This window comes from Vibrio sp. CyArs1 (genome assembly GCF_022432925.1).
Taxonomy (GTDB): domain Bacteria; phylum Pseudomonadota; class Gammaproteobacteria; order Enterobacterales; family Vibrionaceae; genus Vibrio; species Vibrio mediterranei.
On record NZ_JAKRBO010000014.1, the window covers coordinates 1 to 53,961 of the forward strand.

The 53,961-nt window shown below is 45.2% G+C and carries 69 protein-coding genes, 1 pseudogene and 1 riboswitch (1 of these 71 only partly in view); of the genes and pseudogenes, 48 read left to right on the forward strand and 22 right to left on the reverse strand.

Features of this window, described 5'->3' with window-relative positions; all coding sequences use genetic code 11:
• From MMA19_RS24175 to rplQ, 31 genes and pseudogenes are all read left to right on the forward strand, one after another.
• A pseudogene (locus MMA19_RS24175) lies at positions 1–76 on the forward strand (elongation factor Tu); the annotation flags it as partial.
• Positions 77–259: 183 nt separating this feature from the next.
• Complete coding sequence (locus MMA19_RS24180) at positions 260–448, forward strand: (2Fe-2S)-binding protein (protein WP_062462315.1); 189 nt, start codon at positions 260–262, stop codon at positions 446–448.
• 83 nt (positions 449–531) lie between these two features.
• Entirely contained in the window at positions 532–1,008 is a 477-nt protein-coding gene (bfr, locus tag MMA19_RS24185) for a bacterioferritin (RefSeq protein WP_038228832.1), read from the forward strand.
• 382 nt (positions 1,009–1,390) lie between these two features.
• Positions 1,391–1,702 (forward strand): 30S ribosomal protein S10, encoded by a 312-nt coding sequence (gene rpsJ, locus MMA19_RS24190; RefSeq protein ID WP_031495630.1) that lies wholly within the window; start codon positions 1,391–1,393, stop codon positions 1,700–1,702.
• Between the two features lie 14 nt (positions 1,703–1,716).
• Positions 1,717–2,346: a 50S ribosomal protein L3 gene (gene rplC / locus MMA19_RS24195; protein WP_063604645.1), complete on the forward strand. Its 630-nt coding sequence runs from the start codon at positions 1,717–1,719 to the stop codon at positions 2,344–2,346.
• A gap of 16 nt (positions 2,347–2,362) precedes the next feature.
• On the forward strand, positions 2,363–2,965 hold the full coding sequence (gene rplD, locus MMA19_RS24200; protein ID WP_038228833.1) for a 50S ribosomal protein L4: 603 nt from the start codon (positions 2,363–2,365) through the stop codon (positions 2,963–2,965).
• Positions 2,962–3,264 carry a 50S ribosomal protein L23 gene (gene rplW / locus MMA19_RS24205; protein ID WP_031495626.1) on the forward strand — a complete coding sequence of 101 codons (303 nt, stop codon included), beginning with the start codon at positions 2,962–2,964 and terminating at the stop codon, positions 3,262–3,264. Before rplD ends, rplW begins: the two co-directional genes overlap by 4 nt.
• 16 nt (positions 3,265–3,280) lie before the next feature.
• Positions 3,281–4,105 (forward strand): 50S ribosomal protein L2, encoded by an 825-nt coding sequence (gene rplB / locus MMA19_RS24210; RefSeq protein WP_031495624.1) that lies wholly within the window; start codon positions 3,281–3,283, stop codon positions 4,103–4,105.
• Between the two features lie 19 nt (positions 4,106–4,124).
• The gene (gene rpsS, locus MMA19_RS24215; RefSeq protein WP_031495622.1) at positions 4,125–4,403 is read left to right on the forward strand and encodes a 30S ribosomal protein S19; all 279 of its coding nucleotides are present in this window, start codon (positions 4,125–4,127) and stop codon (positions 4,401–4,403) included.
• 10 nt (positions 4,404–4,413) lie between these two features.
• The gene (gene rplV / locus MMA19_RS24220) at positions 4,414–4,746 is read left to right on the forward strand and encodes a 50S ribosomal protein L22 (RefSeq protein WP_031495620.1); all 333 of its coding nucleotides are present in this window, start codon (positions 4,414–4,416) and stop codon (positions 4,744–4,746) included.
• Positions 4,747–4,762: 16 nt separating this feature from the next.
• Positions 4,763–5,461 carry a 30S ribosomal protein S3 gene (gene rpsC, locus MMA19_RS24225; protein ID WP_006075724.1) on the forward strand — a complete coding sequence of 233 codons (699 nt, stop codon included), beginning with the start codon at positions 4,763–4,765 and terminating at the stop codon, positions 5,459–5,461.
• 11 nt (positions 5,462–5,472) lie between these two features.
• Positions 5,473–5,883: a 50S ribosomal protein L16 gene (rplP, locus tag MMA19_RS24230; protein WP_006075723.1), complete on the forward strand. Its 411-nt coding sequence runs from the start codon at positions 5,473–5,475 to the stop codon at positions 5,881–5,883.
• Positions 5,883–6,074 (forward strand): 50S ribosomal protein L29, encoded by a 192-nt coding sequence (gene rpmC, locus MMA19_RS24235; RefSeq protein WP_004736737.1) that lies wholly within the window; start codon positions 5,883–5,885, stop codon positions 6,072–6,074. Before rplP ends, rpmC begins: the two co-directional genes overlap by 1 nt.
• Positions 6,074–6,328: a 30S ribosomal protein S17 gene (gene rpsQ, locus MMA19_RS24240; protein ID WP_006075722.1), complete on the forward strand. Its 255-nt coding sequence runs from the start codon at positions 6,074–6,076 to the stop codon at positions 6,326–6,328. Before rpmC ends, rpsQ begins: the two co-directional genes overlap by 1 nt.
• 159 nt (positions 6,329–6,487) lie before the next feature.
• A complete protein-coding gene (gene rplN / locus MMA19_RS24245) occupies positions 6,488–6,859 on the forward strand; it encodes a 50S ribosomal protein L14 (RefSeq protein WP_006075569.1) in 372 nt (123 codons plus the stop codon).
• Between the two features lie 11 nt (positions 6,860–6,870).
• Positions 6,871–7,188 carry a 50S ribosomal protein L24 gene (rplX, locus tag MMA19_RS24250; protein ID WP_006075571.1) on the forward strand — a complete coding sequence of 106 codons (318 nt, stop codon included), beginning with the start codon at positions 6,871–6,873 and terminating at the stop codon, positions 7,186–7,188.
• Positions 7,189–7,213: 25 nt separating this feature from the next.
• Positions 7,214–7,753: a 50S ribosomal protein L5 gene (rplE, locus tag MMA19_RS24255; protein WP_006075572.1), complete on the forward strand. Its 540-nt coding sequence runs from the start codon at positions 7,214–7,216 to the stop codon at positions 7,751–7,753.
• A 17-nt stretch (positions 7,754–7,770) separates the two neighbouring features.
• Positions 7,771–8,076, forward strand: a complete 306-nt coding sequence (gene rpsN, locus MMA19_RS24260) for a 30S ribosomal protein S14 (RefSeq protein WP_006075573.1) — start codon at positions 7,771–7,773, stop codon at positions 8,074–8,076.
• A gap of 29 nt (positions 8,077–8,105) precedes the next feature.
• Entirely contained in the window at positions 8,106–8,498 is a 393-nt protein-coding gene (rpsH, locus tag MMA19_RS24265) for a 30S ribosomal protein S8 (protein ID WP_006075574.1), read from the forward strand.
• Between the two features lie 12 nt (positions 8,499–8,510).
• Positions 8,511–9,044, forward strand: coding sequence for a 50S ribosomal protein L6 (rplF, locus tag MMA19_RS24270; protein WP_031496829.1), 534 nt, complete (start codon positions 8,511–8,513; stop codon positions 9,042–9,044).
• A gap of 9 nt (positions 9,045–9,053) precedes the next feature.
• Entirely contained in the window at positions 9,054–9,407 is a 354-nt protein-coding gene (gene rplR, locus MMA19_RS24275; RefSeq protein WP_006075576.1) for a 50S ribosomal protein L18, read from the forward strand.
• Between the two features lie 14 nt (positions 9,408–9,421).
• Positions 9,422–9,922: a 30S ribosomal protein S5 gene (gene rpsE, locus MMA19_RS24280; RefSeq protein WP_031493227.1), complete on the forward strand. Its 501-nt coding sequence runs from the start codon at positions 9,422–9,424 to the stop codon at positions 9,920–9,922.
• A gap of 7 nt (positions 9,923–9,929) precedes the next feature.
• Entirely contained in the window at positions 9,930–10,106 is a 177-nt protein-coding gene (gene rpmD, locus MMA19_RS24285) for a 50S ribosomal protein L30 (RefSeq protein WP_004410429.1), read from the forward strand.
• Positions 10,107–10,111: 5 nt separating this feature from the next.
• The gene (rplO, locus tag MMA19_RS24290) at positions 10,112–10,546 is read left to right on the forward strand and encodes a 50S ribosomal protein L15 (protein WP_006075578.1); all 435 of its coding nucleotides are present in this window, start codon (positions 10,112–10,114) and stop codon (positions 10,544–10,546) included.
• Positions 10,547–10,566: 20 nt separating this feature from the next.
• A complete protein-coding gene (secY, locus tag MMA19_RS24295; RefSeq protein WP_006075579.1) occupies positions 10,567–11,901 on the forward strand; it encodes a preprotein translocase subunit SecY in 1,335 nt (444 codons plus the stop codon).
• A gap of 39 nt (positions 11,902–11,940) precedes the next feature.
• A complete protein-coding gene (rpmJ, locus tag MMA19_RS24300; protein ID WP_000868186.1) occupies positions 11,941–12,054 on the forward strand; it encodes a 50S ribosomal protein L36 in 114 nt (37 codons plus the stop codon).
• Between the two features lie 148 nt (positions 12,055–12,202).
• Positions 12,203–12,559, forward strand: coding sequence for a 30S ribosomal protein S13 (gene rpsM, locus MMA19_RS24305; RefSeq protein WP_005450559.1), 357 nt, complete (start codon positions 12,203–12,205; stop codon positions 12,557–12,559).
• Between the two features lie 18 nt (positions 12,560–12,577).
• The gene (gene rpsK / locus MMA19_RS24310; protein ID WP_001118870.1) at positions 12,578–12,967 is read left to right on the forward strand and encodes a 30S ribosomal protein S11; all 390 of its coding nucleotides are present in this window, start codon (positions 12,578–12,580) and stop codon (positions 12,965–12,967) included.
• 27 nt (positions 12,968–12,994) lie between these two features.
• Positions 12,995–13,615 carry a 30S ribosomal protein S4 gene (rpsD, locus tag MMA19_RS24315; protein ID WP_031493229.1) on the forward strand — a complete coding sequence of 207 codons (621 nt, stop codon included), beginning with the start codon at positions 12,995–12,997 and terminating at the stop codon, positions 13,613–13,615.
• Positions 13,616–13,639: 24 nt separating this feature from the next.
• Positions 13,640–14,632 carry a DNA-directed RNA polymerase subunit alpha gene (gene rpoA, locus MMA19_RS24320; protein ID WP_038228852.1) on the forward strand — a complete coding sequence of 331 codons (993 nt, stop codon included), beginning with the start codon at positions 13,640–13,642 and terminating at the stop codon, positions 14,630–14,632.
• A gap of 26 nt (positions 14,633–14,658) precedes the next feature.
• Positions 14,659–15,045 (forward strand): 50S ribosomal protein L17, encoded by a 387-nt coding sequence (rplQ, locus tag MMA19_RS24325; protein ID WP_031493230.1) that lies wholly within the window; start codon positions 14,659–14,661, stop codon positions 15,043–15,045.
• A gap of 98 nt (positions 15,046–15,143) precedes the next feature.
• On the opposite strand, the gene MMA19_RS24330 is transcribed toward rplQ, so the two are convergent.
• Both MMA19_RS24330 and MMA19_RS24335 read right to left on the reverse strand, forming a co-directional pair.
• The gene (locus MMA19_RS24330; protein WP_240207500.1) at positions 15,144–15,617 is read right to left on the reverse strand and encodes a DUF2780 domain-containing protein; all 474 of its coding nucleotides are present in this window, start codon (positions 15,615–15,617) and stop codon (positions 15,144–15,146) included.
• A gap of 91 nt (positions 15,618–15,708) precedes the next feature.
• Positions 15,709–16,332, reverse strand: coding sequence for an FKBP-type peptidyl-prolyl cis-trans isomerase (locus tag MMA19_RS24335; protein ID WP_062462312.1), 624 nt, complete (start codon positions 16,330–16,332; stop codon positions 15,709–15,711).
• A gap of 211 nt (positions 16,333–16,543) precedes the next feature.
• On the opposite strand from MMA19_RS24335, the gene MMA19_RS24340 reads away from it, so the two are divergent.
• Positions 16,544–17,140 carry a LysM-like peptidoglycan-binding domain-containing protein gene (locus tag MMA19_RS24340; RefSeq protein ID WP_124940543.1) on the forward strand — a complete coding sequence of 199 codons (597 nt, stop codon included), beginning with the start codon at positions 16,544–16,546 and terminating at the stop codon, positions 17,138–17,140.
• Positions 17,141–17,197: 57 nt separating this feature from the next.
• Here the strand turns inward: MMA19_RS24340 and MMA19_RS24345 are convergent, their stop codons facing one another.
• Positions 17,198–17,650 (reverse strand): GNAT family N-acetyltransferase, encoded by a 453-nt coding sequence (locus MMA19_RS24345; protein ID WP_124940544.1) that lies wholly within the window; start codon positions 17,648–17,650, stop codon positions 17,198–17,200.
• Between the two features lie 90 nt (positions 17,651–17,740).
• Positions 17,741–19,702 carry a 2',3'-cyclic-nucleotide 2'-phosphodiesterase gene (gene cpdB / locus MMA19_RS24350; protein WP_240207502.1) on the reverse strand — a complete coding sequence of 654 codons (1,962 nt, stop codon included), beginning with the start codon at positions 19,700–19,702 and terminating at the stop codon, positions 17,741–17,743.
• 318 nt (positions 19,703–20,020) lie between these two features.
• Between cpdB and cobA the strand changes: the two genes are divergently transcribed.
• From cobA to cysC, 5 genes are all read left to right on the forward strand, one after another.
• Positions 20,021–20,896, forward strand: coding sequence for a uroporphyrinogen-III C-methyltransferase (gene cobA / locus MMA19_RS24355; protein ID WP_038228864.1), 876 nt, complete (start codon positions 20,021–20,023; stop codon positions 20,894–20,896).
• Between the two features lie 70 nt (positions 20,897–20,966).
• Entirely contained in the window at positions 20,967–21,875 is a 909-nt protein-coding gene (cysD, locus tag MMA19_RS24360; protein ID WP_006073216.1) for a sulfate adenylyltransferase subunit CysD, read from the forward strand.
• Between the two features lie 18 nt (positions 21,876–21,893).
• Positions 21,894–23,306: a sulfate adenylyltransferase subunit CysN gene (gene cysN, locus MMA19_RS24365; protein ID WP_240207504.1), complete on the forward strand. Its 1,413-nt coding sequence runs from the start codon at positions 21,894–21,896 to the stop codon at positions 23,304–23,306.
• A gap of 71 nt (positions 23,307–23,377) precedes the next feature.
• Complete coding sequence (locus MMA19_RS24370; RefSeq protein WP_038228867.1) at positions 23,378–25,102, forward strand: SLC13 family permease; 1,725 nt, start codon at positions 23,378–23,380, stop codon at positions 25,100–25,102.
• Between the two features lie 21 nt (positions 25,103–25,123).
• Positions 25,124–25,756, forward strand: a complete 633-nt coding sequence (gene cysC / locus MMA19_RS24375) for an adenylyl-sulfate kinase (RefSeq protein WP_006073221.1) — start codon at positions 25,124–25,126, stop codon at positions 25,754–25,756.
• Here the strand turns inward: cysC and MMA19_RS24380 are convergent.
• The 7 genes from MMA19_RS24380 to MMA19_RS24410 form a co-directional block, all read right to left on the reverse strand.
• Complete coding sequence (locus MMA19_RS24380) at positions 25,753–26,655, reverse strand: TIGR03899 family protein (protein WP_240207505.1); 903 nt, start codon at positions 26,653–26,655, stop codon at positions 25,753–25,755. The genes cysC and MMA19_RS24380 overlap by 4 nt on opposite strands.
• 379 nt (positions 26,656–27,034) lie before the next feature.
• Positions 27,035–27,499 carry a DUF3299 domain-containing protein gene (locus tag MMA19_RS24385; protein WP_240207537.1) on the reverse strand — a complete coding sequence of 155 codons (465 nt, stop codon included), beginning with the start codon at positions 27,497–27,499 and terminating at the stop codon, positions 27,035–27,037.
• Between the two features lie 58 nt (positions 27,500–27,557).
• A complete protein-coding gene (locus MMA19_RS24390; protein WP_240207507.1) occupies positions 27,558–28,817 on the reverse strand; it encodes an ABC transporter permease in 1,260 nt (419 codons plus the stop codon).
• The gene (locus tag MMA19_RS24395) at positions 28,814–29,503 is read right to left on the reverse strand and encodes an ABC transporter ATP-binding protein (RefSeq protein ID WP_240207509.1); all 690 of its coding nucleotides are present in this window, start codon (positions 29,501–29,503) and stop codon (positions 28,814–28,816) included. Before MMA19_RS24395 ends, MMA19_RS24390 begins: the two co-directional genes overlap by 4 nt.
• Before the next feature lie 61 nt (positions 29,504–29,564).
• Entirely contained in the window at positions 29,565–30,230 is a 666-nt protein-coding gene (locus MMA19_RS24400; RefSeq protein ID WP_240207511.1) for a DUF2796 domain-containing protein, read from the reverse strand.
• 51 nt (positions 30,231–30,281) lie between these two features.
• Positions 30,282–30,575: a DUF2607 family protein gene (locus MMA19_RS24405; RefSeq protein ID WP_171390447.1), complete on the reverse strand. Its 294-nt coding sequence runs from the start codon at positions 30,573–30,575 to the stop codon at positions 30,282–30,284.
• 148 nt (positions 30,576–30,723) lie between these two features.
• Positions 30,724–31,275: a YtfJ family protein gene (locus MMA19_RS24410; protein ID WP_006073234.1), complete on the reverse strand. Its 552-nt coding sequence runs from the start codon at positions 31,273–31,275 to the stop codon at positions 30,724–30,726.
• Positions 31,276–31,554: 279 nt separating this feature from the next.
• Here MMA19_RS24410 and MMA19_RS24415 point away from each other — a divergent pair, with 279 nt between their 5' ends.
• Positions 31,555–31,755: a DUF1107 family protein gene (locus tag MMA19_RS24415; RefSeq protein ID WP_006073236.1), complete on the forward strand. Its 201-nt coding sequence runs from the start codon at positions 31,555–31,557 to the stop codon at positions 31,753–31,755.
• Between the two features lie 77 nt (positions 31,756–31,832).
• On the opposite strand, the gene msrA is transcribed toward MMA19_RS24415, so the two are convergent.
• A complete protein-coding gene (msrA, locus tag MMA19_RS24420; protein ID WP_240207513.1) occupies positions 31,833–32,453 on the reverse strand; it encodes a peptide-methionine (S)-S-oxide reductase MsrA in 621 nt (206 codons plus the stop codon).
• Positions 32,454–32,619: 166 nt separating this feature from the next.
• Here msrA and MMA19_RS24425 point away from each other — a divergent pair, with 166 nt between their 5' ends.
• The 4 genes from MMA19_RS24425 to MMA19_RS24440 all read left to right on the forward strand — a co-directional run bounded on the left by MMA19_RS24425 (position 32,620) and on the right by MMA19_RS24440 (position 38,914).
• The gene (locus tag MMA19_RS24425) at positions 32,620–34,335 is read left to right on the forward strand and encodes an autotransporter assembly complex family protein (protein WP_171392430.1); all 1,716 of its coding nucleotides are present in this window, start codon (positions 32,620–32,622) and stop codon (positions 34,333–34,335) included.
• Entirely contained in the window at positions 34,335–38,093 is a 3,759-nt protein-coding gene (locus MMA19_RS24430; protein ID WP_240207539.1) for a translocation/assembly module TamB domain-containing protein, read from the forward strand. The genes MMA19_RS24425 and MMA19_RS24430 overlap by 1 nt, the downstream gene beginning before the upstream one ends.
• A 172-nt stretch (positions 38,094–38,265) precedes the next feature.
• A complete protein-coding gene (locus tag MMA19_RS24435) occupies positions 38,266–38,535 on the forward strand; it encodes a DUF2799 domain-containing protein (RefSeq protein ID WP_164491445.1) in 270 nt (89 codons plus the stop codon).
• Between the two features lie 22 nt (positions 38,536–38,557).
• The gene (locus MMA19_RS24440) at positions 38,558–38,914 is read left to right on the forward strand and encodes a DUF2799 domain-containing protein (RefSeq protein WP_240207515.1); all 357 of its coding nucleotides are present in this window, start codon (positions 38,558–38,560) and stop codon (positions 38,912–38,914) included.
• Positions 38,915–38,982: 68 nt separating this feature from the next.
• On the opposite strand, the gene ppa is transcribed toward MMA19_RS24440, so the two are convergent.
• Both ppa and fbp read right to left on the reverse strand, forming a co-directional pair.
• Positions 38,983–39,513, reverse strand: coding sequence for an inorganic diphosphatase (ppa, locus tag MMA19_RS24445; RefSeq protein WP_031494627.1), 531 nt, complete (start codon positions 39,511–39,513; stop codon positions 38,983–38,985).
• A 131-nt stretch (positions 39,514–39,644) separates the two neighbouring features.
• The gene (fbp, locus tag MMA19_RS24450; RefSeq protein WP_006073244.1) at positions 39,645–40,658 is read right to left on the reverse strand and encodes a class 1 fructose-bisphosphatase; all 1,014 of its coding nucleotides are present in this window, start codon (positions 40,656–40,658) and stop codon (positions 39,645–39,647) included.
• A 282-nt stretch (positions 40,659–40,940) separates the two neighbouring features.
• On the opposite strand from fbp, the gene mpl reads away from it, so the two are divergent.
• The 5 genes from mpl to thiQ all read left to right on the forward strand — a co-directional run bounded on the left by mpl (position 40,941) and on the right by thiQ (position 46,571).
• Complete coding sequence (gene mpl / locus MMA19_RS24455; protein ID WP_240207516.1) at positions 40,941–42,290, forward strand: UDP-N-acetylmuramate:L-alanyl-gamma-D-glutamyl-meso-diaminopimelate ligase; 1,350 nt, start codon at positions 40,941–40,943, stop codon at positions 42,288–42,290.
• The gene (locus MMA19_RS24460; RefSeq protein WP_038228881.1) at positions 42,290–42,910 is read left to right on the forward strand and encodes a flavin prenyltransferase UbiX; all 621 of its coding nucleotides are present in this window, start codon (positions 42,290–42,292) and stop codon (positions 42,908–42,910) included. Before mpl ends, MMA19_RS24460 begins: the two co-directional genes overlap by 1 nt.
• A 77-nt stretch (positions 42,911–42,987) precedes the next feature.
• Positions 42,988–43,094, forward strand: a riboswitch (TPP riboswitch).
• A 52-nt stretch (positions 43,095–43,146) separates the two neighbouring features.
• Positions 43,147–44,145: a thiamine ABC transporter substrate binding subunit gene (thiB, locus tag MMA19_RS24465; RefSeq protein WP_240207518.1), complete on the forward strand. Its 999-nt coding sequence runs from the start codon at positions 43,147–43,149 to the stop codon at positions 44,143–44,145.
• Positions 44,146–44,265: 120 nt separating this feature from the next.
• Positions 44,266–45,867 (forward strand): thiamine/thiamine pyrophosphate ABC transporter permease, encoded by a 1,602-nt coding sequence (gene thiP / locus MMA19_RS24470; RefSeq protein WP_240207540.1) that lies wholly within the window; start codon positions 44,266–44,268, stop codon positions 45,865–45,867.
• On the forward strand, positions 45,867–46,571 hold the full coding sequence (gene thiQ / locus MMA19_RS24475) for a thiamine ABC transporter ATP-binding protein (protein WP_240207519.1): 705 nt from the start codon (positions 45,867–45,869) through the stop codon (positions 46,569–46,571). The genes thiP and thiQ overlap by 1 nt, the downstream gene beginning before the upstream one ends.
• 63 nt (positions 46,572–46,634) lie before the next feature.
• On the opposite strand, the gene yjgA is transcribed toward thiQ, so the two are convergent.
• On the reverse strand, positions 46,635–47,162 hold the full coding sequence (yjgA, locus tag MMA19_RS24480) for a ribosome biogenesis factor YjgA (RefSeq protein ID WP_006073257.1): 528 nt from the start codon (positions 47,160–47,162) through the stop codon (positions 46,635–46,637).
• A 118-nt stretch (positions 47,163–47,280) separates the two neighbouring features.
• Between yjgA and pmbA the strand changes: the two genes are divergently transcribed.
• Positions 47,281–48,624: a metalloprotease PmbA gene (gene pmbA, locus MMA19_RS24485; RefSeq protein WP_038228887.1), complete on the forward strand. Its 1,344-nt coding sequence runs from the start codon at positions 47,281–47,283 to the stop codon at positions 48,622–48,624.
• Between the two features lie 57 nt (positions 48,625–48,681).
• On the opposite strand, the gene mgtE is transcribed toward pmbA, so the two are convergent.
• The 7 genes from mgtE to lptB all read right to left on the reverse strand — a co-directional run.
• Positions 48,682–50,040: a magnesium transporter gene (gene mgtE / locus MMA19_RS24490; protein ID WP_006073259.1), complete on the reverse strand. Its 1,359-nt coding sequence runs from the start codon at positions 50,038–50,040 to the stop codon at positions 48,682–48,684.
• Positions 50,041–50,165: 125 nt separating this feature from the next.
• Positions 50,166–50,441, reverse strand: a complete 276-nt coding sequence (locus MMA19_RS24495) for an HPr family phosphocarrier protein (RefSeq protein ID WP_006073260.1) — start codon at positions 50,439–50,441, stop codon at positions 50,166–50,168.
• Between the two features lie 11 nt (positions 50,442–50,452).
• A complete protein-coding gene (gene rapZ / locus MMA19_RS24500) occupies positions 50,453–51,310 on the reverse strand; it encodes an RNase adapter RapZ (RefSeq protein WP_240207521.1) in 858 nt (285 codons plus the stop codon).
• Positions 51,311–51,326: 16 nt separating this feature from the next.
• Entirely contained in the window at positions 51,327–51,773 is a 447-nt protein-coding gene (gene ptsN / locus MMA19_RS24505; protein ID WP_240207523.1) for a PTS IIA-like nitrogen regulatory protein PtsN, read from the reverse strand.
• A 1-nt stretch (position 51,774) separates the two neighbouring features.
• Positions 51,775–52,062 carry a ribosome hibernation promoting factor gene (gene hpf / locus MMA19_RS24510; protein ID WP_038228892.1) on the reverse strand — a complete coding sequence of 96 codons (288 nt, stop codon included), beginning with the start codon at positions 52,060–52,062 and terminating at the stop codon, positions 51,775–51,777.
• A gap of 25 nt (positions 52,063–52,087) precedes the next feature.
• Positions 52,088–53,557, reverse strand: coding sequence for an RNA polymerase factor sigma-54 (locus tag MMA19_RS24515; RefSeq protein ID WP_038228894.1), 1,470 nt, complete (start codon positions 53,555–53,557; stop codon positions 52,088–52,090).
• A gap of 46 nt (positions 53,558–53,603) precedes the next feature.
• Positions 53,604–53,961, reverse strand: the 3' portion of a protein-coding gene (gene lptB, locus MMA19_RS24520; RefSeq protein WP_006073275.1) for an LPS export ABC transporter ATP-binding protein. The gene runs 368 nt beyond the window's last position; only the last 358 of its 726 coding nucleotides appear in the window; the start codon falls outside the window, past its right edge — the gene reads right to left on this strand; its stop codon occupies positions 53,604–53,606.

The window sequence follows — 53,961 nt, forward strand, 5'->3', positions numbered from 1 at the left end:
CGAAGGTCTACGTTTCGCTATCCGTGAAGGTGGCCGTACAGTAGGTGCTGGTGTTGTTGCTAAGATCTTCGACTAATATTTAGTTGATAATCGCAATAAACATAAAAAGAGGAGCTTAGGCTCCTCTTTTTTTTGCTCAACTAAATGTATTTCTTGTTCAGTGGGTTAGCTGATTGCTGCCACCTCAACCTAAAATAGTACTAGTAATGCTAACAATTCTCGTTTATATTTATATCCGTGAATTGTTTAAGGTTGTATTATGTTTGTTTGTCTTTGCCACGGCATCTCTGATAAAAAACTGCGTAAGCTTGCTATCGAAGAGGGTATCAGCGATATGCGCACCATCAGAAAATGCACTTCTCTTGGCTCTCAATGTGGTAAGTGTGTGAAACAAGCTAAAGAAATCTTGAGCGAAACACAGACGCTTCAGCTTGCAAAAGTGAGCTAACCTCAAGACCTTCGTCTAGTCACTTTGACACCTCCCCAATAGGTTCTACAGTTATTAATGAGCCAAAGAGGAGGTTTTTTGTCATGAAAGGCGATCCAATCATAATTCAACATCTCAACAAAATACTGGGCAATGAACTCGTTGCTATCAATCAATACTTCCTTCACGCAAGAATGTACAAAGACTGGGGGCTAAAGCATCTAGCCGATAAGGAATACCATGAATCTATCGATGAGATGAAACACGCTGATCATCTTATTGAACGTATATTATTTTTGGAAGGTCTACCCAACCTCCAGGACTTGGGGAAGCTCATGATCGGAGAAGACACCAAAGAGATGCTCGAGTGCGACCTGAAACTTGAGATGGATGCGATACCAGACTTAAAAGATGCTATTGCTTATGCAGAAGATACGCGCGATTTCGTCTCAAGAGATCTGTTCCAAGATATTCTCGAAGATGAGGAGGAGCATGTCGATTGGCTAGAGACTCAATTGGGACTAATTGAAAAAGTCGGTATAGAAAACTACTTACAAGCACAGTTCGTCGACGAAGAATAATCAGGCTAAATGGTTTCCAAGGGCTTAAGCAACCAGCTTGAGCCCTTTTTAAATGACATTTCTGATTAATTTTCCCTCACCCCTTGCATACCTTTTTGTGATCTGTATAATGCGTCGCACTGGTTAAGCCAGTTGTGAACCAATGAGCAAAGAGGAGTAAGTGGATTACCTCGGTAAATCACTTAGTAACGTAGACTCAGCTTATGTTCGCAGTTAATACAATTAACCCGCTATCATTGATAGTAGGCTAATCGAAAATTAGCTGACAATGCGCTCAATTAGAGTGCTACGGTTTCACATAAATCAATCGGCATTCTCTCGCCTTCGCGAGTATGAGTGGCGATATTGTTTGTGTAATAATTAATTATTGGAGCTCTGTCTCATGCAGAACCAACGTATTCGTATCCGCCTAAAGGCTTTCGATTATAAACTAATCGATCAGTCTACTGCGGAAATCGTTGAAACAGCTAAGCGTACCGGCGCACAGGTTCGTGGTCCAATTCCACTACCTACTCGTAAAGAGCGTTTCACTGTTCTTATCTCTCCACACGTCAACAAAGATGCACGTGACCAGTACGAAATCCGTACTCACAAGCGTTTGATCGACATCGTTGAGCCAACAGACAAAACTGTTGACGCTCTAATGCGTCTTGATCTTGCTGCTGGCGTTGATGTTCAAATCAGCCTAGGTTAAGGGAGATTAGAAGAATGATTGGTCTAGTCGGACGTAAAGTGGGTATGACCCGCATTTTTACCGAAGAAGGCGTTTCTATCCCTGTAACAGTTGTTGAGGTTGAAGCGAACCGTGTAACTCAAGTACGTACACTTGATACTGACGGTTATGCAGCAATTCAGGTAACTGCAGGTGCTAAGAAAGCTAGCCGTGTTTCTAAGCCAGAAGCTGGCCACTTTGCGAAAGCAGGTGTTGAAGCAGGTCGCGGTCTTTGGGAATTCCGTTTGGAAAACGGTGAAGAGTTTGAAGTTGGCGCTGAGCTAAACGTAGAACTTTTCAACGACGTAAAAAAAGTAGACGTTACTGGCACATCTAAGGGTAAAGGTTTCCAAGGCGCTGTTAAGCGTTGGAACTTCGCTACTCAAGATATGACACACGGTAACTCATTGTCTCACCGTGCTCCGGGTTCAATTGGTCAATGCCAAACTCCAGGTCGCGTATTTAAAGGCAAGAAAATGGCAGGTCACATGGGTGCTGAGCGTGTAACGACTCAAAACCTAGAGATCGTACGTGTTGACGCTGAGCGCAATCTGCTTCTTATTAAAGGTGCAGTCCCAGGCGCAACTGGCGGCAACGTGATCGTAAAACCAGCTATTAAAGCTTAACGTCTAGGAGTAAGTAATGGAATTGATGGTTAAAGGTGCTGATGCACTAACTGTTTCCGAGACTACTTTCGGACGTGACTTCAACGAAGCTCTTGTACACCAAGTAGTTGTTGCTTTTGCAGCAGGTGCTCGTCAAGGTACTCGTGCTCAAAAGACTCGTTCTGAAGTATCTGGCGGTGGCGCTAAGCCATGGCGTCAAAAAGGTACTGGCCGTGCTCGTGCTGGTACAATTCGTAGCCCTATCTGGCGTACAGGTGGTGTTACTTTTGCTGCGAAACCACAAGATCACAGCCAAAAAGTAAACAAAAAAATGTACCGCGGTGCTATGAAGAGCATTCTTTCTGAGCTAGTTCGTCAAGAGCGTTTAATCGTTGTTGATAACTTCTCTGTAGAAGCTCCAAAAACCAAAGAGCTTGTAGCTAAGCTAAAAGAGCTTGAGCTAACAGATGCGCTTATCGTGACTAGCGAAGTAGATGAGAATCTATTCCTAGCTGCTCGTAACCTATACAAAGTTGACGCACGTGACGTTGCTGGTATCGACCCAGTTTCACTAATCGCGTTCGACAAAGTTGTAATTACTGCAGAAGCAGTTAAGCAAGTTGAGGAGATGCTAGCATGATCACTGAAGAGCGTATCCTAAAAGTTCTACGTGCTCCTCATATCTCTGAGAAAGCAACTATGGCAGCAGAGAAAGCGAACACTATCGTTTTCAAAGTAGCTAAAGATGCAACTAAGAAAGAGATCAAAGCAGCTGTAGAAAAGCTATTTGAAGTTGAAGTTAAGTCTGTAAATACTCTTATTCTTAAGGGTAAGACTAAACGTCAAGGTCTACGTCAAGGTCGCCGCAGCGACGTTAAGAAGGCGTATGTGACTCTGGCGGAAGGTCAAGATCTTGACTTCGTTGGCGGTGCGGAATAACAGGAGTAGTTAAACAATGGCTATTGTTAAATGTAAGCCGACTTCCCCTGGTCGTCGTCACGTAGTTAAAGTTGTTAACGCTGACCTACACAAAGGTAAGCCTTACGCTCCACTTCTAGAGAAAAACTCTAAGAACGGTGGTCGTAACAACAACGGTCGTATCACAGTACGTCACATCGGTGGTGGTCACAAGCATCACTATCGTTTGATTGATTTCAAACGTACTAAAGATGGCATCCCAGCGAAAGTTGAGCGCCTAGAATACGATCCAAACCGTAGCGCAAACATCGCTCTAGTTCTGTACGCAGACGGTGAGCGTCGCTACATCATTGCACCAAAAGGCATCCAAGCGGGTGACTCTATCCAGTCTGGTGTTGATGCGCCTATCAAAGCAGGTAACACTCTGCCGATGCGCAACATCCCAGTAGGTTCTACAGTACACTGTGTTGAACTGAAACCTGGTAAAGGTGCACAGATTGCTCGTTCTGCAGGTGCATACGCACAAATCATCGCTCGCGATGGTGCATATGTAACTCTACGCCTACGTTCTGGCGAAATGCGCAAAGTACTATCTGAAGGCCGTGCAACAATCGGTGAAGTAGGTAATGCTGAGCACATGCTACGCGAACTAGGTAAAGCTGGTGCTAGCCGCTGGCGCGGTGTTCGTCCAACCGTTCGCGGTGTGGTAATGAACCCGGTAGACCACCCACACGGTGGTGGTGAAGGTCGTACTTCTGGTGGCCGTCACCCAGTATCTCCTTGGGGTCAGCCAACTAAAGGCTTTAAGACTCGTAAGAACAAGCGCACTGACAAGTACATCGTACGTCGTCGTAACAAGTAATCTATAAAGAGGAATCGCCATGCCACGTTCTCTCAAGAAAGGTCCATTTATTGACCTACACTTGCTGAAGAAGGTAGAGAAAGCGGTGGAAAGCGGAGACAAAAAGCCTGTTAAGACTTGGTCCCGTCGTTCAATGATCATTCCATCAATGATTGGTTTGACCATCGCTGTCCATAATGGTCGTCAGCACGTACCAGTATTCGTAACCGAAGAAATGATCGGTCACAAGCTGGGCGAATTTGCACCAACTCGCACTTATCGCGGCCACGCTGCTGATAAGAAAGCTAAGAAGAAATAAGGAGTAGATGATGGAAGCTATCGCTAAACATAACTTTGCTCGTATTTCTCCACAGAAAGCTCGCTTAGTTGCAGACCAAATCCGCGGTAAAAACGTGGATCAAGCTCTTGAACTACTAACTTTCAGCAACAAAAAAGCTGCTGTACTAGTTAAGAAAGTTCTTGAATCAGCAATCGCGAATGCGGAACACAACGAAGGTGCAGATATCGACGATCTATCAGTCGCTAAAATCTTCGTAGATGAAGGCCCAATCATGAAGCGTATTATGCCTCGTGCAAAAGGCCGTGCGGACCGTATCTTGAAGCGTTCTTGCCACATCACTGTTGTTGTTGCAGACGCTTAAGACTAGGAGATAAGCAATGGGTCAGAAAGTACATCCTAATGGTATTCGTCTTGGCATCGTTAAGCCTTGGAATGCTACATGGTTTGCTAACACCAAAGAATTCGCTGACAACCTAGACGGCGACTTCAAGGTACGTCAGTTCCTTACTAAGGAACTAGCAAAAGCGTCTCTTTCACGCATCGTTATCGAGCGTCCAGCTAAGAGCATCCGTGTGACTATTCACACTGCTCGTCCTGGCGTTGTTATCGGTAAGAAAGGCGAAGACGTTGAGAAGCTACGCACTGCTGTAGCTAAAATCGCAGGTGTACCAGCGCAAATTAACATCGCTGAAGTACGTAAGCCTGAGCTAGACGGCCAACTTGTGGCTGATAGCATCGCGTCTCAACTTGAGCGTCGTGTTATGTTCCGTCGTGCTATGAAGCGTGCGGTACAAAATGCTATGCGTCTTGGCGCTAAAGGTATCAAAGTGGAAGTAAGCGGTCGTCTAGGCGGCGCTGAAATCGCACGTTCTGAGTGGTACCGTGAAGGCCGTGTGCCTCTACACACTCTACGTGCTGACATTGATTACGCAACTTCTTCGGCTCACACTCAATACGGTGTGATCGGCATTAAAGTTTGGATCTTCAAAGGTGAGATTCTAGGCGGTATGCCAGCAGCTAACGCTGTAGAGCCAAAAGGCGATAAGCCTAAGAAGCAGCGCAAAGGCCGTAAGTAAGGAGTCGACAGATGCTACAACCTAAACGTACTAAGTTCCGTAAGGTTCAGACTGGTCGCAACCGTGGTCTAGCTAAAGGTACAGACGTAAGCTTCGGCACATTCGGTCTTAAGGCTGTTGGTCGTGGTCGTCTTACTGCTCGTCAGATCGAAGCGGCTCGTCGTGCAATGACGCGTCACGTTAAGCGTCAAGGTAAAATCTGGATTCGTGTATTCCCAGACAAGCCTATCACAGAAAAACCACTAGAAGTTCGTCAAGGTAAGGGTAAAGGTAACGTTGAGTACTGGGTAGCCCAAATCCAACCTGGTAAGGTTATGTACGAAATGGACGGTGTACCTGAAGAGTTGGCACGTGAAGCGTTCCGCCTAGCGGCTCGCAAACTGCCGTTCAAAACTACATTTGTAACTAAGCAGGTGATGTGATGAAAGCACAAGATCTACGCGAAAAAAACGTTGAAGAGCTTAACGCTGAGCTTTTGAATTTGCTACGCGAACAGTTCAACTTGCGCATGCAAGCTGCAACTGGTCAGCTACAGCAAACTCATACTCTGAAAGCTGTACGCCGTGATATCGCACGTGTGAAAACTGTTTTGACTGAGAAGGCAGGCGCATAATGAGCGAACAAATCCGTACTCAACAAGGTCGTGTAATTAGCAACAAAGGCGACAAGTCTATTGTTGTTGCAATCGAACGCATGGTTAAACACCCAATTTACGGTAAATTCGTAAAGCGTACGACTAAACTACACGCACATGACGAAAACAACGAGTGTGGCATTGGCGACACAGTTGAAGTTCGTGAGTGCCGTCCACTGTCTAAGATGAAGTCTTGGACTTTGGTTAGCATTGTAGAAAAAGCGAAGATTTAATCGTTTTTTTTATGAAAATCAAGCGGCTCCAAATTTTTTTTGGGGCCGCTTATTTTTTGTCTACCCAATCACAAAAAAGGGTGGTACAATTCGCGTCCCTTTAAAGAGGCAGCCCGACCCGAGAGGGTCTAGTTTTTAATATTTAGCGGAGCACTAACAATGATCCAAATGCAAAGTACACTTGACGCTGCAGATAACTCTGGCGCGCGCAAGGTAATGTGTATTAAGGTTCTGGGTGGCTCACACCGTCGTTATGCACACATCGGCGACATCATCAAAGTTACTGTTAAAGAAGCAATTCCTCGCGGTAAAGTTAAAAAAGGTGATGTTCTGAAGGCGGTAGTTGTTCGCACCCGTAAAGGCGTTCGTCGTCCAGACGGTTCTGTCATTCGCTTCGACCGTAATGCTTGTGTATTGTTAAACGACACTACTGAGCAACCAGTCGGCACACGTATCTTTGGTCCTGTGACTCGTGAACTTCGTAATGCGAAATTCATGAAAATTGTGTCACTAGCACCTGAAGTTCTGTAAGGAGCGTCAACATGGCAGCTAAAATCCGTCGTAATGACGAAGTAATCGTTCTTGCTGGTAAAGATAAAGGCAAGAAAGGTAAAGTAACTAAGGTTCTAGCAACCGGTAAAGTTATCGTTGAAGGTATCAACCTTGTTAAGAAGCACCAGAAGCCTGTACCGGCTCTTGGTCAACAAGGTGGCATCGTTGAACAAGAAGCAGCTATTGATGCTTCTAACGTTGCAGTCTTTAACGCGGCTACTGGTAAAGCTGACCGCATCGGTTTCCGTATCGAAGATGGCAAGAAAGTTCGTTTCTTCAAGTCTAACGGCGAAACTGTTTCTAACTAATTAGAAAGTAATTTGGAGTTCTACTATGGCGAAACTGCATGATTACTACAAGTCGTCTGTAGTTGCTGAATTGACCAAACAATTCAACTACTCAAGCGTCATGCAAGTCCCTAGGATTGAGAAAATCACCCTAAACATGGGCGTTGGTGAAGCAATCAACGATAAGAAACTGCTAGAAAACGCAGCAGCTGATATGGCAACGATCTCTGGTCAAAAGCCACTTATCACTAAAGCGCGTAAATCTGTTGCTGGTTTCAAAATTCGTGAAGGCTACCCAATTGGTTGTAAAGTAACCTTGCGTGGCGAACGTATGTGGGAATTTTTAGAGCGTTTAATCTCTATCGCACTTCCACGTGTACGTGACTTCCGTGGCGTTAGCGCTAAGTCTTTTGACGGACGCGGTAACTACAGCATGGGCGTTCGCGAGCAAATCATCTTCCCGGAAATCGACTACGATAAAGTAGATCGTGTTCGCGGCCTAGACATCACTATTACGACGTCTGCTGCAAACGATGAGGAAGGCCGAGCTCTGCTGGCTGCCTTTAACTTCCCATTCCGTAAGTAAGGTGAAGGGTTACTGTTATGGCTAAACAATCAATGAAAGCGCGCGAAGTAAAACGCGCGAAGCTAGTAGCTAAGTTCGCTGAAAAGCGTGCAGCTCTAAAAGCTATCATCAGCGATGTAAACGCATCTGAAGAAGATCGTTGGAACGCGGTTCTTAAACTGCAGACTCTTCCACGTGATTCAAGTGCATCACGTCAGCGCAACCGTTGCAACCAAACTGGTCGCCCACACGGTTACCTACGTAAGTTCGGTCTAAGCCGTATCAAAGTTCGTGAAGCTTGCATGAAAGGCGAGATTCCTGGACTTCGTAAGGCTAGCTGGTAATTGCCACTTAATCATTTGGAGTAAATCTTATGAGCATGCAAGATCCGATTTCGGATATGCTGACCCGCATTCGTAACGGTCAGGCAGCAAACAAAGTTGCTGTTAAAATGCCTTCTTCAAAGCTTAAAGTTGCAATTGCTGCACTACTGAAAGCTGAAGGTTACATCGTTGACTTCGCTGTTGAAGGCGAAGCAAAACCAGAGCTAGAAGTTACTCTTAAGTACTTCCAAGCGAAACCTGTAATTGAGCAAATCAAACGTGTTTCACGTCCTGGTCTGCGTGTCTACAAAAACAAAGACTCGCTACCAACTGTGATGGGCGGTTTGGGTATTGCTGTTGTTTCTACTTCCAAGGGTCTGATGTCAGACCGCGCTGCGCGTAAAGCAGGCCTTGGCGGTGAAATCATCTGTTACGTAGCTTAATAGGAGTAGATTATGTCTCGTGTTGCTAAGGCACCTGTCGCTATTCCAGCTGGCGTAGAGGTGAAACTTAACGGTCAAGAAATTACCGTTAAAGGCGCTAAAGGCGAACTAACTCGCGTTCTAAACAACGCTGTAGTTATTGCGCAAGAAGAGAACAACCTTACTTTCGGTCCACGCGACGGTGTTGCTAACGCATGGGCACAAGCAGGTACTGCTCGTGCACTAGTAAACAACATGGTTGTTGGTGTTACTGAAGGCTTTACTAAGAAGCTAACTCTTAAAGGTGTAGGTTACCGTGCTGCTATCAAAGGCAACGCTGTAGGTCTAACACTAGGCTTCTCTCACCCAGTTGAGCACGAGTTGCCAGCGGGTATTAAAGCTGAATGTCCAAGCCAAACTGAAATCGTGATCACTGGTTGTGACAAGCAACTTGTTGGTCAAGTAGCGGCTGACATTCGTTCTTACCGTGAGCCTGAGCCTTATAAAGGTAAAGGTGTTCGTTACGCAGATGAAAATGTGCGTACTAAAGAAGCTAAGAAGAAGTAAGGTAACACTATGGATAAGAAAGCATCTCGCATCCGTCGTGCTACACGTGCACGTCGTAAGATTGCAGAACTGGGTGCAACTCGCCTAGTAGTACACCGTACTCCTCGTCACGTTTACGCTCAAGTAATCGCAGCGAACGGCTCTGAAGTAATCGCAGCCGCTTCTACGGTAGAAAAAGCAATTCGTGAAGAAGTTAAGAGTACTGGTAACATCGATGCAGCTAAAGCAGTAGGTAAAGCTATTGCTGAGCGCGCGCTTGAGAAAGGCGTATCTGCTGTTGCATTCGATCGTTCTGGTTTCCAATACCACGGTCGAGTAGCGGCGCTAGCAGAATCTGCTCGCGAAGCTGGTCTGAAATTCTAAGGTAGGGTTGGAAGATGGCTAAAGAACAACAACAAGCTAGTGATTTGCAAGAAAAGCTAATCGCAGTTAACCGTGTTTCTAAGACGGTTAAAGGTGGTCGAATCATGAGCTTCACTGCACTAACAGTAGTTGGTGACGGTAACGGTCGTGTAGGTTTCGGTTACGGTAAAGCCCGTGAAGTACCTGCTGCGATTCAAAAAGCAATGGAAAAAGCGCGTCGTAACATGGTTACTGTAGCGCTTAACGAAGGCACTCTTCACCACCCGGTGAAAGGTCGCCACTCTGGCTCTAAAGTTTACATGCAGCCAGCAGCAGAAGGTACGGGTGTTATCGCAGGTGGTGCGATGCGTGCAGTACTAGAAGTTGCAGGTGTACACAACGTACTATCTAAAGCATACGGTTCTACGAACCCTATCAACATCGTTCGTGCAACGATCGATGCTCTAGGTAGCATGAAGTCACCAGAAATGGTTGCTGCTAAACGTGGTCTAACTGTTGAAGCTATTTCGGAGTAAGAACACCATGGCAACTATCAAAGTAACTCAAACTAAGAGCTCAATTGGTCGCCTACCTAAGCACAAAGCGTGTCTTAAAGGTCTTGGCCTTCGTAAAATCAACCACACAGTAGAACTTGAAGATACTCCGTGCGTGCGCGGCATGATCAACAAGGTTTACTACATGGTTAAAGTTGAGGAGTAATCAGAATGCGTTTGAATACTCTATCACCGGCTGCGGGTTCTAAGCCTTCTAAGAAGCGCGTAGGTCGTGGTATCGGTTCTGGCCTAGGTAAAACTGGTGGCCGTGGTCACAAAGGCCAAAAATCACGCTCTGGCGGCAGTGTTCGTCCAGGCTTCGAAGGCGGTCAAATGCCTTTGAAACAGCGTCTACCTAAATTCGGTTTCACTTCTCGTAAGAGCCTAGTGTCTGCTGAAGTTCGTCTAGCTGAGCTAGCGAAAGTAACTGGTGATGTTGTTGACCTAAACAGCCTTAAAGCAGCTAACGTTATCACTAAGAACATCGAATTTGTAAAAGTTGTTCTTTCAGGTGAAATCAACAAAGCTGTGACTGTTAAAGGTCTACGCGTGACTAAAGGCGCTAAAGCTGCAATCGAAGCTGCAGGCGGTAAAATCGAGGATTAATCTCGAGGGACGAGGTACAGATGGCTAAGAAACCAGGACAAGATTTTAGTAGTGCTAAGAGCGGCTTAAACGAACTCAAGTCGCGCCTTTTATTTGTAATTGGTGCACTTTTAGTGTTCCGCGCTGGCTCTTTTGTGCCGATTCCTGGTATTGACGCGGCTGTACTTGCCGATTTGTTCGAACAGCAAAAAGGTACCATCGTAGAAATGTTTAACATGTTCTCCGGTGGTGCATTAGAGCGTGCATCTATTTTAGCACTGGGCATCATGCCGTATATTTCGGCTTCGATTGTTGTCCAGTTGCTAACTGTAGTTCATCCAGCGTTAGCCGAGCTCAAGAAAGAGGGTGAGGCAGGGCGTCGTAAGATTAGCCAATATACGCGTTATGGTACGCTTGTACTTGCAACATTCCAGGCAATAGGTATCGCAACTGGCCTTCCAAACATGGTCAATAATCTGGTTGTTATCAACCAAACCATGTTTACGCTAATTGCTACCGTAAGTTTAGTAACTGGTACCATGTTCTTAATGTGGTTAGGTGAACAAATTACAGAGCGTGGAATCGGTAATGGTATTTCCATTCTGATCTTTGCAGGTATTGTTGCTGGATTGCCTTCGGCAATCGGTCAAACAATCGAGCAAGCGCGTCAAGGTGAACTGCACGTACTTCTTCTGCTGTTGATTGCTGTACTTGCTTTCGCAGTTATTTACTTTGTGGTCTTTATGGAGCGTGGTCAACGTCGTATCGTCGTTAACTATGCAAAACGCCAACAAGGCCGTAAAGTGTTTGCTGCACAAAGCACGCACCTACCGTTGAAAATCAACATGGCAGGTGTTATTCCAGCAATCTTTGCATCAAGTATTATCCTGTTCCCAGGAACATTGGCTCAATGGTTTGGCCAAAATGGTGAGAGCAGCGCGTTCGGTTGGTTAACTGACGTGTCATTGGCTCTTAGCCCAGGTCAACCGTTGTATGTAATGCTTTATGCTGCAGCGATTATATTCTTCTGTTTCTTCTACACGGCGTTGGTATTCAACCCGCGTGAAACAGCAGATAACTTGAAGAAGTCTGGTGCGTTCGTACCCGGCATCCGCCCAGGTGAGCAGACAGCTAAGTATATTGATAAAGTAATGACTAGACTTACCCTTGCAGGTGCTCTATATATTACCTTTATCTGTCTGATTCCCGAGTTCATGATGGTCGCGTGGAACGTTCGTTTCTACTTCGGCGGTACTTCACTACTAATCGTAGTGGTAGTAATTATGGACTTTATGGCACAGGTACAGACTCATCTGATGTCACAACAGTATGATTCTGTGTTGAAAAAAGCAAATCTGAAAGGTTACGGCCGTTAATCCGGCGGTAGTCTCAGATTTCATTTACGGAGTTTAGCAATGAAAGTTCGTGCTTCCGTTAAAAAAATCTGCCGTAACTGCAAAGTTATCAAGCGCAACGGTGTTGTGCGTGTTATCTGCAGTGAGCCAAAGCACAAACAGCGCCAAGGCTAATTAAGCAGAAATTTTTACTTGAAATTAAAGGTATGGTCGAGTATATTCCTCGGCCTACCTTTTGCGTGCAAAAGAAGTAGCACTCCGCAGCGTATCCATAACGGGCTTTGCTGCGGCTATTCTTTTTAAGAAACACTAGGAGTGAATAATGGCCCGTATAGCAGGCATTAACATTCCTGATCAAAAACACGCTGTAATCGCACTAACTGCGATCTACGGCATCGGTAAAACTCGCTCTCAAGCTATCCTAGCTGAAGTGGGTATTGCTGAAGATGTTAAGATCAGTGAACTAACTGAAGAGCAGATCGATCAACTGCGTGATGGTGTAGCTAAGTACACTGTAGAAGGTGATCTACGTCGTGAAGTATCAATGAACATCAAGCGTCTTATGGACCTTGGCTGTTACCGTGGTCTTCGTCATCGTCGCAGTCTACCACTACGTGGACAGCGTACTAAAACCAACGCTCGCACCCGTAAGGGTCCGCGTAAGCCGATCAAGAAATAATCGGGAAGGTAGAGTACAATGGCTAAACAACCAACTCGCGCTCGTAAGCGCGTACGCAAGCAAGTTGCAGATGGCGTTGCGCACATCCATGCTTCTTTCAATAACACAATCGTAACTATCACTGACCGTCAAGGTAACGCTCTAGCATGGGCTACTGCAGGTGGTTCAGGTTTCCGCGGTTCTCGTAAGTCTACTCCGTTCGCTGCACAGGTTGCTGCTGAGCGTTGTGCTGAAATGGCTAAAGAATACGGTCTTAAGAACTTGGAAGTTATGGTTAAGGGTCCAGGTCCAGGTCGTGAATCTACTGTTCGCGCACTGAACGCTGCTGGTTTCCGCATCACGAACATCGTTGACGCGACACCAATCCCTCATAACGGTTGTCGTCCACCTAAGAAACGTCGCGTATAACGTTTCTAGGATAATTGGAGAAGAATCATGGCAAGATATTTGGGTCCTAAGCTGAAGCTTAGCCGTCGCGAAGGTACTGACTTATTCCTTAAGTCTGGTGTACGCGCGATCGATACCAAGTGTAAAATTGATAACGCACCAGGTGTACACGGCGCTCGTCGCGGTCGTCTATCTGAGTATGGCGTTCAGCTTCGTGAGAAGCAAAAAGTTCGTCGTATCTACGGCGTTCTAGAAAAACAATTCCGTAACTACTACAAAGAAGCAGCTCGCCTTAAAGGCAACACTGGTGAAAACCTACTTCAGCTTCTTGAAGGTCGTCTAGATAACGTAGTTTACCGCATGGGCTTTGGCGCAACTCGCGCAGAAGCACGTCAGCTAGTTAGCCACAAAGCTATCCTAGTTAACGGTAAAGTTGTAAACGTTCCTTCTTTCAAAGTTGCGGCTAACGACGTTGTTTCTATCCGCGAGAAAGCTAAACAGCAAGCTCGTATTAAAGCGGCTCTAGAAGTTGCTGAACAACGTGAAAAACCAACTTGGATTGAAGTAGATGCTGGCAAGATGGAAGGTACATTCAAGCGTATGCCTGAGCGTTCAGATCTATCTGCTGACATTAACGAACACTTGATCGTCGAGCTTTACTCTAAGTAAGGTTTAAACTAAAGAGAGGACACAATGCAGGGTTCTGTAACAGAATTTCTTAAGCCACGTCTTGTTGACATCGAACAGATCAGCACGACACACGCAAAAGTAACTCTTGAGCCATTAGAGCGTGGCTTTGGTCACACTCTAGGTAATGCACTTCGCCGTATTTTACTTTCGTCTATGCCAGGTTGTGCAGTGACAGAAGTTGAAATCGAAGGCGTTCTGCACGAGTACAGCACTAAAGAAGGCGTTCAAGAGGATATCCTTGAGATACTTCTAAACTTGAAAGGCCTAGCTGTTCGCGTCGCGGAAGGCAAAGATGAAGTGTTTATTACACTGAACAAATCAGGCTCAGGCCCTGTTGTTGCAGGTGACATCACCCATGATGGTGATGTAGAGATCGCTAACCCAGAACACGTTATTTGTCACCTAACGGATGACAACGCTGAGATTTCTATGCGAATCAAAGTTGAACGTGGTCGTGGTTACGTTCCAGCTTCAGCTCGTATCCATACTGAAGAAGATGAGCGTCCAATCGGTCGTTTGCTTGTTGACGCAACTTACAGCCCAGTAGACAAAATTGCCTACGCTGTAGAAGCGGCACGTGTTGAGCAGCGTACTGACTTAGACAAGCTTGTTATCGATATGGAAACGAACGGTACTCTAGAACCTGAGGAAGCTATCCGTCGCGCAGCTACTATCCTAGCTGAGCAATTGGATGCATTCGTAGATCTTCGTGATGTACGTGTTCCTGAGGAGAAGGAAGAGAAGCCGGAGTTCGATCCTATTCTACTGCGTCCTGTAGACGATCTTGAACTAACAGTTCGCTCTGCTAACTGTCTAAAAGCAGAAGCGATTCACTACATCGGTGATCTTGTACAGCGTACTGAGGTTGAGCTACTTAAAACGCCAAACCTTGGTAAAAAATCTCTTACTGAGATTAAAGACGTACTTGCATCACGTGGTCTTTCTCTGGGCATGCGCCTAGAAAATTGGCCACCAGCGTCTATCGCTGAAGATTAATCGATACTAGTTAGAAGGATTAGGTCATGCGCCATCGTAAGAGTGGTCGTCAACTCAACCGCAACAGCAGCCATCGCAAAGCGATGTTCAGCAATATGGCTAGCTCTCTTGTACGTCATGAAGTAATCAAGACTACATTGCCTAAAGCAAAAGAGCTACGTCGCGTAGTTGAGCCTTTGATTACACTAGCTAAGACTGACAGTGTTGCTAACCGTCGTCTAGCATTTGCACGTACTCGTGATAACGAAGTAGTTGCGAAACTATTCAACGAACTAGGTCCACGTTTTGCTGCTCGTCAGGGCGGTTACACTCGTATCCTAAAAGCTGGCTTCCGTGCTGGTGATAAAGCTCCAATGGCTTACATTGAGCTTGTAGATCGCCCAGAAGCATCTGAAGAAGCTGCTGCTGAGTAATCAGTAGGTTCGTAAGAACTGAAAAGCCGAGCATTTATGCTCGGCTTTTTTGTATCTATAGAATTTGCTATCGATAGAACATCGCGTAGCAATGTTGCCTATTCCTGCCATAAGCCACTCAACGAGTTCATTAAGCCACTGCTCGCGCCTTGTGTGCCCAGATAATCCAATATCACTGGCGTGAATTGGGAGATCAAAGCTGGGTCCAATCCTACTGATGCAAAGGCATTTTTAACACTTTCCATATTCTCTACTGAACTGAGTAAACCACTATTTGTGAGTGAACTTAGCCCTGGAATTAGTGAATTCAATTCACTCCCTTGTCCTGAGCCTAACTGATTTTTAGCTAGAGAAAGCAGTGAACCAGCGCCTGTTGCTGCCTGTTGTGGGGAAATCGACAGTTCTTTAACTAAGCTGTCGACAACTGGTGAGTTAGTTTGAGCCAATTGAGAGGCGCTATTTAATAGACTACTGGCAGAGTCAGAACTAACGCCAGATATATCGAATTCGGCGTAGCTATTGAATGAGAAGGTGGTAGTTATCGCTAAGGTTAAAATCACACTTTTAGTCATGCTTTGTCCTATTAATTATTGATAGTTAAAGCATAGCGTAAAAAAAAGCAGCGCTTAATAGCACTGCTTTAGATTCAATTTAAATGTGACATTACGCTAGGATGTCTAGAAGCTCTACTTCAAATACAAGAGCAGCGAATGGAGGGATAGCAGCACCAGCGCCACGCTCACCATATGCTAGGTCTTGAGGGATGTATAGTTTCCACTTAGAACCTACAGGCATTAGTTGAAGTGCTTCAACCCAACCTTTAATTACACCAGTCACAGGGAACTCTGCAGGCTGACCGCGAGATACTGAGCTGTCGAAGACAGTACCGTCTGTTAGTTCACCGTGATAGTGAACACGTACTGTGTTCTCTGCCGTTGGTACTGTACCAGTACCTTCAGTAATTACTTCGTATTGAAGACCAGACTCAAGAACAGTTACTTCTGAACGTAGAGCGTTGTCTTTTAGGAAAGCTTCGCCGTCTGCTGCCGCTGCTTTCGCCGCTTCTTGACGAGCTGATTCTGCACGAGTGTGAAGCTCTTGAAGAGCTGCATTGATTGCGTCGATTTCGATTTCTGGCATGTCACCAGTTAGCGCAGTTGCAATGCCTTTAGCGATTGCGTCTACGTTTAGGCCTTCAAGGCCGCTACCTGCAAGTTGTTGGCCCATTTGTAGACCAATACCATAGCTTGCTTTCTGTTCTACAGTTTCTAATTTCACGTCAGACATGACGGTCTCTCTTGCTATTCGAATGAAGGTGAAAGGATACCAGTTCTAGTGTGAAACCGAAATGCTCTAACCAACTTTTACTAATTAATTCGTTTTCGTTGTTAAAGTTGTGACATTTGACTGCTATAAAAGGTAATTCCTGCGATTTTCCTATACTCTAAACGCAGGTTTTTTTAAACTGAAGCGGTTGTTTATTAGGAGACGGAATGTAATGAATCGTCGTCAAAGAAAGAAGCAAAAAGTTGACCACGTTCAAGTGCTAAAGGACAAATGGCAGGCTCTCGACTTTTCGAGCTTAAAGAAAATAAATAAGCCTGATGTTTCACAATGGACGTCAAAAATTAAGGCGTTCTGGATGAGACTTCCACGTCTTCATCGACGTCTATTAAGCGTTCTAATTCCTCTATTGGTGGTATTACTACTCATCCCAACCAAAAAGAACGAACCCGCTCAAGCGACTCAGGCCAATCAGCGAATCGCTGTAAGTGTTAATACCGAGTCTCTTAGCGAACAACCCTCCAGCGTACAGTCTGAGCAGTTAGTAGAAACCAATTGGCGTGAGTATACCGTCAAAAAAGGTGACACACTGGCGCAGGTGTTTCGTAAAAACCAGTTATCTATGGCCGACCTGAATTCGTTAGCAAGAATAGAAGGAAGCGACAAACCGTTAAGTCGTATTAAGCAAGGTCAGTTGATTCGGTTCAAATTCAGCCCAGAAGGTAATCTAGATATTCTACAAATTGAACGTGGCGATCAGTCCATCATGTTCTTTAGACTATCAGATGGAGGCTTCGGTCGTAGTAAGTGACAACGAAGTAATTAAGAGCAATTCAATAAACAAAGGGGCCTATATTGGCCCCTTTGTTTATTTTAGAAGTTTCATATCTATATGGGGGATATCGTCTTCCATATACTCTTCAGAGCAAGCTTCAAAACCGTGTCGCGAATAATATTTTTGTAGATGAGATTGTGCGCCAATCTTTATGGTTTCATTAGGCCAAAGACGCTGGCACTCCAGCTTGGCTTGAACAATGAGATCATGACCAAGTCCGCCACCTCTATGTGACGCTTTAGTTGCGACTCTACCGATACTCACATAGTCGTAAGTAGTGCCTTTGGGTAATAGTCTTGCACATGCGACAAGAGTGTCGCCATCATAGCCCATTAAATGATGAACTCCGTTAACTTGGTCATGATTATCCAACTCAGGGTAAGGGCAGGTTTGCTCTACGACAAACACGTCGACTCGAAGCTTCAACAGTTCATACAACTCAAGTGTGGTTAGCTGGGTAAAGGTTTTAGTGTTCCAATTAATCATAGTTCTCACTTGTCACTGTTTTTTCTTAGACTAAACGGACAGCAAAAAAAAAGCCACGCATTATGCGTGGCTTAATATCGATTAACTTAATTATTTTTGTAGATCGATTTGGTAAACCGCGAAACCGACATCATCAGTAGCGACTTTCTTCATTGGATATTGACCTTTGTCCTTGATGAACTGTGCCGCTTTATCCGATGGTGATGTTTCAAAACGAACATCTAATGCAACATCCGCTTTGATAGGAGCAAAACGCCAGTTGTTATCTGCGCTTGGTGTGACTTCACCTTTTTCTTGGCTAACTTTAGAGATGTAGTTGGCCACGATAGTACGGTTTTCATCCGGTGAATCAAACGCAATAAAGTCACTGCCTGTACCTGGGAACTTGTTGCTGTATGCACGGTAGTTATTAGTCGCAATGATAAAGGTTTGTTTCATGTCGATTGGTTTACCTTTGTAGGTAAGATCTACGATTCGCTCACTGTTACCATCAAGTAGTTTGCAGTTACCATCATAACGAGCAGGCTTACTGACATCGACCTGGTAGTTTACCCCGTCCATAACATCAAAGTTATAAGTGCGGAAACCATCCCAATCGATAAGCGATTGAGGCTGGCTTGATGTCACATCAATTTGCTTGAATTGGCCAGCAGAGCACTCAAGCCACTCTTTGACTTCTTTACCGGTTACTTTCAGAGCAACTAGTGTATTTGGATAGAGGTAAAGGTCGGCTGCGTTACGGAATGTAAGCTGACCTGACTCGACTTCAGTGAAATTTGCTGGGTCATTTTTACGACCACCGGCTTTAAATGGAGCAGCAGCAGAAAGTACCGGTAAACCATCTAGGTCCGGATCACCTTGAATCATGGTCTCTACATAGTCTTTTTGCGCTAAGTTGACGATTTGAACCGTAGGATCATCCTGCACTAAAGCAAGGAAGCTGTACATCACGTCATTCGCTTTACCAATAGGTTGATTAACGAAGTCGCGTGTTGCATTGTGATCTTCTTTGACTGCGCTAACGATGCCTTTATCAGCGTCAACAAGTGGTTTCTTATTGGTAGCGTCAAAAATAGGGCGTGCTTCTGTTTGCGCTTCCGCGACTTTCCAGCTATCGCCATCTTGTTCTAACACAAGATCCATCACACCGACGTGGCTACCCCAACGGCCAGGCATAACCGCTGCAACACCGTTAATTGTACCTTTTTGGTTATCAACGCCTTGAATATTGTCAAAACCTTTACCAGGGAATACGGCATGAGAGTGACCAAATGCAATGGCATCAATACCGTCTACTTCAGATAAGTAATAGGTCGAGTTTTCTGCGCCAGCTTTGTAAGGGGCACTTGAAACGCCAGAGTGAGGAATCGCAACAATAATGTCTGCGCCTTCCTTTTTCATTTGAGGGACGAGCTTTTCAGCGGTTTCTTTAATGTCTTTGGCGAAAACTTTACCTTCTAAGTTCTTCTTATCCCATACCATGATTTGTGGTGGAACAAAGCCGATATAACCAACTTTAACTTCGTGAGCATTACCATCAGTGTCTTTGAAGGTGTGTGTTTTGATTAAATAAGGCTTGAAGTAGTGTTCGCCCGTTTTCTTATCAAATATGTTAGCGCTGACGTACGGGAAGTTAGCACCTTCCAATGTTGTCGCTAAAAACTCTAGACCGTAGTTAAACTCGTGGTTACCGATGTTACCCACATCGTAGTCTAATTGATTCATCGCTTTATAGACAGGATGTGTTTCACCAGGCTTGATGCCCTTAGACGCCATATAATCGCCCATCGGACTACCTTGAATAAGGTCACCGTTATCAACGAGAACACTGTTCGTTACTTCATTACGCGCTTCTTTTACTAGTGTGGCAGCTCGAGCTAAACCAATCTTCTGAGTTGGCTTATCTTTGTAATAGTCATAGTCCATGACATTGGTGTGAATGTCAGTTGTTTCGATAATTCGGAGCTTAATTTCATCTGCCATTGCTGGGCCCGCCATCGCTAGCATGCCACCAAGAACTGCAATTGAAATAGGTTTCACTGCCACTTTCATCTTCATATCCTTTGTAGGGGTAATTGATTTTAAACTTGCTAAGTGTAGCAATTTGTTGTGTAAGAAAGTTTACGTATACATAAAAAGTGTGATCTTAAGTGCACACTCAAGTGCAATCTGATACACATCTCGCAACTTTTGTTTCAAGCCTAGTTCCATTCGGCAAAATCGGGCGGAAGATGGATCAAAAATTCACATTGTTCTGCGCTAATAAAATCTCCTTAGTGACTTTTGGAATAAAAAATGAAATTTTAGAATTTCAGGTAATATAGAGGAGTGGTCATAATGCCATCATTCGACTAGTGAAGGATTGTTATTATGGATTCGTCTCAACCACTCCCAACGGGCAAGGTAGCCACACCAACTTTGGTGAGCAGTTATCGTAAGCCCAAGTTGCCAAGTTCAATATTACGAGCGGGTGAAGTTGCGCTAATTGGTGCAGGCCCCGGCGATCCTGAGTTACTTACCCTGAAGGCTCTTAATCTACTTCAACAAGCGGATGTCGTGCTTTACGACTACCTGGTTTCTGATGACATCATGGAGTTGGTGCCGGAAAGTACCATTTTGGTTTGTGTAGGTAAGCGTGCTGGTCACCACAGTGTTCCGCAAGAGAAGACCAATCAATTATTGGTAGAGTTTGCGCAAAGTGGACATAAGGTCGCACGTATTAAAGGTGGTGACCCCTTCGTATTTGGTCGTGGCGGCGAAGAGCTGCAGGTACTCGCGGCAGCAGGCATCCAATTTCAAGTTATTCCTGGTATCACGGCAGCGGCAGGTGCTACAGCGTATGCAGGCATCCCGCTTACTCATCGCGACTACGCGCAATCTGCATTGTTTGTTACAGGACATCTAAAGCCTGACGCTGATGATATGGATTGGTCAACCTTAGCTAGGGGGAACCAAACGCTTGTCATCTATATGGGACTGATGAAGTCCGACTACATACAGCAACAACTGCTTGCGCACGGTCGTAGTAACGCCGTTCCAGTCGCAATTATTGAACGTGGGACTCAGCGTTCACAAAAAGTGTTGCGTGGCCAGTTATCGAATTTACCTGAGTTAGCGCAACAGGCTGAATCACCGTCACTTATTGTTGTAGGAGAAGTCGTCTCTCTTGCTGACGAGCTATCGTGGTTTAATCGAGAGCATGATGAGGTTCAGCCAAACCAACGAGTCGCAAGTCAGCGCGCCTAATCACAGTCATTATTGAATCAGTCTTGTGTTGGTCACAGTGTGGCCGACATAGAAAAAGGAAGCACAACACATGGACCAAGAAAGACTCACACACCTAAAACAATTGGAAGCCGAAAGCATCCATATCATCCGAGAAGTGGCTGCCGAATTTGATAATCCAGTCATGATGTACTCCATCGGCAAAGACTCTTCTGTCATGCTGCATTTAGCGCGCAAAGCATTTTATCCCGGAAAAATCCCATTTCCGTTGCTGCATGTTGATACCGATTGGAAATTCAAAGAAATGATCGAATTTCGCGATCGCACTGCAGAGAAATATGGATTTGAGCTTTTGGTTCACAAGAATCCAGAAGGGCTTGCGATGGGGTGCAGTCCATTTGTACACGGATCTTCAAAGCACACCGATATCATGAAAACGCAGGGACTTAAGCAAGCGTTAAATAAATATGGTTTTGATGCAGCGTTTGGTGGTGCAAGACGTGATGAGGAGAAGTCGCGAGCGAAGGAGCGTGTCTACTCTTTCCGTGACAAAAACCATACTTGGGACCCTAAAAACCAACGACCAGAGCTGTGGAAAACCTATAACGGTCAAATCAATAAAGGGGAAAGCATTCGTGTATTCCCGCTGTCTAACTGGACTGAGCTTGATATTTGGCAATACATCTACTTAGAGAATATCGAAATCGTTCCACTTTATCTTGCAGCCCCGCGTCCCGTTGTCGAGCGTGATGGCATGCTGATCATGGTTGATGATGATCGCATGGAGATTGGTTCTGATGAGACTGTGGAACATAAGAGCGTACGCTTTAGAACATTAGGTTGCTATCCATTAACGGGGGCCGTTGAATCGGAAGCAAACACACTGACAGGCATCATAGAAGAAATGTTAGTGGCCACATCGAGTGAGCGACAAGGACGAGCGATCGACCACGATCAGTCAGGATCGATGGAGCTTAAGAAACGTCAAGGCTACTTTTAAGGATCGAAGGAACAGATTATGAATAGCGCAGTAGAAGCACAACTTGCTGAACTAGGTATTGAAGGCTACCTGAATCAGCATCAACACAAATCTTTACTCCGATTCCTGACATGCGGTTCGGTTGATGATGGCAAGAGTACTTTAATTGGCCGTTTACTCCACGACTCTAAGCAAATCTATGAAGATCAATTGGCGGCCGTTCACTCTGATAGTCAACGAGTGGGAACAACGGGTGAGAAGCCTGATTTGGCCTTATTGGTTGATGGTCTGCAAGCAGAGCGCGAACAAGGTATTACCATCGATGTAGCTTACCGCTATTTCTCAACTCAGAAACGAAAATTCATTATTGCCGATACGCCAGGGCACGAACAATACACTCGTAACATGGCGACCGGTGCGTCGACCTGTGATCTTGCAGTTATCTTGATCGATGCCCGAAAAGGAGTATTGGATCAGACGCGTCGTCATTCGTTTATTTCGAGCTTGTTGGGTCTTAAGCACTTTATCGTCGCGGTTAATAAAATGGACCTAGTGGACTTCTCTCAACAGCGTTATGAAGCAATTCGTGATGAATACCTAACGTTTTCGGAAAACTTAGGTAAAGACATCAATATCCAGATGATTCCTATCTCTGCTCTAGAAGGCGATAACGTGGTCGACTTGAGCAGCAACATGAATTGGTATCAAGGAGAGCCACTGCTTGATCTGCTAGAAAAAGTCGATATCGACCAAGAGAAGCAAAACGGAGATTTCCGATTCCCAGTGCAATATGTGAATAGACCTAACCTCGATTTTCGCGGTTTTGCTGGCACCATTGGTTCAGGCGAAATACAGGTTGGCGATGAAATCAAAGCACTACCTTCTGGGAAAACATCACGTGTAGAACGTATTGTGACGTTCGATGGTGATTTGCCTCGCGCATTTGCTGGTCAAGCAGTAACGCTGACTTTAAGTGATGAGATCGATATTAGTCGCGGTGACTTGATTGTAAAACAAGACGCGAAAGTGGTGTCGTCAAATCGTCTGCTTGCTGATGTGGTTTGGATGACTGATGAGCCTTTGGCTGCAGGTAAAAGCTATGACATCAAGATTGCAGGTAAGAAAACTCAGGGCCAGCTAGAAGGTGTTCGTCATCAATATGACATTAATACACTGAAGTCTTTTGATACTGACGCTTTGCCTCTCAACGGTATTGGTTTATGTGAGTGGTCACTTACAGAGTCGGTTGCGGTAGATAGTTATGATGCGGTGCAAGATACCGGTGGTTTTATTGTTATCGACCGACTCACTAATGTCACAGTAGGTGCAGGCTTGGTTCGTGAAGCATTAGCTGAAGAACAACGTTCACCTCAAGAGCGCATGGGGGCATTTGAGAAAGAACTGAAAGCACTCATTATGAAGCACTTCCCTGAGTGGGATGCCAATATCTAACGTCTTAGTTAGTTGGAACCATTGTGACGTGAAATCAATGTAACGTAGCATTAAGCAGTAGGGAGAAGGATATGTGGGAACAAGGAGTAGTGCTAGCACTGTTGATGTCTATCATTGCTTGCTTGATCGCGACCCAGATAAAACCGAGCCTTATCTTTGCTGGTGCTGCGTTTATCGCGTTTATTTCCGGTATGTTAGAGCTTAATGCGATAGCGACCAATTTTACTAATTCGTCGCTATTAACTTTGGTGCTACTGATTCTCTCGTCTGCGGCGTTAGAAAAAACTCGATTGATCAGTTGGGTTAGTCGTTCCATTGCTACAGGCCGTTTAGGCTCTGTAGTGGCAAAGCTTGGGGTTTCTACTGCTTTGCTCTCTTCTTTTACCAACAATACCGCTGTTGTTGTGTCATTAATTGGCGCTATTAAGCGCAACCAGCGTCATGCTCCTTCAAAGCTGCTTATTCCTTTATCTTATGCGGCTATCCTTGGAGGTACACTGACGCTAATTGGTACTTCTACCAACCTTATAATCAATAGCTTCGTCGAAGATGTGGGCTTACCAAGTTTGGACTTTTTCGCACCCACTTGGATAGGACTTAGTGTCTTAGTCGGTGGAGTACTGGTACTGATTCCATTGAGTTATCTTCTGCCTAATTATGATGATGCGAATCAAGATGATTTGCCCTACTTTTTGGAAGCTCGAGTGGAGCCTGGCTCACCACTAGTGGGACGAAGTATCGCAGAGAACAATCTCAGGGCATTACGAAAGTTGTTTTTGGCCGAAGTGGTACGAGATGGTGAAACTCTGGCTTCAGTTGACCCTAACTTTGTCCTTCAAGCTAAGGATCGTCTGCTGTTTTGTGGTGATGTGGAAAGTGTTGCTACTCTTCAAGAAATTCAGGGTTTGACGTTTTTCGGGCAGCACCATCTCAACGGACAGAACCTATTGGAAGTGGTGGTCAGCTCATCGGCGACCTTCTGTAATAACACGCTTAAATCGAGCCATTTTCGTGACCGTTTTGATGCGGTTGTGGTGGCGATTCGGCGTGGTCATGAACGACTGGAAGGTGGTCTCGGCAATATTATCTTACAGGCCGGAGATACATTGGTGTTGGCGCCTGGTAAAGGGTTCGAACAGGCTCGTCGCCAACATCGAAAAGAGTTTGTGCTGGTCAATGACTTAGATTCCAGTGCCAAACTTGATTTTGCTAAATCGAGTTACGTGCTGCTTGGTTTTGTTGCTGTGATTGCGTTAGCACTCACTCACATTCTCCCCATAATTAAGGGGCTAGCACTGTATCTAATTGCGGTTCTGGCCTTTGGCATCGTTAATATCGGCGAGCTAAGGCGTCGCTTTCCGGTCGACATTGTGGTGATTGTTGGCTCGGCGTTGTCTATCGCGCAGTTGATGATATCTACTGGCCTCTCTGAGCGAATGGGAGCGATGTTTATCGAGCTATTCAATGGTTGGGGAGTATTTGGAGCGTTAGTGGCTACTTACTTGGTGACACTTATCCTAACCGAATTGGTGACCAATAATGCAGCCGCGGCATTGGCGTTTCCCATTGGCTACAGTATGGCGGTCGGCTACGGCGTTGATCCCATGCCTTTCATAATGGCTGTGCTGTTTGGTGCGAGCGCGAGTTTTATCTCTCCTTATGGTTATCAGACTAATCTACTGGTTTATAGCGTTGGTAATTACCAACTGAAAGATTACATGAGAATTGGGATACCTATCTCTATTGTCTATTCCGTTTTGGTATTGGCACTTATTCCCTATTTCTTCCCGTTTTAAGTATTTTTACAAGGACTTACTATGTCAAATAGTGCACTGGCAAGCGCCGAAATAAACAAAGATGAAAACGTTATTTGGCATCAGCACCAGGTAACCAAGTCAGAGCGTGCAACCTTAAAAAATCAGCAGCCAGTAGTGTTGTGGTTTACGGGGCTTTCCGGTGCTGGAAAATCAACGGTGGCAGGCGCTCTGGAAACTGAACTTACGCAACGCGGTTATCACACCTATTTGCTAGATGGCGATAATGTGCGACACGGGCTCTGTCGAGACCTAGGCTTTTCTCAGCAAGATAGACGAGAGAACATTCGAAGAGTTGGTGAGCTAACAAAATTGATGGCGGACGCGGGTCTTATCGTGCTCTCAGCCTTTATCTCTCCTCACCGAGAAGAGCGAGCTTTAGTGCGTGAGCTATTACCTCAAGGCGAATTCTTGGAAGTCTTTGTTGATGCGAGCTTGGCGGTTTGTGAAGCGCGGGATCCTAAAGGGTTATACAAGAAAGCACGAGCGGGAGAAATCAAGAATTTCACCGGGATAGATTCTGAATATGAACAACCCATCGAACCCGAAATTCATTTAAATGCCGACGCATATAAAGTTGAGGAACTGGTTGAACAGTGTATTCAGGCACTGACTGAGCGAAGTATCATTCGCTAAACCGTATGATGAAACGAGTTGGCCGTGTCACCCTTCACAATGAACTTTCTATTCAGTAACTCTAGCAGTTTATCGCGGTACTGGTTATTGCTACGGTTTCCAAGCAATTGGCACAACTCGTTACCTGTTGGGGTAAATCGGTAGTAGGTTAACGTGATGCCTTTATGCTTTGGCTGCAACGTCATTTCTTTACCTTGATAACCGAGCTTAAGTGCGGGCTCTTTGGTGATTTCACCAGACTCTAATTCGGTGGCGAGCAGGATGCCGAGCTCAACAAGTAATAACAGGCTGGAATAGGGAAATTGAAATTCACCTAGGCTTAGTTCATCAAGGCTTTCGCGTTTAGAAAAGCTAAATAACCCTGCCTGATGGCGAATACCAAGTAGTAGTTTTCGGCTAGTATCGGTACCAAAACTGCAAGCCAAAGAAGCTGCGCGTTGTAGAGTTTGTGCTTCTTTTGGCGTCATGTCTCTAAGGGTTTTTAGAGCTTTCATTGAAGTTGAACCAGGATTGGTCACCTCCCGTTTTAGCACCTGTGCCCATAGCTTTTGCATTGAGCTGTTGTGAATTTCCTTAGCCATGTCGAAATAACGCACCAGCCAGTCAAAGTTTGGCTCTCCTGCCACTTCATTCTTGCACGATGTCAGCGCGGCTTTCACAATTTGTTCTAAGTTCTTTTGTCGCTGCTCTTTACTCTGCTTTTCGCGCAACATGGCGCGTTCAAATAGGCTTTTACTTGGGGTTTCCTCTGCAATCAATGCGTCCAAACTATGTGCTTGAGCAATAGCACGTATTCTGCTGCCACTGTCCTTCATATGGTGGCTTTTTTTGTGAGCCTGTTCGTTCTGCGTGTTTGGCTCGGTAGTTTGTGATTGCTGATCGACAGGTAATTTGCTCATAAAAACGAATTCAAGATAGGCAGTAAAATTGTACGATTGATCATCAATTTAGCGATATTTTATGGTGCTGACTAGTTCTATTTATGTGAGCTATTTTCCGAATTAACAATAACGGCCATCATATTGTAAAAAATGCTGGGATAAATGATAAATTTTTGTTAAATTTGGGGTGTAACTAAGGAGGGCTTTATGAGTCACTCAGGAGAGAATAGAGTTAAAAAACACGTTTCGGTAGCATTATTGCTATGTGTTTATCTCGGAGTGCTAGCTTATCTATCTACTTTCATCAGCTAAGTAGAAGATTAATTGGCAATATGACAAGCTAGCACTGTTAACGAAATGTTTACTTTTAACGCCTCTACGCTATTCAGCGTGCATTCTAATCATCGTCATAATCTTCAATACGGATTCCATCAATCAGATAGGCAGTTTCAGCGAGCTCAGAATTGATGGTTTCCGTCTTCAATGTTCCTACCACGTAAATAACATCCCACAAACGATGTACAGGTGCACCTTCTTTAAACTTTACATAAATGATTTGGTTTGGTGGCGGTGGTGGTACGTGAATACAGGCGCCAAAGTAAGGAACCAATAGAAATTCAGTCACCATGTCTTCATCGCCTTCAAGTGGAATAACAAAGCCAGGGATCTTGACCATACTGCCATTAAGCTCTTGTCGGACAGAGCCCAATTTTGATTGCTCCATTACACCGCCAGAGTGATCAATGGCAGGCATGCCCATCGCATCAAACTGGTTGCGTTCTTTCTCGGGGATCAAATCGATCCAATCGAGTTTTAATAGATCAGATTCATCCTGTGCTAACGCCATATGTGGCATTAGCATGCTTATCGTTAATAATAGAATGCCAACGAGTTTAGGCAGTATTTTCATGTCAATCTCGCTAAATTCGGATGGTCATGCCATCGCTTAATGATTGTCGGTACGCGCGCAGTGCAGGGAAGAATCCAATGATCATTCCTGCGATTTGAACAAACCCTAGCAACATCCACTCATGAGCAGTAATTGCGGTTAGCGCAATATTGATACCGTAGTTTGCAGTGATGATTGGCGCAGCGACCGCTAGCATGGCATACATGCCACCAATACCGCAAATGATACCGACAGAAGTTAGAACGGTGGCCTCACTGACCAACAAGGTGAACACGTGTCGTGGTCTAGCTCCCATGGCACGTAGTATCGCCATCTCTCTTCGTCTCTCTTGTAAACTAGTCAGTAAGCTTGAGAGCATTCCCATCAAACCTGCGACGACAACAAAAATAGAGACGATAAGCAACGCTTCTTCAGCCACGCTCATCATGCCCCATAATTCATGCAAGGCGACACCTGGAAGAATGGCGCTTAGTGGCTCTTGCTTATAGGTATTAATCTGTCTTTGTAGAGCGAAGGTCTGAATCTTGCTCTTAAGACCTATCAACATGGCCGTGATTTGCTTAGGTTGGAAGTCAATTTGTTCCAGCTGTTCTTTGCTTGGTGTGTTACCCAGATTTGCACCAGATTCCCAACCAACATGTATCGCTTCAATTGCTTCAAGAGAAACATGAACGGTTTTATCGACTGGTGTCCCTGTAGGGGCGAGTATACCGACCACTTTGAAAGGGAGGTTTTCATGACGGCTAAAGCCGACATCGCTGATGCCGTGCGCAATAATGATTTCACTGCCAATATCATAGCCTAGGGATTTGGCAACATCGGAGCCCAGCACGGTTTCAAATAGCCCATTAAACTCATGGCCTGAAGAGAAGCTTAAATGTTGCTTCTGTCCATATTGGTAGTGTTCGAAATAGCTGTGATTAGTTCCCATGACTCGAAAACCTTTGTGTGAGTCTCCAAGAGAAATGGGAATTGCCCAGTCAACAGCGCGATGTTGGCTAAACTCTTCATAGCTTTTCCAATCGATATTATTGGTGGCATTACCAATACGAAAGACAGAGTAGAGCAGCAGGTTCACTTGGCCAGAACGACCACCGACGATGAGGTCTGTACCTGAAATCGTGTTGGCAAAGCTGCTTTTTGCTTGAGTTCGAATACGTTCAACACCCATGAGAAGAATAACCGAAATCGCCACTGTCATAACGGTTAATAAGGCGGTGGTTTTTCGGTTGAGAAGACTTTTCCAAGCTAGTTTCAATGTAATACTCATAATGCTCTCGCTTGGTTGATATCCAGTAAATTTTCGCTTCGCGTAAATAGGGATTCGAGCGTCGGGTCGTGGCTGACAAAGATCAGCGTGGAATGAGCTTGGTTGGCTTGTTCCATAAGTAATTCGATAAAAGCTTCTCGGTTATCGTGATCCAAAGCCGAAGTTGGCTCATCGGCAATAAGAAATTCAGGCTGACCAATTAAGGCACGTGCGGCGGCCACACGTTGTTGCTGACCGATACTGAGCTCAATCACCGGTTTGTTGAGAAGGTGTGAAGGCAGCCTTAAGTGTTCGAGAAGCCGCTTGGCTTCTTGCTCTAAAGGGCCTGCTACCTTGTTTTTTCTGACTTGAGAAAACTGGCAAGGTAAGGTGACGTTATCAATGACGGAGAGATACGGCAGCAGGTTAAACTGTTGGAATATATAACCGATATGATCCGCCCTAAATTTATCTCTAGCACTGGCAGATAAGGATTGTAGTGACTGTCCCAGAGCGACAACATTGCCTGAAGTTGCTGTATTGATACCAGTGAGTAGCCCCAATAAGGTCGATTTCCCGCAGCCACTTGGTCCTTTTAAGAATAGATGTTCACCCTGTTCTATAGTGAGTGAAGGAATATCGAGTGTGGGGGCTTGTTCTGGGTGCCATTTGAAAGTGAGATCGGTGAGTTCGATTACTCTAGCCATAATGTCCTCTTATCCAAGAAGATGCCCTAAGAGAGCAAAGCTACTTCTTAGGGCGAGATGCTTACAGTTTAATGACAGTGTTGCCAGAGGTTAGTTCAGTTGCAGATTGTGCTGTGTCCGTTAACAGGTTAACAGAGACTTTTTCAGTTGCAGGGAAGTAGCTAAACCATTTTGTGTCAATTTGGTTTAACTTACTGAAATCACTACAGGTAAATTGGTATTGCACGTTGAACTCACCATGTCCATCATGGTGGTCGTGGTCGTGGTCGTGGTCGTGGTCGTGGTCGTCATGACCTTTGTGATCATCGTGTTCTTTATGGTCATGATCGTGGTGGTCGTCATGACCTTTATGATCATCATGATCTTTATGGTTGTGATGGTCATCGTGGTCATCATGGCCTTGATGAGACTCAAGCGTGTTATCAATATCCGCATCCACGAGCTGGCATCCAGCAGCCTTTGGTAGGATCAGTAGGTTATTTACGTCGTTGAGTGTCGCTTTGGCTTTGGTAAGCGCCGCTTTTTCTGCGTCAGTTTTCGGGGCATGCTCGAAGCCGACTACATCCGCGCCAGGAGCCGTAATTTCCACCAAAAGGTCTTGTCCATCTTGAGCAATATTGAACTCGACATGGCCGTGAACATGGGCATCGTGTTGTCGGAAGTTTTCTTCTGCCACCGCAAATTGGGAGACTACGAGTCCAGCTAATAGAGTCATCTTGAGTTTCATTGGGATTCCTTAAATTTTAGTCTGTGATAACAATAGATGATTTTAGTGAATCTAGGTAAGCAAAGGCGGTGAGCGTGCACTGATGCACTCCGGCTTTGAATGGCAGACACTATTATCTATATTGATCAATCTTGAATGAGAAACAACCACTGACGCTGCATGGAAAAGACTGACGGGAAGTGAATGGGTGCCTTTGGTAAATAAAGGGCAATGATGTTCCTGGTGGTCGATGTGAGAATCGTAGCTGTGCTCGATGGATAGGGCATTGAGAGCAAGCAGCAGCAAGCTTAAGCACAATGCAGCTCTTAGCTTAGAACCTGTTTTCATCGGTTGAATCAGCGACATGCGACTTGTTCTCGTTTAATTTTGATTTGTTATGTTATAACAAATCAAAATATTTACCAACGTAAACAATGGTCCGCTTTGGGTTTCTAACAGGAAAAAAACAATGGGAGCGACTTTGCTCCCATTATGATTTCAACATAGCGAGAGGTTATAGGTTATCGCTGATCATCGTCAGCACTTCTTGAACCTCACTATCTGTTAAAGCGCCTTCTTTAACATACAGAATCTTGCCTTGCTTATCTTGAACGATAATTGCTGAATTATCTTCTTTGAGTTGCCACGCGTTGGCGACTAGGCCGTGTTTATCGAGCACCATGGATGACCATGGGAATTCTTGCTTGCTGTCTTCAGCTGAAGATTTGACAAAGGAGCTTGTGCCCCACATCGCATCATCTTGGTTGATAATTGTCGTGGTTTGGTAGCTGTCTTCTGGAAATTTTGCATCCGTAATGGCTTTCATTAGTGGGGCGTTCATCTCTTTTGAGCTACTACGGCCAGCGATGGCTTGAATAACTCGTACTTTGCCAAGCATATCGTTACTGCTCCACGCTTGGTAAGTAATTGCATCATTGTTGAGAATAAGCTCACCATGATCCTTCACAGATATTGAGCGTGCGTTGCCACCAACTTGTAAATTCGTGGCCATAGCAAGAGTGGGTAAACACAGCATAGCTATTGTTAGGAGAGGCTTTAGTTTCATTGTAATTGTTTCCATTACTTTGTGTTGAGCGGCATACCATAGGTTAACCTAGGAATTACCACAATGTTATTGGTGCGATTTGACCAAGAGATGTCCTTTACTTGATAAAATCATACCAAGCATAACAGTAATTTATAGTTTGTTGCAAAGATGTTAATTTATCTTTTGTGAACGAATAAATATGCTGTATACTTGTCCCGAGCGCAAAAAATATTGCGACAACACTCGCATAAAGCGAGAACATGATGGTTGTACTCAAACGGATATTGAGGTTAGGTTATGCTGCGAAAGTTTACGGTTTATCGTCCGAGACAAATTGCTAAATTTGTTAAAACGCTTTTTAAGGGACAGTTTTTTATTGCGGGTATCGGGGTGTTTCGGTTCGATAACGGCAAAGTGTTACTACCAGAGGTCGGTGACAAACAAAAACTCGATGCATTTAAAGAGATTAACATCGAGATTGCTGCGCTCGCGATGTAGAACAGATATATCAATAGAATTTTTTAGAAACGCTCTTGGTGTGAAACCAAGAGCGTTTTTTGTTGTGCGCCGTCTGGTTATTGAGGAGGAAAACAGACGCCTGTACCACCAATTCCACAATACCCATTAGGGTTCTTAGCGAGATATTGCTGGTGGTATACCTCAGCAAGGTAGTAGTGATTGAGTAAGGCAATTTCTGTTGTTATGGAAGTATCACCAAGTGCCTGTTGGTATTGTTGCTGAGTCTGTTGCGCCGTCAAAAGCTGTTGCTCATCATTAACGTAAATAGCAGAGCGGTACTGAGTACCAATATCGTTCCCTTGACGCATTCCTTGAGTTGGATCGTGTTTCTCCCAAAAGACTTTGAGTATGTCTGTCAAAGAGGTTACCCGACTGTCGAATACAACACGCACCACTTCAGTATGCCCTGTATTTCCAGAACAAACCTCTTCATAGGTCGGATTTGGAGTGTAGCCACCCGCATAGCCGACGGATGTCGAGACAACACCGTCTAACTGCCAAAACACACGCTCGGCTCCCCAAAAGCAACCAAGGCCGATAACGACAGACTGTTGATGCTCTTGAAGTGAGGCATTGAGGTCAGATTGATTGATGAAGTGTGGCTCCATTTTTGCGATGGCATGGCCACGCCCCGGTAGAGCTTGGTCTGCTGATATCATTTCCGTTTTACGCATCATAGGCTCCTTTTTGGACTATTATTGGGTGTACGAAGTTTCTGAAAACCATCAATAAAATAACGCTAATCTGTCATCATGTGGGTGGTGACTACAGACTTCTAAATTGATCGGGGTTATCATTCCAGTTCAATACAAAAACAACGAATCACAGTCTCAACAATAAAGCATGATAAAGAGAGTATTACCACCGCTAATTCTGTTGCTGTCATCGAGTTTAGCGATGGCAAAAGATGGTGTGTCATTGGATATTAATGGTTTAAGTGGTGCATTGAAGGATAATGTTGATGCCTACATATCCGCTATTGAGCCCAGTGAATACTCAACGTCACTTCGATTTCAATCTCGCCTAACCAAAGAAATCAATACAGCCCTGAATGCGGTGGGTTATTACAATGCCCGTATCGAGTTCTCCGTGGACGATAAGGACTCTGAGCTGATTGTAAACGTCAATGCAGGTGAGCCGACGAGAATCAAATTGGTTGATATTGATATCTCTGGTGAAGCGAAGAGTGATGAAGATTTTCTGCGTCTTATCCGACTGACGCCTCTTAAAGAAGGTGTCATTTTAAACCACAGCCAATACGATGCGATGAAATCAAGTATTCGTAATCTTGCTTTGCAAAAAGGTTACTTCGATGGCGGATATGTGCTGAGCCGACTTGAAGTGGTCCCTGAACTTAACCAAGCTTTTATTCGATTGCATTACGATAGTGGGATTCGCTATCAATTTGGCAAAACCACCATCACCGGCAGTCAGATCGATATTCAAAAAGTAGAATCATTACAACCATATAAAACAGGGGATGATTATCTTGCCTCTAAAGTCGGTATCCATAACCAGAACTTATCTAATACCGAATGGTTTTCATCGGTATTCGTTGAGCCTGACTTATCGCAAGTAGGTAAAGGCCGAGAGTTACCTATGAAGGTGTCATTGGCCCCGCAAGTAAAAAACCAATTTGAAACGGGTCTTGGTTACTCCACTGATGTGGGGGCAAAAGTTAAGTTCAAGTGGAAAAAACCATGGCTGAACGAACATGGCCACAGCTTTAATACCAGTCTTGATCTCTCTATTCCTGAACAACAGGTGACCGCAAGCTACAAGATTCCTTTGGATGATGTGCTGAAAGATTACTATCTCATTCAATATGGTCTAAAAAACGTAAACCGAAGTGATAAAAAGACTTTGGAATCCAACTTGGCCTTCGAGCGTCACTGGGTGCTCGATAGCGGTTGGCATCGCACCGCTTATCTACGTTATTTGGTGGAGAACTACGAGTTCAATACACAAGGTGAGTTAGGTCAGTTCGTCTTACCTGGCCTATCGTATTCACGAGTGGTGTCTCGAGGTGGTGTACTGCCGATGAGTGGTAACAAACAGACCATCATGTTTGAAGTCGGCGACGAGCGCGCCCTCTCAGAAACTTCCGTGTTCCGCATGCGTGGAACGTCCACATGGATTTCCAGTATTGGTGAAAATCATCGTGGTATTTTTAAAGTGGATGTTGGTGCCAACATTGCTAGTGACCCTTCTAAGTTATCACCGTCACTACGATTCTATGCGGGTGGTGATAACAGCATCCGAGGTTACGACTATGAGAGTATTTCTCCCGAGGATGATGTCGGTAATAAGACCGGTGGTCAATACTTGGCGACCAGTACACTAGAGTATCAATATCGTATTACTGGAAATTGGTGGGCAGCGACGTTTTTCGATGTTGGTGATGCATTTAATGATAGTCCAGAGTGGAAACGTGGTGCCGGTTTCGGTATCCGCTGGGTGTCGCCTGTTGGCCCGGTGAAATTTGATTATGCGAAGGGGTTAGATCAGAAACCGCAAGCAGAATGGCGTATTCACTTTAGTTTAGGGCCAGAATTATGATGTTAAAAGTTTGGCGAGTGACCAAGTGGGTCTCTATCGGCTTTGCGACGTTGATACTACTAATTGTGGCAACGCTGGCCTTCGCTATGTTCACTAATGCGGGGTTGAACAGCATTCTTTGGGGGGTAAACAAAGCCCTGCCTCAGTTACAGGTGTCGGAAGCCAAGGGCTCACTATTCCCCAGGTTTACCCTTAACCAAGTCAGTTTTGTCGACGAGAGTCTCCATATTGATCTTAACGCTCAGTCATTGACGTTGGCCGTTGATCTCAACTGCTTGAGCGATCCTAGGGTATGTATTAATGAACTGGCGATAACGGGTTTGAACTTTTCGATGCCTGAAGTCGCACCAAGTGAGCCTTCTACCGAGCCAAGCGAGCCGCTCACGTCAATCTCAACACCCATTCCAATTGCGATCGGTAAGGTGAACTTTAGTGATATCAATTTGGATATCTTAGGCACTAAAGTGAATTGGGATGTCTTTTCTACGTCTCTCGCAATGACCGGTTCCAAACTCACGGTCGGTGATACCTTGCTAAAATCACCGAGAGTAGCGCTAGCGCCGTCGGATGAGAGCAGTGCAGAACCACAAGAGCCTCAACAGGAGACCAAACCTCAGGCTATCGAGCTACCAGAGGTATTAATTCCGCTCTTCGTTAATATTGCGGGAATCGAAATTCAAGACTTTAAACTTGAGCAAGATGAGCCTGTCATTGTCAACAATTTGCAGTTGGTGGGCCGAGCAGGTGAACATGATGTTCATGTAGATAAACTGCAGCTAGATATGCCGCAAGTGGATGCCCTTCTTAATGGAGACATCACCTTAAATCAGGGCTACCCATTAGACCTGTTCCTTACGGCCCATCTCAAACAAACGGATTTGGCGGGCCAGAGGTTACAATTAGAGGCTAAAGGAAGCGTTGAAAAGCTGTCTCTAGATAGTCAGTTTTCCGGGCTAATCACTGGTGCTTTAAATGGAGAGTTACAGCCACTGGAACCAACACTTCCGTTTGATGCCACGATCAATGATGCAAAAGCGACGTGGCCATTAACCGGTAAAAGTGATTATCAAGTTGCTATTGAAAGCTTGAAAGCGAAAGGCTCATTGGAAGGGTATGACGTTGCTCTAAACGCTCAAGCATCAGGTAAGGACATTCCAGATGTGGCAGTCCAGTTGATTGGTAAGGGTGACTTGAAGCAAATTGACCTAAGTGAGCTCTCCATTGATAGCTTAGGTGGCAACATTACTGGTCAGGTTATGGCGAACTGGGAGTCGCCGATAAACTGGAAAGGGGATATTAACCTCACACACATTCAACCAGGTCTTCAATGGCCAGAGGCAGAAGGCGACATTAGCGGCCATATTGTCACCAGTGGCCAACTTACAGAGGCTGGTGGTTGGGACGTGTCGGTTCCTACTCTTGATATTGTTGGCGTACTTCGTAATTACCCGCTAAACGTTAAAGGGCAACTAGAAGCTGCAGACACTTCTGGCAAGGGCAAGTATAAAGTCAGGACTGAAGGGCTGTCAGTCGCTCATGGTCCAAACCAACTAAGTGCAAAAGGAACCCTCGATAAGGATTGGAATATGGATGTTCGCATCGATTTTCCTGACTTAGCGAAATCGGTTCCAGATCTCACTGGTCTTCTGAAAGGGACGGTGGGTATTAAAGGGGCGATGTTAGAACCTGATATTGCCACCGATCTCAAAGTAGAAAAAGTAAAATGGAAACAAGAAGCCAGTATCGATAGCTTATCTTTATCCGGTACGGCGAAACCTTTACCTCTTGAGCAAGCTCAGGCGAACCTCTCACTAAAGGCTTCTGGGGTTACTTATCAAGAACAGGTTGTGGAGAGTGTGGATCTTGCCTTAAGTGGTACCCAAGCACGGCATACACTGTCATTAGATCTTGTTTCCAACCTCCTGTCTGCAAAGATTGACTTAGACGGTTCTCTTCAGGATAAGCCAAACCTTGTTTGGACTGGGCGACTTGCTGACGTCCATTTAGAGTCAGAACAAGGGCCGCTTGATTTGGTGGATCCTATCGATATCAAAGTGGATATCGATAAACAAGTGGCAGATGTCTCGGCGCACTGTTGGGCACAAGCTGACTCGAAAGTGTGTTTGGAAAAAGACATTCAGGCAGGGACGTCAGGTGAAGCCTTAGTCACAGTGAAGAATTTCAACTTTAAACAGCTTGATGCTTACATTCCTAAAAATACCAATGTGGAAGGGACCGCTAATGTGACAGTGTGGGCAAAGTGGGCGCCAGAGGCTGCTCCGCAAGTGAAGCTGGATGTGAGCCTGCCTAAGGGTAAGGTCACGCAAACACTAGAAGCCCCTCTTGTTATAGGTTGGGATAAGGTGAATGTATCGGCGAATTTAGCGGATGATAAGCTCGAAGCCAGTTGGTTAGTGGACGTAACAGATAACGGCGATCTTTCTGGTCAAGTGACCTTACCGGATGTGCTTGCGGACAACAAAAAGATAGAGGGTGAGGTTAACCTTTCTACGTTTAACTTGGACTTCCTGCAGCCTGTTATTGGTGAGTTCAATAAGCTCAAAGCGAACCTTGATTCAAACATCAAAATTAAAGGGGATGCTCTACATCCACAGTTGTTTGGTGACTTTTCCATTTCGGATCTTTCCCTTCAAGGTGACATTTCGCCAATTCAAGTGAAGTCGGGTGGTGTGAACATTGCTTTCAATGGCTATGACGCCAACTTAGATGCGAAAATTCAGACTGATGATGGCGAACTGCAATTATCCGGTGAGGGTAATTGGCAGGATCTCAATGCATGGCGCACCAAATTGAGAGTGTTTGCCGATGAGTTGAATGTCGAAGTGCCACCGATGGTGAAAGTTAAGGTTGTCCCGGATATGACCATCGAGGCCAACCCACAACTGGCGAAAGTAACGGGTACGATAGGCTTGCCCTGGGGACGAATTTTGGTTGAGGAACTGCCCCAGAGTGCAGTGTCGGTATCCAGTGACCAAGTACTACTCAACCCTGATATGACGCCTATCGACAAAGAAGCAGTGGTTCCTTTCAATATCGAAAGTGATGTTGTGATTAACATCGGTAATGATTTTCGTGTATCTGCATTTGGCTTAAAGGGTGACTTAAGAGGGCGATTACAAGTTTCCCAAAAAGATAAAGGGCCATTTGTTCAAGGTGAAGTCAATATCATCAACGGTTCGTATACTTCATTTGGTCAAGACTTGTTGATTGAAGAAGGTAAAATCCTAATGACTGGGCCTGTTGATCAGCCTTACGTCAATATTACCGCGATACGAAACCCAGAGACCACAGCTGATGATGTTAAAGCTGGGGTAAAAGTAACCGGTTTGGCATCAGAGCCTAAAATCGAGATTTTCTCTGATCCAACTATGCCACAAGCAAATGCCCTTTCTTACTTGTTACGTGGCCAAGATATTGATGGCGAAACAGGTGGTAATGCACTAACCACGACCTTGATTGGTTTGAGTTTAGCTCGCAGTGGTAAAGTGGTCGGCGATATTGGCCAAGCTTTTGGTGTACAAGACTTACAGCTTGATACTGCAGGTAGTGGTAATGACTCTCAAGTAACCGTGAGTGGGTATGTTCTGCCAGGGCTACAAGTGAAATATGGGGTAGGTATTTTTAACTCCCTCGGTGAATTCACCATACGCTATCGAATCATTGAAGACTTTTACGTTGAAGCGGTGTCTGGGCTTTATAGCTCTGTAACCTTCCTGTATCAGTTTGAAGTGGATTAACACGAGCCGTTGCTGCGCCGCCGCACAACGTAATCGATTCGCGCTTTTTCTCGTATACTTATGAAGTAACAAGCGGAATAGAGAGGGTAATATGAGGCCTTGGTTGTTGTTAATAATTGGAGGGCTGTTATCGGGTTGTGTCCAACTACAGCCTCCCACTGACAAGAGTGATATGAGCTGGCAACAGTTTGGCGAGCAATGGGCGTTGAAGGGCTATATTGTTGAACCAGAAACGAAGCTACGCTCTAAAGTGCCTGACGTCACAGCTAGTCAATACAAAGCGTATCTCAAAGGATATCAAGAAGGTAAGAGTGAATACTGTAAACAAGATCCGTTTGTCTTAGGAAGAAATGGAAAAATCTATTACGGTATTTGTAACGATGTAGACCGAATGTATCTCGATGAGTATTGGCGTGGTAAAAATGCTCGCGCTAAGCGCTAGCAATTAGTGCTGGGGGGATCGTATGAGGCTGTTATTCATCATTGGCTTACTAATCATGTCGGGTTGTGCTCAACAAATTTCTCTTACTTCTTTTATGCCTCAAGACTGGCAGCAGTACGGTCAGGAGCAAGCTCTTATAGGGTATGAGAAACTGTCAGTTCAACAGTTACAATCTTCGACTACCATAGATTTCACGGAAGATTTATACCAGGCCTATTCTAACGGCTATGAGGAAGGTCGTATCGCATACTGTCAACAAGACCCAAGCATTCTGGGAAAGCGAGGGGAAATGTATCGTGGCATCTGTGATGATATCAAACCAACTTTTCGAACCTGGTATAACAATGGCAAAGCCTCTCGTGGCCGCTACGGCTATTAGCTCCTTTACTCTAAGCCAAAGTAAAAAGCTCTCTAATTTAGAGAGCTTTTTCATGTATTCAGTGAGCGTTATTTTGACTTAGCGCGCTCAAAGGAAGTTTCAATCTCTTCTCTTGCCGCCTGAACATCGGCCCAGCCATCGACTTTGACCCACTTACCCGCTTCGAGTTCTTTATAGCGCTCAAAGAACTGCGTGATCTGGGCTTTGAGCAGCTCAGGGATATCACCTACATCTTGAATGTGGTCGTACTCTTTAGAAAGCTTGCTATGAGGAACGGCAAAGACTTTTGCATCTTCACCAGATTCGTCGGTCATCTTAAGTACGCCTACTGGACGGCAACGAATTACTGAACCAGGCATCAACGGATAAGGTGTCGGTACCAACACGTCAACAGGATCACCATCAAGAGAAAGCGTTTCGTTTACGTAACCATAGTTACATGGGTAGAACATAGGTGCTGACATAAAGCGGTCAACGAAAACAGCACCAGAGTCTTTGTCGACTTCGTACTTAATTGGATCGGCGTTAGCAGGGATTTCAATCACTACATAGATATCATCAGGCAATGATTTACCTGCAGGGACATTGTTCAAGCTCATTTTGACTTTCCTTTTCTTTATTCATTATTCCTTTGAGGAGGGAATAGAGGGCTGAAACACGAATCGTTTACAAAGAGTATACTTGGTTAGTTTTAAAACAAAAAGTGCCTCTATTGAGAGGCACTTCGAAGTTATTGGTCTTTATATTCTTCTAGGAAAGATTCGACCTTTTCAACCATTCGGCTTGAGCCAACGAAGAATGGGACTCGCTGGTGTAGTTCGGTAGGTTTGATGTCCATGATACGCTGAGTACCATCCGATGCTAAGCCGCCTGCTTGCTCCATGATGAAAGCCATTGGGTTGCACTCATACAGTAGGCGCAGTTTACCACTTGGGTGACTTTGCGTGCTTGGGTACAAGTAGATGCCACCCTTAAGCAGGTTGCGGTGGAAGTCAGATACCAAGGAGCCAATGTAGCGAGACGTGTATGGACGCTTCTCTTCTGGCACATTCTCTTGGCAGTACTTGATGTACTTCTTCACACCCATAGGGAAGCGAATATAGTTGCCCTCGTTAATGGAATAGATGGTGCCATCTTTAGGGATCATCATATTTTCATGAGATAGGCAGAAGGTACCGATCGATGGGTCGTAAGTAAATCCGTTTACGCCTTTACCCGTGGTATAAACCAACATAGTCGACGAGCCGTACACCACATAGCCTGCTGCAACTTGCTTGTTGCCCGGTTGTAGGAAGTCTTCTTGAGTCGGAGGAGTACCAACCGGTGAAACGCGACGATAAATGGAGAAGATGGTACCTACTGATACATTGACATCAATGTTCGATGAGCCATCAAGTGGGTCCATTAGTACGACGTATTTGGCATTTTTGTTGAGCTCTTTGTTAAATGCTACTGCCTCATCTTCCTCTTCACTGGCAACGCCACAAACTTGGTCACGCGCTTCCAAAGCGGCTTTAAATTTGTCGTTGGCATAGACATCGAGTTTTTGTTGAGCTTCACCTTGAACGTTTTCAGAGCCTACAGAACCAGTAATATCAGCAAGGCCAGCCTTGTTAATTTCTCGGTTTACGATTTTGGCAGCGAGTCGAATCGAAGACAAAAGGGAAGATAAATCACCGCTAGCGTGGGGGAAATCAGTTTGTTTCTCAACAATGAATTCGCCAAGGGTGCGCATTTCAGACATGTTATATCCTTAACTTTTCTGCTTATTTTCTTGGGGGTAGTGTGTGAGAGAAATGTGGCAACCAAACGATTGCGTTTATTGGGGGTATTCATCAACACACATGTGTATTGTAGGTGGCAGAACTTTTTAATGGTAATGAAGTAACCATGACACGCTCCGTTTTGTATGATGAATGTCACATTTATTTCCCTAACCGCTAACTTTCTCGCTTTTGACGCACGCTTTGGGTATATATAGCGACAATAGCGTAAAATTAGACGCAAAGAGTTAAGAGAGCGAACTATGCACATTCATATTCTGGGTATTTGCGGTACCTTCATGGGAGGCGCTGCGGTATTGGCCCAGCAGTTGGGACACCGAGTTACAGGCAGTGATGCTAACGTTTATCCACCAATGAGCACATTATTGGAGTCGGAAGGCATAGAGATTATCGAAGGGTTTGACCCAGCTCAGCTCGATCCTGCTCCAGACCTTGTCGTCATTGGGAATGCGATGAGTCGTGGCAACCCTTGCGTTGAGTACGTGCTTAACCATAATCTGAAATACACTTCTGGCCCACAGTGGTTACAAGAGTTTCTTTTGCATGATCGCTGGGTGCTGGCTGTTTCAGGGACTCATGGAAAAACTACCACATCCAGTATGTTAAGTTGGATTCTTGAAGATTGTGGTTATCAACCGGGTTTCTTAGTCGGTGGGGTATTAGGCAACTTCGGTCAGTCAGCTCGTTTGGGTGAATCTATGTTTTTCGTGGTGGAAGCGGATGAGTATGACAGTGCTTTTTTTGACAAACGTTCTAAGTTCGTTCACTACCATCCACGCACTCTCATTATGAACAATCTTGAGTTCGATCATGCGGATATTTTTGACGATCTTGAAGCCATCAAACGACAATTTCATCATTTAGTTCGCACTGTTCCTGGAAACGGCCGCATCCTTGCTTCACGTAAAGATAAGGCGTTGGGTGACGTACTAGGAAGAGGGTGTTGGAGTGAAGTGGAACACACGGGAGAGAATGCGGATTGGCATGCTCACAAGTTAAAGCGTGATGGTTCGCATTTTGAAGTGTACCTGCATGGCAGCAAAGTCGGGGAAGTGAAGTGGGAGCTAGTGGGTGACCATAATGTCGATAACGCCCTGATGGCTATTGCTGGAGCAAGGCATGTTGGCGTGACTCCAGATCTTGCGTGCGAAGCACTAGGCAAGTTTATCAATACCAAGCGACGCTTGGAGCTGAAGGGCGAAGTGAATCAAGTCACGGTATACGATGATTTTGCCCATCATCCAACGGCAATTGAACTGACTTTAGGTGGTTTACGTAACAAGGTCGGCAAGCAGCGAATCCTAGCTGTTTTAGAGCCACGCAGTGCCACCATGAAACGCGGCGTGCACAAAGAGACATTAGCGCAGTCGCTCACTCAAGCCGATGCGGTGTTCTTATTCCAACCCGACAATATTGATTGGTCAGTAGAAGAGATAGCTCACTCATGCTCGCAACCAGCCAAAGTCAGTGACTCTATTGATGAGCTGGTGCAGGCCATTGTTGAACAGGCTCAACCAGGCGATCAAATTCTGGTGATGAGCAATGGTGGCTTTGGTGGTATTCATCAAAAATTATTAGAGGCATTAGCGTAATGAAACCCGTAGAGAAAGCGATCACGCTGGCATTTACTGGTGCATCTGGCGCTCCTTATGGGATGCGCCTCCTTGAGTGCTTGTTAGCTCAAGATTATACCGTGTACTTATTGATCTCTTCCGCTGCGAGAGTGGTGTTGGCGACTGAACATAATATTAAACTGCCGAGCGGTCCGGATGCCGCGCACAAAGCACTAGTACAAAGACTGAATTGCTCGCCAGATAAGCTGGTAGTGTGTGGTAAAGAAGATTGGTTTTCACCAGTGGCTTCCGGGTCGGCAGCGCCCAAACAGATGATCGTCTGCCCATGTTCGGCTGGCAGTGTGGCTGCGATTGCTCATGGGATGTCGGACAATTTAATTGAACGTGCCGCTGACGTGGTAATGAAAGAGCGTGGTCAACTTCTCTTAGTGGTACGCGAGACGCCATTTTCAACCATACATCTAGAAAACATGCACAAACTTTCGCAAATGGGCGTGACCATCATGCCAGCTGCGCCTGGTTTTTATCATCAGCCAGAATCTATTGAGGATTTGGTCGACTTTATTGTGGCTCGTGTGCTTGACCATATGGGTATCGACCAAACTCTCGTGCCTCGCTGGGGCTACGATCAGCGATAAATCCACATCAATCAAACGAGTTTAGGGATAGATTTGGCGAATCTGTGACGAAAAGGTTACAATTCGCTTTCTAAAGGTTGTGACTCACGGGGTGCACTAGCAGTGGTGCTGAGAGAAGGTAATACCTGACACCCGTATACCTGATCCAGATAATGCTGGCGTAGGGATGAGAACTCCGTTCTATGGAGGCTTTTTCTGGATCATATAATATAAAAATATATCTAAGGATAGAACCAGTGAAAGTACATCAACTCGCTAAACTTGCTTTGGCAACGACACTTCTAAGTGCCTCTCAACTCGCTGCGGCGAATACACTTACCGTTTATACCTATGATTCGTTTGCTTCAGATTGGGGCCCTGGTCCAGCGATTGAAAAAGCATTTGAAACTAAATGTGGATGCGATCTCAACTTTGTTGCACTAGATGATGGTGTCTCGATTCTAAACCGCCTGCGTCTAGAAGGCTCCAGCTCCCAAGCCGATGTCGTACTTGGTCTCGATAATAACTTAATGAGTGAAGCGAAAGCCTCTGGCTTGTTGGCTAAACACAATGCTGATCTTTCTGCGCTTGAGTTACCAAACGGCTGGAGTGACGATGTTTTTGTTCCTTTCGATTACGGTTACTTTGCGTTTGTTTACAACAAAGAAAAGGTAAAGAATCCACCGAAAAGCCTGAAAGAGTTGGTTGAGCAACGTGATGACCTTAAGGTGATTTATCAAGATCCTCGCACTTCAACTCCGGGTCAAGGACTCTTACTTTGGATGAAGTCTGTTTATGGTGATGACTCCAGTGAGGCATGGCAAAAGCTAGCGAAAAAGACCGTAACTGTGACCAAAGGTTGGTCGGAAGCGTACTCTATGTTCCTCGAGGGAGAGTCTGACTTGGTTCTCTCTTACACGACCTCTCCGGCTTACCATATTATTGCCGAGCAAGATAAGCGATTTGTAGCCGCAGACTTTTCGGAAGGCCATTACACTCAGGTGGAAGTGGCGGCTAAAGTGGCCAGCAGTGACAAGCAAAAGTTAGCTGATGAATTTATGCAATTTATCGTTTCAGAAGACTTTCAATCAAAAATCCCTACAGGCAACTGGATGTATCCTGTTGTTGAGAGCAAGCTACCTGAAGGTTTTGATAGCTTAACCATTCCAAGTGAGGCGCTGACATTTAGTCCAGATGAAGTGGCGAATAACCGTAAAGCTTGGATTCGCGAGTGGCAGTCTGCGCTGATTAAGTAGTATTGGCATCTAAGAAAACCTACAGATTATCGCCCCTGTACAAGCAGGGGCAAGCCAATACTGCACCAGAGCTTCACTGGTGTAACGAATCGTTATCGTGTCTACTTCTCCATTGAGGTTATTGTGACCCAAATACCAAAATCAGGTTTAGTGATTGCTTTGCTCATTGCCATATATGTGCTGGCTTCGTTGTGGACACTGCTTTCCTACTCGTCAATGACTGATATTGCTCTGCTGTTTACGGACCCATACTACCAGCACGTAGCTAAATTTAGCTTTTGGCAAGCAAGTCTATCAACGTTGCTAAGTGTAGGGCTTGCTATCCCAGTGGCACATGCGTTTTCTCGTCGCCATTTTTGGGGAAGATCATGGCTGCTCAAATTGTTTGCGACCACCTTGGTGATGCCAGTCCTGGTCGGTGTGTTTGGCATTGTCGCCATATATGGCAATCAAGGCGTTATTGCTCAATGGTGGCTCACTTCGAATGATTCTATGCCGTTTTCTCTCTATGGTTTAAACGGCATTTTGCTGGCACACGTATTCTTTAATTTGCCTTTTGCAACTCGTTTGCTTTTAGTGACGATAGAAAGTGTTCCACTAGAGCAGCGCAAGTTAGCACTGCACCTGGGAATGAACAGCTGGCAGTGTTTTAGATTGGTGGAGTGGCCACGACTCAAAGCACATTTACCTCATGTTATTGGCTTAGTCTTCATGTTGTGTTTTACCAGTTTTGCAACCGTCATGGCGTTAGGTGGCGGCCCGAAAGCCACTACGATTGAACTAGCTATTTATCAAGCGATCAAGTTTGATTTTGACCTACAAACCGGAGCGGTTCTGGCATTATGGCAAATGTTAATTTGCGCATTACTGGTGCTGTTTATTGGCAAATTTAGTCGAGACTTGGAGGGCAAAACCAATTATAGCGAAATGCCAACCATTCAACCTCAAGACTCATGGTTGAAAAAGTGCTGGGATAGCTTTTGGATCATGGCAACCCTAATGCTGGTCATTCCGCCACTTATTGCCATTGTTGCAAGTGGACTGAATGAGAAATTGTGGTCAGTACTTGCCGATAGCAAGTTCTGGTCGGCAGTTATGACCTCGTTACAAGTGGCAATCATGGCTGCTAGTATCGCGTTAGTGGTTGGCATTGTGCTATTGAGTAGTTCACGAATGTTACGAATAAAGTCTCACTATGGCCGTGCGGATGTCGTGGAGTTTGTTGGTACGGTTATTTTGGTGACACCCGCGTTGGTATTGAGTACAGCTACTTTTCTAATGCTTCGTGGAATGACCAATGTGTTTAGTCTTGCGTTTGGGATCGTTGTCGCTGTGAATGCTTTGATGGCACTGCCGTATGTTATCAAAACACTTAATCAGCCAATGTTGAGGTTAGCCAAGCAATATCACCTGCTTTGGCAAAGTTTAGGATTGCATGGTATTCGACGATTTTGGTTAATGGAATGGAGAGCAATCCGCGCACCGATATTGCATGCTTTCTCGATTAGCTTTGTCCTTTCCATGGGCGATCTTACTGTTATCGCGCTATTTGGAAGTCAGAACTTTAATACCTTACCGCTTTACCTGTATCAGCTGATGGGTAGCTATCAATTGCAAGCAGCGGCTGTAGTATCCCTAGTGCTGTTTATATTGAGTATTGGTGTATTTACCTTAACGGAGTCGTTGTTACGACCTGTATCGACCGAGCGAGAGAAATCATAATGTTAACTATGGATCATGTCGACTATCGCTACCACAGTGATTGGTTTCGGTTTTCTATCTCAGTAGAAAAAGGTGATGTGTTGGCGTTGATTGGGTCCAGTGGTGCTGGTAAATCGACACTGTTGGCGCTTATAGCGGGGTTTTGTCAGCCTGAATCGGGAAGGATATCTGTCGATGATGAAGAGATTCAATCTAAGCAGCCTCACCTGCGGCCTTTGTCTATGTTGTTTCAAGAGCACAACTTATTCGAGCACCTTTCAGTGTTCGATAATATTGCTCTAGGACTCAATCCAGCTCTTAAACTAACTGCAGAAGATCAACAGCGAGTGCGAGATGCAACAGACAAGGTGGGTCTTATTGATAAGATTCAACGTTTACCGTCTGAGCTTTCTGGTGGGCAGAGGCAGCGAGTGGCTTTAGCTCGTTGCTTTGTTCAGCCTCACCCGATTTGGCTACTTGACGAACCGTTTTCGGCGTTAGACCCGGTACTTCGTAAAGAAATGCTGTCGGTTGTTCGCTCTCTAGCTCAAGAAAAACAAGCGACAGTTATTATGGTGACGCATCACCTTAGTGATGCCAGAGCCATTGCCAACCGGTTTGCCTACCTTAGTCATGGCATCATCACTGCTGAAGGAGACATCTCGGCGTTGACGGCGCAGCATGACAATCAAGAGCTCGCGCGGTTTGTAAAAGCGGCGCATTAGCGTTTTATGGATATAAAAAAGGCAGCTTACGCTGCCTTTATAGCCTTAAATTGAGCATTGAAGTTAGAACTCTTGTTCTTCTTCGTGCTTAAGTGCTTGGAAAATTTCACGGAATGCTTTTGCTGGCTTTCCAGCTTTCTTTTCTTTGTTGGCCTGACGAGCAAGTTGGCGTAGACGTTGACGGTCGAGGTTTGGGTACAACTCAAGTGCATCCGCGATGGCTTCATCGCCTTGCTCTACAATACGGTCACGCAGTTGTTCAAGCTTGTGAAGTGCCGCAGTAGATTGTGAGTGCTTGTTACGTACACGGTCAAGAGCCGCCTGAATTGGCTCTGGATCTTCGGTGCGCATCAGCTTACCGATGTATTGCAGTTGGCGACGTCGAGCTTCGTTCTTGAAGCGCTGGGCATCGGCGACCGCTTCTCTCAGATCTTCACTAAGAGGAAACTTATCCAACACAGCAGGCTTTAGTCCAACTAACTCTTCACCGAGTTTTTGCAACTCTTCCATGTCGTTTTTCATTTCGGTTCTGCTTACCCAAATGATCTCTTCTTCCTCTTCCCAAGGCGCTTTCTGATTTTTGCGGGCCATGTTTACTGCCTATATCACTATCTCATTACGAATATTGGCTATTTTAGCAAGAAATCTGGGGAGAATGCGAAAACCTTGTTATTCTAGTCTCAATTAAACGATAAAAGTTAGATGGATTATGGATGTAAGAGAGCAAGTTGCTCAGCAGCAAGCTGAGCTAGAAGCCGCTGTTGCTAAAGCGTTGGATATGGCTTCAGTAAATTCAGATGCCGCTGAGGTCGCTATTACTAAGAGCACTGGCTTAAGCGTCTCCACGCGCATGTGTGAAGTGGAAAACGTAGAGTTTAATAGTGACGGTGCGCTGGGTATCACGGTATACCGTGGACAGCGTAAGGGCAGTGCTTCAACCTCTGATTTGAGTGAAAAAGCCATTGCACAAACGGTAGCTGCTGCACTGGATATTGCCCAGTACACCTCCGAAGACCCATTTGCAGGGCCAGCTCCGAAAGAGTTGTTGGTAACGAATATCCCAGACCTTGATCTCTTCCATCCAGATGAGCCAAATCCCGATGTGGCTGCGCAAAAAGCAATTGCTGCTGAGAAAGCAGCATTAGCTTACAGTGACAAAATAAAGCAGAGTGATGGTGCCAGTTACGACAGCCACTATGGCGTTAAGGTCTATGGAAACTCCCATGGCCTGTTGGCCGGTTATGCGTCTAGCCGTCATAGCATTAGCTGTAGTGTCATTGGCCAAGGTCAAAATGGCGATATGGAGCGTGACTACAGTTATACTCTTGCTCGTCACCGTGATGATTTGTGGACACCAGAGTTGGTCGGTGAGAAGGCTGCTATTAAAACAGTTGAGCGTCTAGACCCTAGAAAAGTCAAAACGGGTCAATACCCAGTGCTTTTTGCCAATGATGTTGCGACTGGCCTTATGGGACACTTAGTAATGGGGATTAGCGGCGGTAATTTGTACCGTAAGTCGTCGTTCTTGTTAGATAAACTGGGTGAACAGATTCTGCCAGATTGGTTTGCTATTGAAGAAAAACCTCACCTACTTAAAGGCTTAGCATCTAGTCCGTTTGATAACGAAGGTGTGGCAACTCAAGATTTAGATATTATCACTGACGGCAAACTGGCGACCTACTTACTGACTAGTTACGCTGCGCGCAAACTGAATATGACGCCAACAGGGCATGCTGGAGGTATTCATAACTGGTTTGTTAAGTCGACAGGACAAGATTTTGATGCCATGTTGAAAACGCTTGGCACTGGCCTGCTGGTCACCGAAGTGATGGGGCAAGGGGTCAATATCGTTACCGGTGATTACTCTCGCGGTGCTGCAGGATTCTGGGTCGAAAATGGAGAAATCCAATACCCAGTCTCGGAAATTACTGTTGCTGGTAATCTAGCGCAAATGTTCAAGCAAATTGTGGCAGTTGGCAGTGATGTTGAAACGCGCTCACAAATTCAAACGGGCTCTATCCTGTTGGAATCAATGAAAGTCGCTGGTGAGTAAATCTCAAATAGAGAAAAAGGGCGTAACCTACTGGTTACGCCCTTTTTGTATCTGGCATTAGCTGATCATTATGGTGGCTAAGCCTAAGAAGACCGAAAGACCAACAACATCGGTAATGGTCGTAAGGGCCATTCCGCCCGCTAAGGCAGGGTCTATATTCATTTTTTTGAGCAGAATAGGGATGGTAACGCCAGCAATGCCAGCAACCAGTAAATTGGTCATCATGGCGGCAGAGATAATCCCGCCTAGCATCCAATCACCTTTCCAAGCTACTACGATACCACCGATAATTAGGGCCCAGAGGATACCATTGAGAAAGCCGATGGCGGCTTCTTTGAGTAGCAGTTCTCGACGGTTGCTGTCACCGATATGACCCAAAGCTAAGCCTCGGATTACTAGGGCAACGGTTTGGTTACCTGCAACCCCTCCCATGGAAGGTACGATGGTCATCAATACAGCTATTGCTGCCATCTGCTCTAGTGTGGCCTCAAACATATTGGAGACAGATGCTGCTGCTAAAGCGGCAAGTACATTGGCGCCCAGCCAAACACTGCGTCGACGTGCAGATTTCACAACAGGTGCAAAGGTATCTTCATCGTCATCCATACCAGCCATACTCATCATCGAGTGTTCGGCGTCTTCACGGATAATATCGACCACGTCATCGATGGTGATACGGCCGACTAGGTGGTGTTCACTATCAACAACAGGGGCAGAGACCCAGTCGCGTCGTTCAAATAACGAGGCAACGTCCGAATCGCTAGTTTCAACATGGATTGCCTCATCGGCATCGTCCATGACATCGACGACTTTGACATCGGGCTGAGTGGTTAAAAGTGTGGTCAAAGAAAGGTGACCAATCAGCATGTCTTCTTCGTCTATCACATACAATGCGTCTGTCGCTTCCGGTAGCTCACCTTTCATGCGCAGGTAACGCAGAACCACATCGACATCGACATCGCCACGAATAGTGATTACATCGGTATTCATGATACCGCCGGCGGTATCTTCTGGGTAAGAAAGGGCGGTCTCGACACGCAAACGGTCTGCGGTGTCCATTTGTGACAGGACTTCGCGCGATACGGTATCAGGCAGACTACGTAGGACATAAGCTACGTCATCGGTGTCCATGCCTTCCGTTGCTTCAGCCAGTTTTTCTGGCGCCATTTTGGAGACAAGACTATCTTTGACGTCCTCATTGAGTTCATCAAGGATTTCACCATAGTCTTCAGGATCGGTGAGTTGCCACAGGACTTCACGACTTTTACGTGGAGAGGCTTCTAGAAGATGGGCAATATCTTCAGGCTCCATGTCCTGAAGTTGTCTTCTTACGTAAACGAAGCGGCCATTTTCTAGCGCTTCACTGACTTCTTGGAGGGTTTGGTGAGCTTGATCGAATTCTATTTGCTCTGCCATGGATGCCCCCTACACTCAACTGCTTTTTAATGTACTGAATAGTAGCTTAATTTTGGGTTCAAGTAACCTACAGGGCACGAAGAAGTTATCGGAGAGTGGAAATAAAACAGAAAAGTGTGCGGAATCTATTCGTCTTCGTCAAAACGGTGTTCAACCAACTCACAGACTGCTTGCAGAGCATCCTCAGCCTGGTTTCCTGACGCTTTAATGGTGATGTTCTCACCTTGAGCCGACTCGAGCATAAGAAGGCCCATTACGCTATCTGCAGTCGCTTCTTTCTGTTCATGATTACAAATTGTCACGGTTGCCTCGAAGCTCTGTGCTAGTTCGACTAACTTGACCGCAGCTCGAGCATGCAAACCAAGACGATTTTGAATGAGAACAGTGCGAGATAGTGACATTTGGATTCCTGTTAGTTGTTTTTCTCTAGCGATGCGTGACGAATTTTTACTTGATGGCCGAGCTGAGCAAAATATTCACCAATCTGCTGAGTGATATAAACAGAGCGGTGTTTACCGCCGGTACAACCAATTGCAACAGTCAGATAGCTGCGATTGTTCTTTTCAAGTAAAGGTAGCCAACGTTCAACAAAGCCTTGAATTTGTTGTTTCAACTCGATGACGTCAGGATAAGCTTCTAGGAAAGATTTAATTGGTGCATCTAGTCCAGTCATTGGTCTTAATTCTGGCTGCCAATGTGGATTGGGTAGAAAACGCACATCAAACACGTAATCGGCATCACTTGGCATACCATATTTAAACCCAAACGATTGGAAAACCATGACAAGATCTTTCTTCTCTTGGCCTTCTAATTCAAATCGAATGGTTTCGCTTAAGTCGTGTATGGACTGCTCACTCGAGTCAATGGTGTAGTCGGCATGCTCTTTGATAGGCTTGAGAAGTGTGTGCTCTAGATCAATGGCCTGCTCAAGTGACAGTTTATTTTTTCGCTGAGAGAGAGGGTGGATACGACGAGTTTCACTGTAGCGTTTTAACAACACTGACTTTGATGCATCAAGGAAAAGCACTTTGACGTCGTGTTGCTTAGACAATTGTTTCAACTTAGAGGTTAAGTTATTCAGGTTGTCAGGCAAGTTACGAATATCAATACTGACGGCAACACTTTGTTGGGAATCTTTCGATGAATCCACAAAGGCTTCCAGTAAATCGATCGGTAGATTATCAACGCAGTAGTAACCAGAATCTTCTAGTACTCGCAACGCTACACTTTTACCTGCGCCTGAATGTCCACTTACAACGACTAATCGCATTTTTTCTCAGCTTGTTCTAATGGCTAACAATAATATCGTAAAGCTCTTGATCGGATTGAGCATTACGAAGTTGCTTTAGGACAGTTTTATCATTTAATCGCTCTGCCATACATGACAAAGTCTTTAAATGTTCTTTACACTGCTCATCTGGAACTAGCAGTGCGAACATAAGGTCAACTGGGCGGTTATCAATAGAGTCGAAGTCAACCGGCGCTTGGCACTGAAGTAACACCGCAACAGCTTTATCGCTGTCATGCATTCTGGCATGAGGAATAGCGATACCATTGCCAATTCCAGTGCTGCCCACTTTTTCACGGCTCAGCATGCACTCGAACAGTTCGGTAGAGTTTTGACCAGTATGTTCTGCAGCGATTTCGCTAATAATTTCTAGGGCGCGCTTTTTACTCGTACAAGGGACTGCACTTTTGGTGCAGTCCAGAGTTAATACTTCACTTATTTGCATTTTAGTGATTACTTAATTTTTCTTTATGCTTATTCAATTGTCTAACGAGCTTATCGACAAGCCCGTCAATGGCAGCGTACATATTCTCATCATTTGCCGCCGCATGAATTTCAGCTTGATTAACGTGGAGCGTAGCTTCTGCGATCTGGTTTAATTTTTCAACTTTTAATATGACGTTAATGCTGTTTATATGATCGAAAAAGCGTTCCAGCTTTTGAAATTTACTCTGAACGTAGTCCTGCATTGACTCAGTGACATCGACGTGGTGGCCTTCAATTTGAATTTGCATAGACTTTCCTTCTTAGTTATTGGCCTTAAAGTAGGCGTTTACGCTGACTGGAAGGGGCAATGCCCAACGACTCACGGTATTTCGCTATTGTTCGTCTAGCAACCTGAATTCCTTGGTCAGCTAGTTGCGCTGCGATTTTACTATCGCTCAATGGCTTGGCTGGATTTTCTGCAGCAACAAGCTTCTTGATTAGTGCTCGAATGGCTGTCGAGGAACACTCGCCGCCATTGTCGGTCGATACGTGGCTTGAGAAGAAATACTTCAGCTCAAAAATGCCGCGTGGGGTATGCATATATTTCTGAGTGGTAACTCGAGAAATCGTCGATTCATGCATGTCTACAGCAAGGGCAACATCGTTGAGAACCATTGGTTTCATTGCCTCTTCACCGTATTCGAAAAAGTCATGTTGATGCTCGACAATACATTTAGCGACTTTGAGCAAAGTTTCATTACGACTTTCAAGGCTCTTAATCAACCATTTCGCTTCCTGCAAATTAGAGCGAATATATTGGCTGTCAGCACTGTTGCCTGTACCGAGTTTCGCGTATTGTTGATTCACTTTAAGTCTTGGAACACTGTCAGGGTTAATCTGAACTATCCATTTTCCGCGGTCTTTGAATACGGAGACATCCGGCACTACGTACTCAGTTTCATCAGGCGTGATCTTACTGCCTGGTCTAGGGTCAAGCTGTTGGATGAGCTTCAAAACTTCTCGAAGATCCGCTTCCTTAAGCTTAGTCTCTTTAATTACGAGTTTGTAATCACGGTTACCCAATTGATCGATGTGATCAGACAAGACCAGCTTAGCTTCTGCGAGCCATGGAGTATCTTCAGGGAAAGTAGCGAGTTGCAGTAGTAGGCAATCTTGCAGATTAAGAGAAGCAACGCCTAGCGGATCGAATTGCTGAACGCGTTTTCTTACTGCTTCAATCTCATCAAGCTCAACATCCTCAATATCGACACTGTCGAGAATCTCTTCACAGGATAGGGTCAGATAGCCGTAGTCATCGACAGCATCAATGATGGCTAAGGCGATGGCACGATCCGTTTCAGTAAATGGCGTGAGGTCTAATTGCCAAACTAAGTAGTCTTGTAGAGACTGTGTGGTTTCACCTTGATATATTGGCATGTCATCATCAGCGGCAATGCCCGTGTTACCGGTATTGGCGCTATAGACATCATCCCATGTAGTATCCATTTCAAGTTCTGTCGATATTTCAGAACTTTCAATTTGTTCAGAACTGTCTTTCGGCTCTGGTTCGCTAACTGGCTCTGCAGATGCTTCTTCTTTACTTTCAGGGCTCGACTTTTCCTCATTAGAAGGCGGTGCTTCTTCCGCGGTTTCTTCCACGTCAAGTAATGGGTTTGAGTCTAGGGCCTCTTGAATCTCTTGTTGCAGATCGAGCGTCGACAATTGCAGCAAGCGAATTGCTTGTTGCAACTGGGGCGTCATTGCTAACTGTTGACCTAGCTTGAGTTGTAATGAGGGTTTCATGCAGTATTGCTAGCCTATTATTAAAATTTTATCCAAGCCTATTAAATCATAGTCTGAATTGTTCACCGAGATAAACCTGTTTTACGTGTTCATTATTGAGAACATCTTCAGGACTTCCTTCAGCAATTAGGTGACCTTGGCTCACAATGTATGCTTTTTCACACACATCTAAGGTTTCACGAACGTTATGGTCGGTGATAAGAACTCCCAAGCCTCTATCGCGCAAGTGCTCGATGATCTTCTTGATATCAATCACTGAAATTGGGTCGACACCCGCAAATGGCTCATCCAGTAAGATGAACTGTGGGTTAGCGGCTAGAGCTCTAGCAATTTCGACACGTCGACGTTCGCCGCCAGACAGCGCCATACCAGCACTTTTCCGAATGTGCTGAATATTGAACTCA

Excerpts from the sequence above, each read along its gene's own strand:
- rpsH (WP_006075574.1), top strand. The coding sequence starts at position 8,106 with ATGAGCATGCAAGATCCGATTTCGGATATGCTGACCCGCATTCGTAAC.
- rpsM (WP_005450559.1), top strand. The coding sequence starts at position 12,203 with ATGGCCCGTATAGCAGGCATTAACATTCCTGATCAAAAACACGCTGTA.
- rplV (WP_031495620.1), top strand. The coding sequence starts at position 4,414 with ATGGAAGCTATCGCTAAACATAACTTTGCTCGTATTTCTCCACAGAAA.
- secY (WP_006075579.1), top strand. The coding sequence starts at position 10,567 with ATGGCTAAGAAACCAGGACAAGATTTTAGTAGTGCTAAGAGCGGCTTA.
- hpf (WP_038228892.1), bottom strand. The coding sequence starts at position 52,062 with ATGCAAATTCAAATTGAAGGCCACCACGTCGATGTCACTGAGTCAATG.
- MMA19_RS24440 (WP_240207515.1), top strand. The coding sequence starts at position 38,558 with ATGAGGCTGTTATTCATCATTGGCTTACTAATCATGTCGGGTTGTGCT.
- rpsQ (WP_006075722.1), top strand. The coding sequence starts at position 6,074 with ATGAGCGAACAAATCCGTACTCAACAAGGTCGTGTAATTAGCAACAAA.
- cobA (WP_038228864.1), top strand. The coding sequence starts at position 20,021 with ATGGATTCGTCTCAACCACTCCCAACGGGCAAGGTAGCCACACCAACT.
- pmbA (WP_038228887.1), top strand. The coding sequence starts at position 47,281 with ATGGATGTAAGAGAGCAAGTTGCTCAGCAGCAAGCTGAGCTAGAAGCC.
- rplW (WP_031495626.1), top strand. The coding sequence starts at position 2,962 with ATGATCACTGAAGAGCGTATCCTAAAAGTTCTACGTGCTCCTCATATC.
- rpsC (WP_006075724.1), top strand. The coding sequence starts at position 4,763 with ATGGGTCAGAAAGTACATCCTAATGGTATTCGTCTTGGCATCGTTAAG.
- MMA19_RS24385 (WP_240207537.1), bottom strand. The coding sequence starts at position 27,499 with ATGCTAATGCCACATATGGCGTTAGCACAGGATGAATCTGATCTATTA.
- MMA19_RS24335 (WP_062462312.1), bottom strand. The coding sequence starts at position 16,332 with ATGTCTGACGTGAAATTAGAAACTGTAGAACAGAAAGCAAGCTATGGT.
- rplQ (WP_031493230.1), top strand. The coding sequence starts at position 14,659 with ATGCGCCATCGTAAGAGTGGTCGTCAACTCAACCGCAACAGCAGCCAT.
- rpmD (WP_004410429.1), top strand. The coding sequence starts at position 9,930 with ATGGCAACTATCAAAGTAACTCAAACTAAGAGCTCAATTGGTCGCCTA.
- thiQ (WP_240207519.1), top strand. The coding sequence starts at position 45,867 with ATGTTAACTATGGATCATGTCGACTATCGCTACCACAGTGATTGGTTT.
- MMA19_RS24410 (WP_006073234.1), bottom strand. The coding sequence starts at position 31,275 with ATGAAACTAAAGCCTCTCCTAACAATAGCTATGCTGTGTTTACCCACT.
- MMA19_RS24390 (WP_240207507.1), bottom strand. The coding sequence starts at position 28,817 with ATGAGTATTACATTGAAACTAGCTTGGAAAAGTCTTCTCAACCGAAAA.
- msrA (WP_240207513.1), bottom strand. The coding sequence starts at position 32,453 with ATGATGCGTAAAACGGAAATGATATCAGCAGACCAAGCTCTACCGGGG.
- MMA19_RS24425 (WP_171392430.1), top strand. The coding sequence starts at position 32,620 with ATGATAAAGAGAGTATTACCACCGCTAATTCTGTTGCTGTCATCGAGT.
- rplR (WP_006075576.1), top strand. The coding sequence starts at position 9,054 with ATGGATAAGAAAGCATCTCGCATCCGTCGTGCTACACGTGCACGTCGT.
- rpsS (WP_031495622.1), top strand. The coding sequence starts at position 4,125 with ATGCCACGTTCTCTCAAGAAAGGTCCATTTATTGACCTACACTTGCTG.
- MMA19_RS24330 (WP_240207500.1), bottom strand. The coding sequence starts at position 15,617 with ATGACTAAAAGTGTGATTTTAACCTTAGCGATAACTACCACCTTCTCA.
- ptsN (WP_240207523.1), bottom strand. The coding sequence starts at position 51,773 with ATGCAAATAAGTGAAGTATTAACTCTGGACTGCACCAAAAGTGCAGTC.
- MMA19_RS24515 (WP_038228894.1), bottom strand. The coding sequence starts at position 53,557 with ATGAAACCCTCATTACAACTCAAGCTAGGTCAACAGTTAGCAATGACG.
- MMA19_RS24340 (WP_124940543.1), top strand. The coding sequence starts at position 16,544 with ATGAATCGTCGTCAAAGAAAGAAGCAAAAAGTTGACCACGTTCAAGTG.
- cysC (WP_006073221.1), top strand. The coding sequence starts at position 25,124 with ATGTCAAATAGTGCACTGGCAAGCGCCGAAATAAACAAAGATGAAAAC.
- rpmC (WP_004736737.1), top strand. The coding sequence starts at position 5,883 with ATGAAAGCACAAGATCTACGCGAAAAAAACGTTGAAGAGCTTAACGCT.
- MMA19_RS24460 (WP_038228881.1), top strand. The coding sequence starts at position 42,290 with ATGAAACCCGTAGAGAAAGCGATCACGCTGGCATTTACTGGTGCATCT.
- MMA19_RS24370 (WP_038228867.1), top strand. The coding sequence starts at position 23,378 with ATGTGGGAACAAGGAGTAGTGCTAGCACTGTTGATGTCTATCATTGCT.
- MMA19_RS24380 (WP_240207505.1), bottom strand. The coding sequence starts at position 26,655 with ATGAGCAAATTACCTGTCGATCAGCAATCACAAACTACCGAGCCAAAC.
- MMA19_RS24495 (WP_006073260.1), bottom strand. The coding sequence starts at position 50,441 with ATGTCACTATCTCGCACTGTTCTCATTCAAAATCGTCTTGGTTTGCAT.
- rpsD (WP_031493229.1), top strand. The coding sequence starts at position 12,995 with ATGGCAAGATATTTGGGTCCTAAGCTGAAGCTTAGCCGTCGCGAAGGT.
- cpdB (WP_240207502.1), bottom strand. The coding sequence starts at position 19,702 with ATGAAAGTGGCAGTGAAACCTATTTCAATTGCAGTTCTTGGTGGCATG.
- rpsE (WP_031493227.1), top strand. The coding sequence starts at position 9,422 with ATGGCTAAAGAACAACAACAAGCTAGTGATTTGCAAGAAAAGCTAATC.
- bfr (WP_038228832.1), top strand. The coding sequence starts at position 532 with ATGAAAGGCGATCCAATCATAATTCAACATCTCAACAAAATACTGGGC.
- MMA19_RS24405 (WP_171390447.1), bottom strand. The coding sequence starts at position 30,575 with ATGTCGCTGATTCAACCGATGAAAACAGGTTCTAAGCTAAGAGCTGCA.
- rplD (WP_038228833.1), top strand. The coding sequence starts at position 2,363 with ATGGAATTGATGGTTAAAGGTGCTGATGCACTAACTGTTTCCGAGACT.
- MMA19_RS24395 (WP_240207509.1), bottom strand. The coding sequence starts at position 29,503 with ATGGCTAGAGTAATCGAACTCACCGATCTCACTTTCAAATGGCACCCA.
- MMA19_RS24435 (WP_164491445.1), top strand. The coding sequence starts at position 38,266 with ATGAGCTGGCAACAGTTTGGCGAGCAATGGGCGTTGAAGGGCTATATT.
- rpsN (WP_006075573.1), top strand. The coding sequence starts at position 7,771 with ATGGCTAAACAATCAATGAAAGCGCGCGAAGTAAAACGCGCGAAGCTA.
- rpmJ (WP_000868186.1), top strand. The coding sequence starts at position 11,941 with ATGAAAGTTCGTGCTTCCGTTAAAAAAATCTGCCGTAACTGCAAAGTT.
- ppa (WP_031494627.1), bottom strand. The coding sequence starts at position 39,513 with ATGAGCTTGAACAATGTCCCTGCAGGTAAATCATTGCCTGATGATATC.
- cysD (WP_006073216.1), top strand. The coding sequence starts at position 20,967 with ATGGACCAAGAAAGACTCACACACCTAAAACAATTGGAAGCCGAAAGC.
- fbp (WP_006073244.1), bottom strand. The coding sequence starts at position 40,658 with ATGTCTGAAATGCGCACCCTTGGCGAATTCATTGTTGAGAAACAAACT.
- MMA19_RS24345 (WP_124940544.1), bottom strand. The coding sequence starts at position 17,650 with ATGATTAATTGGAACACTAAAACCTTTACCCAGCTAACCACACTTGAG.
- rpsK (WP_001118870.1), top strand. The coding sequence starts at position 12,578 with ATGGCTAAACAACCAACTCGCGCTCGTAAGCGCGTACGCAAGCAAGTT.
- MMA19_RS24400 (WP_240207511.1), bottom strand. The coding sequence starts at position 30,230 with ATGAAACTCAAGATGACTCTATTAGCTGGACTCGTAGTCTCCCAATTT.
- rplC (WP_063604645.1), top strand. The coding sequence starts at position 1,717 with ATGATTGGTCTAGTCGGACGTAAAGTGGGTATGACCCGCATTTTTACC.
- rpoA (WP_038228852.1), top strand. The coding sequence starts at position 13,640 with ATGCAGGGTTCTGTAACAGAATTTCTTAAGCCACGTCTTGTTGACATC.
- rpsJ (WP_031495630.1), top strand. The coding sequence starts at position 1,391 with ATGCAGAACCAACGTATTCGTATCCGCCTAAAGGCTTTCGATTATAAA.
- MMA19_RS24430 (WP_240207539.1), top strand. The coding sequence starts at position 34,335 with ATGTTAAAAGTTTGGCGAGTGACCAAGTGGGTCTCTATCGGCTTTGCG.
- rplF (WP_031496829.1), top strand. The coding sequence starts at position 8,511 with ATGTCTCGTGTTGCTAAGGCACCTGTCGCTATTCCAGCTGGCGTAGAG.
- cysN (WP_240207504.1), top strand. The coding sequence starts at position 21,894 with ATGAATAGCGCAGTAGAAGCACAACTTGCTGAACTAGGTATTGAAGGC.
- yjgA (WP_006073257.1), bottom strand. The coding sequence starts at position 47,162 with ATGGCCCGCAAAAATCAGAAAGCGCCTTGGGAAGAGGAAGAAGAGATC.
- rapZ (WP_240207521.1), bottom strand. The coding sequence starts at position 51,310 with ATGCGATTAGTCGTTGTAAGTGGACATTCAGGCGCAGGTAAAAGTGTA.
- rplX (WP_006075571.1), top strand. The coding sequence starts at position 6,871 with ATGGCAGCTAAAATCCGTCGTAATGACGAAGTAATCGTTCTTGCTGGT.
- MMA19_RS24415 (WP_006073236.1), top strand. The coding sequence starts at position 31,555 with ATGCTGCGAAAGTTTACGGTTTATCGTCCGAGACAAATTGCTAAATTT.
- mpl (WP_240207516.1), top strand. The coding sequence starts at position 40,941 with ATGCACATTCATATTCTGGGTATTTGCGGTACCTTCATGGGAGGCGCT.
- rplB (WP_031495624.1), top strand. The coding sequence starts at position 3,281 with ATGGCTATTGTTAAATGTAAGCCGACTTCCCCTGGTCGTCGTCACGTA.
- rplN (WP_006075569.1), top strand. The coding sequence starts at position 6,488 with ATGATCCAAATGCAAAGTACACTTGACGCTGCAGATAACTCTGGCGCG.
- mgtE (WP_006073259.1), bottom strand. The coding sequence starts at position 50,040 with ATGGCAGAGCAAATAGAATTCGATCAAGCTCACCAAACCCTCCAAGAA.
- rplP (WP_006075723.1), top strand. The coding sequence starts at position 5,473 with ATGCTACAACCTAAACGTACTAAGTTCCGTAAGGTTCAGACTGGTCGC.
- MMA19_RS24180 (WP_062462315.1), top strand. The coding sequence starts at position 260 with ATGTTTGTTTGTCTTTGCCACGGCATCTCTGATAAAAAACTGCGTAAG.
- rplE (WP_006075572.1), top strand. The coding sequence starts at position 7,214 with ATGGCGAAACTGCATGATTACTACAAGTCGTCTGTAGTTGCTGAATTG.
- rplO (WP_006075578.1), top strand. The coding sequence starts at position 10,112 with ATGCGTTTGAATACTCTATCACCGGCTGCGGGTTCTAAGCCTTCTAAG.